We start from the raw sequence: 55,677 nt of genomic DNA, 5'->3' as shown, positions 1-55,677 counted from the left end.
CCGCGGGGCGCTCCGGGGCGTTCCCGTATCCGACGAGTCCGAGAACCAGACCGGTGGCGAGCGCCACGACACCGGCGGCGATCGCGGACCGGCGGGCGGCCGATGTGCCGACCCGGCCCGGACGGCTCCGGCCGCGGGCGAGAACTACGGTCTCGGCGTCACCGGTACTTCCGGCGCCCGCGGCGGTGGCGGCTTCCCCGGACTCCCCCGACTCCCCGGTGCTCCCGGCGCCGTGGCCGGGCGCCGGTGCGGCACGGCCCTCCGGCACATCCGGCTCATCCGGATGCGCAGGGCCCGCCGCACGGGCCGCCGACTCCTGCCGGAGCGTGCGTTCGGCGTCCGCAAGCACCCAGGCCCGGTGGAGAGCGACGACCTCGTCCCCCGTACAGCCGCAGAACCGGGCGAGCCGTTCCACCGGGGCGAACTCCGCGGGGACCGTGGCGCCCGAACAGTAGCGGTGCAGGGTGGAAGCGCTCACTCCGATCCGGCGCGCCAGGGAGCCGTAGCTCCGGCCCGACCCCTCGCGCAGCTCGCACAGCCGCCGGGCGAACGCCCCGGCGGCCGTGCCCTCCGCATCCCGCTCCATGCCCACGACCGCCTCCGCTTCCACCCCGCCGCGCCGTCCCGGGCGGCATTCCACCCCCCTGCGTTCTCCCACGTCAACGGGGGTGGAATGGTTCCACGGTCCCGGAGGCGCCCGGAAGCCTTGCGGCCGTGGCGCCGCGCTCCCGAAGCTGGTCGCGGCTGCTCAGCCGATCCGCACCACCGACCTGCACCGACCTGCACCGACCTGCACCGACCTGTACCGACCTGCACCGACCGAGCAAACGGGGACCGTTCCTATGACTCAGCCGAAGATGCTCCGCTCCGCCGCGGTGACCACCGCGGCCCTTGGTTTCACGTTCACCGCCCTCTCCTGGGCCAGCGCCGCTCCCGCCCCCGCGTTCCTGTCCGCATCCCAGCTTCCGCCCGCACCCACCCCGTGGACCGCCGGGCCGGTCAGCCCGGGGCTGCCGGACGACTTCTGCACCGGCAGCACCGCACCGCCCGCGGCATCCAAGCACCGGCTGTTCCACACCGAACTGGACACCGGCGCCCGCCAGACGAACACGGTCGCCGCCAGCGAGGCGAAGGCCAAACAGCTCGTCACCAACCTCCGCAAGCAGATCGCGAACTGCTTCGACCGGATGCGCGCCCAGAATCCCGATCTGGTCGGCACGAGCGTCTACCACGGCGCCCTGCCGGTCGAGGAGGGCGCCTATGTCTACGGCATCGACACCGAGGACCCGGTGGGCGGGACGAACGACGCGGCCCTGTACGCGTTGGGGCGCGACGGGCGGACGGTCACCGTGGTGGCCTGGGGGCAGCTCGGAGACGTGTCCGCGGCGGCGGTGACCGCGTTCCGGACGACCACGGTCACCGCCGTCGCCAAGCTGCACTGACGCGCGGTCCGCTCCGGAGAACGGCCGCCGGGTCAGCGCCCGGCGGCATCCGCGAGCACCGCCGACAGCCGCGCCCGGCATTCGGCGACGAACGCGGGATAGGTGCGCAGGTAGTACGGGATCCCGTTCACCGCCACCGCGATCGCCCAGGAACGGGCGCGGGTCCAGGTCGCGTCGGAGAGGTCCGCGGCGTCCCAGTAGGCCCGCCGGGCCTGCGGCGGCAGATCCCAGACGGCGGCGTGTTCGGCGTCGGGCAGGCCGACCGAGAGCCCGCCGAAGTCGATCACGGCGTGCAACCGCCCGTCCCGGACCAGCAGATTGCCCGGCTTCAGATCGCCGTGGAGCCACCCCCGGGGCCCGCCGGCCCCGGGCAGGGCGAGCCCGGCCCGCCAGAGGCGCTCCAGGGCGTCTATGTCCGGTCCGCCGCCGTCGACGGCCCGCAGGGCGGCGAACGCCTTGTCGACCTGGGGGGCGAAGGGCGCCAGCTCCCCGCCCCGGTATCCGGCGAGGTCACCGGTGCGCTCCGCGCCCAGGAGACCGGTACCGTGCAGTTCGCGGACGAAGGCCGCCAGATCCGCGCCGAGGGCCGGCCAGTCCCGGACGGTGTCCGGGCCGACGGTGTCGCCGTCGATCCAGCGGTGCACCGACCAGACCGCGGGGTAGGCGCCCTCCGGCACTCCGGCGTGGACGAGTGCGGGGATCCGGACGCTCCGCAGCAGGGGCGCAAGGCGCGGCAGCCACTGCTGTTCCTTCCGTACCGAATCCCCGTGCTCCACGGTCCGCGGCAGCCGGACGAGAAGCTCCCCGCCCAGCCGGTACATCGTGTTGTCCGTGCCGGCGCCCGCGGGCGACAGCGGCAGCCCGGCCCACTGCGGGCACTGGGCCGCCAGCAGGGACCGGACGAGCGGGGCGCCGACGGGGATCTCGTGGTCGTGGAGGGTCATTCCGGCAGTCTCACCACAGGGCCGGCGGGAACACCAGCGACTTTTCGGGCCGCGGGCTCCGGTGCCGGGCGGCAGCCCCGCCGCCGTGCCCGTGCGCCGCAGCCCGTGCGCCGCAGCTCGCGCGCCGCGGCGAGGGCGACCGCGGCGAGGGCGGCCGCGGATCAGCCGGACGGCAGCCGCGCCAGCGCCGCCGACGCCGGGGCGGCGAGCGCCGGGTGGGCGCGCGCCGCGTCCAGGACCGGACGGGCCCGCGGATCGCCCAGCGCCCCCAGGCCCTCCACACAGGCCAGGGCGATCCGCCGGTACGGATCACCGGGGGCGAGCCGGCGGCGGAGCACGGTGATCAGGGCCGGGGCGGACTCCGGTGCGCGGAGCCGGATCAGGAGCCGTACCGGCGTCAGCGCGTAGGCGATCCGCAGTTCGTTGGTGGCCAGCGCCGCCGCGGCCCGGGGTGTCCGGGGGTCGGCCAGCTCGTAGAGGGCGTGCGCCGCGGAGACGCAGCGTTCGGCGTCCCGGTGGTTCAGCAGCAGGACCAGCGCCTCGAAGGCCCTCGGGTCCCCCGCGCGGCCGAGCCGGAACGCGGCCAGCTCCCGCGCCCACAGCGGGCGTTCGTATGCGGTGAGGACCTCCGCCAGCTCCTCCCGGTCCTCCGTCACCAGGAGCCGTTCGTACGCCGGTGTACCGCCCGACTCGGTCCGCAACCGCCTGGCCAGCGACCGTAACTCGTCGTAGTCGTCCATCCGTTGAGCGTAGCGACGATCCGGGGTCCCGAAGCGGACGAGGTTGACCCAGATCACATGTGCGGGGGCCGTCGGAGGTCTGGTGCGCTCGTTACCCGCCGGTTAACCTCAGGTGAGCGGGGTATCCCCCGTACGGCACGACCGCGACGGCCTGGTGACGCAGCCGCCGCGGGCGCCATCGGTTCGGCGAGCACGACAGTTCGGCGCGTGTGTCGGTGATGCGCCGCCTCGGCAGGACTCCGGGACAGGGTCCGCCACCCCGTACCACTTCAGCACCGGTTCCGGGCCCGTGCCCGGGCGCGACCGTTCGCCCTTCCGCGCCCGCGGCCGGCCCCGCTCGGCCCGCCGCGCGCCGCCAATCCCTCGCCCGGCGCGCGGCGTCTCCTCAGCCGTCACTCACTTCCCTGGAGTCCCCCCATGGACCCTGTGAACCCGATGAACCCCCCTGTCTCCGTCGGCACCGTGGCCGTCGTCGGCCTCGGCACGATGGGCACCGGTATCGCCGAGGTGCTCGCCTGCGCGGGCCGCGAGGTGGTCGGCATCGACATCAGCGAGACCGCCGCCCGCCGCGCCGTGACCGCGGTCGAGGCCTCCACCGCGCGCGCCGTGGAGCGCGGACGGCTCGGCGCGGAGGCCCGGCAGGCGGCCCTGGCCCGGCTGCGGACCGCGACCACCCTGCGCGCGGCCGTGGACGCGGACCTCGTCATCGAGGTGGTCTCGGAGTCGTACGAGACGAAACAGCAGGTCTTCCGCGAGCTGGACGGCATCGTCCGGCCGGACGCGATCCTCGCCACCGGCACCAACGCGCTGTCCGTGACCCGGCTCGCCGCCGACTCCCGCCATCCGGAACGCGTCGTGGGGATGCACTTCTTCAACCCGGCCCCGGCGATGAGACTGGTCGAGATCGTCTCCTCGGTGCTGACCTCGCCCGCGGCGGTCGCCGCCGTCACCGGACTCGCCCGCGATCTGGGCAAGGAGCCCGTCGCGGTCGGCGACCGGCCCGGGTTCGTCGCGGACGGGCTCCTGTTCGGCTATCTGAACCGGGCCGCCGCGATGTACGAGTCGAACTATGCGTCCCGGGAGGACATCGACGCCGCGATGCGCCTGGGCTGCGGACTGCCGATGGGTCCGCTGGCGCTGCTCGACCTGATCGGCGTCGATACCGCCCGTACCGTGCTGGAGGCCATGTACGCCGCATCCCAGGACCGGCTGCACGCGCCCGCTCCGGTGCTGCGGCAGCTCGCCGCAGCGGGGCTGACGGGCCGTAAGGCGGGCCGGGGCTTCTACACCTATGCCGCGCCGGACTCCGCCGAGGTGGTGCCCGACGCGCTCACCCCGGCCCCGGTCGCGGCGGGGGCGGTGCCCCGGGAGGTGCGGACCGTCGGAGTGGCCGGTTCCGGGACGATGGCGAGCGGGATCGCGGAGGTGTTCGCCAAGGCGGGATACGACGTGGTGCTGGCGGCCCGGTCGACGGCCAAGGCCGAAGCGGCCAGGGAGCGGGTCGCGGCCTCGCTGACCCGCTCCGTCGCCAAGGGCCGGAGCACGGAGGCCGCCCGGGACGCGGCCCTGGGGCGGATCGCGCCCGCCGGAACCCTGGACGCCCTGGCCGGAGCCGATCTGGTGCTGGAGGCCGTGGCCGAGGACCTCGGTGTCAAACAGAAGCTGTTCGCGGCGCTGGACCGGATCTGCAAACCGGGCGCGGTCCTCGCCACCACGACCTCGTCGCTGCCCGTGGTGGCCTGTGCCAGGGCCACCTCCCGGCCGCAGGACGTCATCGGGATGCACTTCTTCAACCCGGCCCCGGCGATGAAACTGGTCGAGGTGGTGCGGACCGTCCTGACCGGGGACGACGTCCACGCCACGGTCCGCGCGCTGACCGCCACCCTCAAGAAGCACCCGGTGGACTGCGGGGACCGGGCCGGGTTCATCGTGAACGCGCTGCTCTTCCCGTATCTGAACAACGCGGTCAAGATGCTGGAGCAGCACTATGCGTCGGTCGACGACATCGACGCGGCGATCCGGCTGGGCGGCGGCTATCCGCTGGGCCCCTTCGAACTGCTCGACGTGGTCGGCCTCGATGTGTCGCTGGCCATCGAGAAGGTGCTGTACGAGGAGTTCCGCGAGCCCGGACTGGCCCCCGCGCCGCTGCTGGAGCATCTGGTCGCGGCGGGCTGTCTGGGACGGAAGACGGGGCGCGGTTTCCGCGAGTACGCCCGGCGGTGACCGGACGGCGGCCCGGCGGCCGGTCCTCCCGGCGGGGCGGGCCGGCCGCTCCGCCGGGTCTTCCCGGGCCTTCCCGGGGCCCCGCGGGGGCCGTCCGGGGGCCGGACCGAAGGCGCGCTCTCCTGCACCGATGCAGTACGTTCAGCTCATGGCCCAGCCCGCTGATCCCCCTCGTCGTACGACCCGTCCCAAGAGCACCGCGGACGCGCCCGAGAGCGCCGCGGGCACCCGTGCGGCCGCGCAGAAACTGAAGATGCGCCGCGAACTGGCGGCGGCGGCGATGGAACTCTTCGCCACCAAGGGGTACGAGGCGACGACCGTCGACGAGATCGCGGCGGCGGCCGGGGTCGCCCGGCGTACGTTCTTCCGGCATTTCCGCTCCAAGGAAGAGGCCATCTTCCCGGACCACGACGACACCCTGGTGCGCGCGGAGGCCGTTCTGAACGCGGCCCCGCCGCACGAGCACCCGCTCGACACCGTCTGCCGCGGAATCAAGGAAGTCATGCGGATGTACGCGGCGTCCCCGGCGGTCTCCGTCGAACGCTACCGGCTGACCCGCGAGGTGCCGACGCTGCGGGAGCGCGAGATCGCCTCCGTGGCCAGGTACGAGCGGCTGTTCACCCGCTATCTGCTGGGCCACTTCGACGAGCGCGACCACCACGACGGCAATGACGATCCGCTGCTGGCGGAGGTCGCCGCGTCCGCCGTGGTCACGGCGCACAACCACGTTCTGCGGCGGTGGCTGCGGGCGGGCGGCCAGGGCGATGTCGAGGGCCGGCTCGACCATGCGTTCGCGATCGTCCGGGACACCTTCGGCAAGGGGATCATGGCGGCCGGCCGGGCCACCGGCACGGAGGCGCCGGCGGCGCTGGTCGCGACGGTGTCGGAGCCGCACGATGAGGTCTTGGTGGCGGTGGCCCGCACGGACGCGCCGCTGCCGGACGTGATGCGCACGATCGAACGCGCCCTTCGAGGCCGGGGCGCCTCCGGCTGAGGGTCCTGGACCGGGGTCCCCGGGGGTGCCGTTCCCTGCGGGGTGCGGGGCGTCCTGATGCCCGGGGCCCCCGGGTGCCGCTCCCCCGAGGGTTGCGCAGCGTCCTGATGCCCCGGGCCCGGGGGTGCCTTCGCCCGGTGGGTGCGGCAGGCTCCTGCGCGAGCGCCGGCGGGGCTGACCCGTCGGCCGCGCGCCGCATGTTGCTTGCCGCGCAGTTCCCCGCGCCCCCTTCTTGCCCGCACGGCCCCTGCCTCGGCCGCCCGCCAAGGGGGTTCCCCTTCCAGTGGAGCGCGGCCCTGAGCGTTCAGGGGCGCGGGGAACGGCGCGAACGGCTCACGACGGCACGCAGTCGGGCGGCAGGCCCCGCAAGGCCGGGCGCTTCCCCGCAGCCAGGCCGGACCGGTGGGGCGAGTGCGGCGTCCAGCCGCGGGGCGCAGAGCCGCACCCGCCACCCCCACAGAAAGAAATGGCACGGAGTGTCTTGTCGGCTGGCACGGCGTGCCATAACGTGAGTGGTGTCCGGACGGCCGGCCCGCGGGTCACCCCCGCGCGCCGGCCGGGTCGCCGCACCCGCGCGCACCGCACCGGACGCCTGCGTCACAGGCTCCCCGCCGTGTTCCCGCGCGGCCGCACCACCCCCGCCGAACCGACGGCACACCTCCACCGCAGCTGCACCGCCCCTCACCCTCATCGGGGTCCGCGAGGACACCCCGACGCGCTTTGCCGGAGGCAACACCGTGAAGGAAATCCTGGACGCGATCTCGTCGGCGGATGCGACGCCGGCGGACTTCGCCGCCCTCGCAGTCCCCGAGTCCTACCGCGCGGTGACCGTGCACAAGGACGAGGCCGAGATGTTCGCCGGCCTGCCGAGCCGGGACAAGGACCCCCGTAAGTCGCTGCACGTCGAGGACGTCGCGGTGCCCGAACTCGGGCCCGGTGAGGCGCTCGTCGCCGTGATGGCCAGCTCCGTCAACTACAACTCCGTGTGGACGTCGATCTTCGAGCCGCTGTCCACCTTCGGCTTCCTGGAGCGCTACGGGCGCGTCAGCGAACTCACCCGGCGGCACGATCTGCCGTACCATGTCATCGGCTCGGACCTCGCGGGCGTCGTCCTGCGCACCGGGCCCGGGGTGAATGCCTGGAAGCCGGGGGACGAGGTCGTCGCCCACTGTCTGTCGGTGGAGCTGGAATCCTCGGACGGGCACAACGACACCATGCTCGACCCCGAGCAGCGGATCTGGGGCTTCGAGACCAACTTCGGCGGCCTCGCGGAGGTCGCGCTGGTCAAGTCGAACCAGCTGATGCCCAAACCCGCCCATCTGTCCTGGGAGGAGGCCGCGGCGCCGGGGCTGGTGAACTCCACCGCGTACCGCCAGCTGGTCTCCCGCAACGGCGCCCGGATGAAGCAGGGCGACAACGTGCTGATCTGGGGTGCGAGCGGAGGGCTCGGCTCGTACGCCACCCAGTTCGCGCTCGCCGGGGGCGCCAACCCCATCTGTGTGGTCTCCAGCGACCGGAAGGCGGACATCTGCCGGTCGATGGGCGCGGAGGCGATCATCGACCGGAGCGCCGAGGACTACCGGTTCTGGAAGGACGAGCGGTCCCAGGACCCGCGCGAGTGGAAGCGGTTCGGCGCCCGGATCCGTGAGCTGACCGGCGGCGAGGACGTCGACATCGTCTTCGAGCACCCCGGTCGGGAGACCTTCGGCGCCTCCGTGTACGTCACCCGCAAGGGCGGCACGATCGTCACCTGTGCCTCGACCTCGGGCTATCAGCACGAATACGACAACCGCTATCTCTGGATGTCGCTGAAGCGGATCATCGGCTCCCACTTCGCCAACTACCGGGAGGCGTGGGAGGCCAACCGGCTGATCGCCAAGGGGAAGATCCACCCCACGCTGTCGAAGGTGTATCCGCTGGCCGAGACCGGCCAGGCGGCGCACGACGTCCACCGCAACGCGCACCAGGGCAAGGTCGGCGTGCTCTGTCTGGCGCCCCGCGAGGGGATGGGTGTGCGGGACGAGGAGATGCGTGCCCGGCACCTCGGCGCCATCAACCGGTTCCGCAATGTCTGAGGCGAGCGGACCGGCGGCGGCCGGGCGGCCGCCGCGGCGCAGGGACCGCCCCTGGCTGATGCGCACCTATGCCGGGCACTCCACGGCCGAGGCCTCGAACGAGCTGTACCGGCGGAACCTCGCCAAGGGGCAGACCGGTCTGTCGGTCGCCTTCGACCTGCCGACGCAGACGGGGTACGACCCCGATCATCTGCTGGCCCGCGGCGAGGTCGGCCGGGTCGGGGTCCCCGTCGCCCATATCGGCGATATGCGGCGGCTGTTCCGGGAGATCCCCCTGGGGCAGATGAACACCTCGATGACGATCAACGCCACCGCGATGTGGCTGCTGGCGCTCTACCAGGTCGTCGCCGAGGAGCAGGGCACCGAGATCGCCGCCCTCCAGGGCACCACCCAGAACGACATCGTGAAGGAGTACCTGTCACGCGGGACGCATGTCTTCCCGCCCGGCCCTTCACTGCGGCTGACGACCGACATGATCGCGTACACGGTCGGCCGGATGCCCAAGTGGAATCCGATCAACATCTGCAGCTACCACCTCCAGGAGGCCGGTGCCACCCCGGTCCAGGAGATCAGCTACGCCATGTCGACGGCGGTCGCCGTACTGGACGCGGTCTTCGCCTCCGGGCAGGTGTCCGACGACCGCAGGGGCGAGGTGGTGGGCCGGATCTCGTTCTTTGTGAACGCGGGTGTCCGGTTCATCGAGGAGATGTGCAAGATGCGGGCCTTCGGCCGGATCTGGGACCGGATCACCCGGGAGCGGTACGGAATCGAGGACCCCCGGCAGCGCCGCTTCCGCTACGGCGTCCAGGTCAACTCCCTGGGGCTGACCGAGGCGCAGCCGGAGAACAACGTCCAGCGGATCGTGCTGGAGATGCTGGCGGTGACACTCTCCAAGGACGCCCGGGCCCGCGCCGTACAGCTTCCGGCGTGGAACGAGGCGCTCGGGCTGCCCCGGCCGTGGGACCAGCAGTGGTCGCTCCGTATCCAGCAGGTCCTGGCGCACGAGTCGGATCTGCTGGAGTACGACGATATCTTCGCGGGCTCCCGGGTGATCGAAGCCGAGGTCGCCGCCCTGGAGGCGGAGTGCCTGGCCGAGATCGCCCGGATCGGGGAGATGGGCGGGGCGATGGCGGCCGTGGAGTCGGGCTATCTGAAGGCGCAGCTGGTCGCCTCGCACGCCGAGCGGCGGGCCCGGATCGAGGCCGGCGAGGAGAAGATCGTCGGCGTCAACGTCTTCCGGAGCACCGAGGAGAATCCGCTGACCGCCGATCTGGACGGCGCGATCATGACGGTGGATCCGGCGAACGAGGCCCGGGTGGTCGCCGCCCTGCACGCCTGGCGCGAGGAGCGGAACGAGCCCCGCGCCGCCGAGGCGCTGACCGCGCTGAAGAAGGCGGCGGCGGGTACGGACAATCTGATGACCGCCACGCTGGAGTGCGCCCGCGCGGGTGTCACCACCGGCGAGTGGAGCTGGGCGCTGCGGGACGTGTTCGGCGAGTTCCGGGCGCCGACGGGGGTGTCGGGCGCGCCGCTCGCGGTGACCGCCGAACCGGGGAGCCCGCTGGCGGCGGTCCGGGAGAAGGTGGCCCGAACCGCCCGGGAACTGGGGTCCGGGAAGCTGCGGCTGCTGGTGGGCAAGCCGGGGCTGGACGGGCACTCCAACGGTGCCGAGCAGATCGCGGTACGGGCCAGGGACGCCGGGTTCGAGGTGGTGTACCAGGGCATCCGGCTGACCCCGGCGCAGATCGTGTCGGCGGCGCTCGCGGAGGACGTGCACTGCGTGGGTCTGTCGATCCTCTCCGGATCGCATACCGAGCTGGTGCCGGATGTCCTGGCGCAGCTCCGGGCGGCCGGGGCGGCCGAGCTGCCGGTGGTGGTCGGCGGGATCATTCCGGCGGCGGACGCCACCGCGCTCAAGGCGGCCGGGGTGGCCGCCGTCTTCACCCCGAAGGACTTCGGTATCACGGAGATCATCGGCCGTATCGTCGACGAGATCCGGCAAGCGAACCAGCTCGACCCCCTGGAGGTCCCCGTATGAACCGCTACTCCGCCGAACGGCCGCTGCGGCCCCGCCGCTCCTGTCTCGCGGTGCCCGGTTCCAATCCGCGGTTCCTGGAGAAGGCCCAGCAGCTCGCGGCCGACCAGGTGTTCCTGGATCTGGAGGACGCCTGCGCCCCGCTGGCGAAGCCGGAGGCCCGGCACACGATCGTGAAGTTCCTGAACGAGGGGGACTGGGGGACGAAGACCCGGGTGGTCCGGGTCAACGACTGGACGACCGAGTGGACGTACCGCGACGTGGTGACGGTCGTCGAGGGCGCGGGCGCGAACCTGGACTGCATCATGCTGCCGAAGGTGCAGGACGCCCAGCAGATCGTGGCGCTGGACCTGCTGCTGACCCAGATCGAGAAGGCGATGGGCTTCGAGACCGGCCGGATCGGTATCGAGGCGCAGATCGAGAACGCGGCGGGGCTGGTGAACGTGGATGCCATCGCCGCCGCGTCGCCCCGGCTGGAGACGATCGTCTTCGGTCCGGCGGACTTCATGGCGTCCATCAATATGCGGACGCTGGTGGTGGGCGAGCAGCCGCCGGGCTATCCGGCGGACGCCTACCACTACATCCTGATGCGGATCCTGATGGCCGCCCGGATGCACGGCCTCCAGGCGATCGACGGCCCCTATCTCCAGATCCGCAATGTGGACGGCTTCCGCGAGGTGGCCGGGCGGGCGGCGGCCCTGGGCTACGACGGCAAGTGGGTGCTGCACCCGGGGCAGGTCGAGGCGGCGAACGAGGTCTTCTCGCCGTCCCAGGAGGACTTCGACCATGCCGAGCTGATCCTGGACGCCTATGCCTGGCACACCTCGGACGCGGGCGGCCGCAAGGGTTCGGCGATGCTCGGCGACGAGATGATCGACGAGGCCAGCCGGAAGATGGCGCTCGTCGTCTCCGGAAAGGGCCGGGCCGCCGGAATGTCCCGTACCAGCACCTTCACACCCCCGGAGGGATGAGCGCGATGCAGTTCGGCCGCACCTTTGAGGAGTTCGAGGTCGGCGCCGTGTACAAGCACTGGCCCGGCAAGACGGTCACCGAGTACGACGACCATCTGTTCTGTCTGCTGACCATGAACCACCATCCGCTCCATCTCGACGCGCACTACGCGGAGGGTTCGACGGACTTCGGGCGGAACGTGGTCGTGGGCAACTACGTCTACTCGCTGCTGCTGGGCATGTCCGTACCGGATGTGTCGGGCAAGGCGATCGCCAATCTGGAGGTCGAGTCGCTCCGGCACGTGGCGCCGACCTTCCACGGCGACACGGTCTACGGCGAGACGACCGTCCTGGGCAAGACCCCGTCGAAGTCGAAGGACGACCGGGGGATCGTGCAGGTGGAGACCAGGGGCTACAAGCAGGACGGCACTCTTGTCTGTGTCTTCCGGCGCAAGGTGATGGTTCCCACGGAGACGTATGTGAAGGAGCGGGGCGGCGATCAGCCGGGCCGCCCGGAGCCGGTGGAGCGGGGGGAGCGGTGATGGCACGGCTGGGGCAGACGCACGGGCTGACGGAGGTCCAGCGGGAGATCCTGGGGACGGTCCGGGACTTCGTCGACAAGGAGATCCTGCCGGTCGCGACCGAACTGGAGCACCGGGACGAGTACCCGGCGCAGATCGTGGACGGCCTGAAGGAACTGGGCCTGTTCGGGCTGATGATCCCCGAGGAGTACGGGGGTCTCGGCGAGTCGCTGCTGACCTACGCCCTCTGCGTGGAGGAGCTGTCCCGGGGCTGGATGTCGGTTTCGGGCATCGTGAACACCCACTTCATCGTCGCGTACCTGCTCAAGCAGCACGGCACCGCGGAGCAGAAGGACGCCTTCCTGCCGCGGATGGCGGCGGGCGAGGTACGGGGTGCCTTCTCGATGTCGGAGCCGGGACTGGGCTCGGATGTGGCCGCGATCACCTCCAAGGCGGTACGGGACGGCGACGAGTACGTACTGACCGGCCAGAAGATGTGGCTGACCAACGGCGGGACCTCGTCCCTGGTCGCCGTGCTGGTGCGCAGTGACGAAGGCCACCCGGAGGGGACGGCGCCGCATAGGTCGATGACGACCTTCCTGGTGGAGAAGGAGCCCGGCTTCGGCGAGGTGAAACCGGGGCTCACCATCCCCGGCAAGATCGAGAAGATGGGCTACAAGGGCGTCGACACCACCGAGATGATCATGGATGGGCTGCGGGTGCCCGCGGACCGGGTGCTCGGCGGTGCCACGGGCCGGGGCTTCTACCAGATGATGGACGGCGTCGAGGTGGGCCGGGTCAATGTCGCCGCCCGTGGCTGCGGGGTCGCGCAGCGCGCCTTCGAACTCGGGATCTCCTACGCCCAGCAGCGCCGGACCTTCGGCCGGCAGATCGCCCACCACCAGGCGGTTCAGTTCAAACTGGCCGAAATGGCTACCAAGGTCGAGGCGGCCCATGCCATGATGGTGAATGCTGCACGCAAAAAGGACTCCGGGGAGCGAAACGACCTGGAGGCCGGGATGGCCAAGTATCTGGCGTCGGAGTACTGCAAGGAGGTCGTCGAGGACGCGTTCCGTATCCACGGCGGTTACGGCTTCTCCAAGGAGTACGAGATCGAACGTCTCTACCGGGAGGCCCCGATGTTGCTGATCGGTGAAGGCACCGCCGAAATCCAGAAAATGATCATCGGGCGGCGACTGCTGGAGGAGTACCGATTCCAGGGTTGATTGTCGCGTTCACCCGGGTTTAAACCTGGCGGCGACGCGAAGTGGATCACATCCGGCCCCGGTCACTCCACTCTTCCCGCCGCCGACTCGGCTGCCGGCTTTCCCAGTTGCTGCCGACAACCGCTAGCATCGCCGGAAAGCCACCGTCCCCTGACACCCGCGGCATCGTCCGCTACGAAGGTCATCCATGCCCCACAGCCAGAACTCTGCACCACGCGACGGTTTCCCGAAAGTACGCCTGGCCCGTGGAAGCTCGCCGTGGCTCCTGCCGACCGTTGCCACCGCAGCCGTCAGCCTGGCCCGTGCCCGCCGCTCCCGCAGCGCCGCGGTCATCGCCGGACCCGCCACCGCTCTCGCGGCGGGCATGCTGTGGTTCTTCCGCGACCCCGAGCGCGAGATCGCCGAGGGCCGGGTCATCTCGCCCGCCGACGGCGTGGTGCAGAGCATCATGCCGTGGAAGGACGGACGCACCCGCGTCGCGATCTTCATGAGCCCGTTGAACGTCCATGTCAACCGCGCTCCGCTGGCCGGCACGGTGACCTCCGTCGAGCACGTCCCCGGCGGCTTCGTTCCGGCGTTCAACAAGGAGAGCGAGAACAACGAGCGCGTTGTCTGGCACTTCGACACGGAGCTGGGCGATATCGAGCTGGTCCAGATCGCGGGTACCGTCGCCCGGCGCATCATCCCCTACCTCCCCGAGGGCACCAAGGTCGAGCAGGGCGACCGTATCGGGCTGATCCGCTTCGGCTCCCGCGTCGACATCTACCTCCCCGAGGGCATCGAGGTCGCGGTCGAAGTCGGGCAGACCACCACCGCGGGGGTGACTCGCATTGACCGTGCTTGATCCCGACACCCAGGCCTCTTCGCAGACCTCGGGCTGGGCCGGGGACACGGCGACCGAGTCCGGCGGGACCGACACCGAGGAGATGCCTCTCTCCCTGCGGCTGTCGATAGCGGACACCCTCACCCTGGGCAACGCCACCTGCGGTTTCATGGCGGTGTACTTCACCACCACGGGCATCCTCATCCCGCACCTCCAGGGCAGCGGGGAGTCCGGTATGGCGCGGCACAGCGCCGCGACCGCCGTGATCCTGATGCTGCTCGCCGCGATCTTCGACCTCTGCGACGGACTGGTCGCGCGCAAGCTGCGCAGCTCGCCGATGGGCGCGGAGCTGGACAATCTCTCCGATCTGATCAGCTTCGGTCTGGCGCCCGCGTACTTCGTCCTGGTCTACGGGATGGTCGCGGACGACGCCCATCAGCGGGTCTCGGCGGTGGCCGCGATCGTGGTGCTGCTGGCGGTGGTGCTGAGACTGGCCAGATTCTCCTGTGTGACGATGAAGGACGGCATGTTCCAGGGCATGCCGAGCCCGTTCGGCGCGCTGACGGTGGTCTCCATCGTGCTGCTGGAGCTGCCGTTCATCCCGACCCTGCTGGCGATCATCGGTACGGCATGGCTGATGGTGAGCCGCGTCGAGTACCCGAAGCCCCGTGGGGTGCTGGCGGTGGCGATGCTGGGTTGGATCGTCTCTGCAATGGGGCTCCTGGCGGCCTGGGCGTTCGACGCCCCCAATGGTCAGCTGCTGCTCCAGACCGGCTGTGCGCTCCAGGTGGTGCTGGGTGCGGTGATCCCGCTCTTCGCCACCGCCCGCCGGGTGAACACCTTCCGGTACAACCGCCGGGAGGCGCGGGCGGCGCAGCTGCCGTAGCGAGTCTCTGCCGGATCGGGCCTGATCCGGCAGAAGCGACACGGGTACGGACGGCTTGGGTACGGCCCGGAGGCCCGGATGCACGGCGCATCCGGGCCTCCGGCATGTTCGCGCGCACTTCCCCGGCCACCGGGACCGCCGGAGGTTCCGTCTGCGGGGGTACGCCGGCCGGGCCGGGCGCCCTCCGTACGGGCCGGCCCGCCCCGAGTGCGGTCCGGCGCCGTCTCCGGCGCGTCGCGGGAGGCACGGACACGCGCCGCAACAGGCGGTGGCACGGCGTTGCGGACGGTAGTGCGGCGCCGGGCGCGGTGGCGCCGCACTACCGTCGGCGGCGCTGGGCGCGGTGGCGCCGCGCCGGGCGCCCCTCAGCTCAGGAAGTCCCGGGCGATGTCCCCGGCCACCCGTTCCAGCAGTTCGCCCGCGTGGGCCATGCACCGCTCCGGGTCCGGCTCGACGGCGAGAAGGGGGTAGGCGCGGCGGATCCCGGCCCGCCCTAGCTCCTTCGGGGCCAGGGCGAGCCGGCCGCAGACCGCGACCGTGTCGACGCCGCGGGCCCGTGCCGCCGCCGCGACCCCGGCCGGGGCCTTGCCGTGCAGGGTCTGGGCGTCCAGCGACCCCTCCCCCGTGATCACGAGCGTGGCCCGGTCCAGTGCGGCGGCGAAGCCGAGGACGTCGAGCATCACGTCGATCCCGGGCCGGAAGCCCGCTCCGAGGGCGACGAGCGCGGCATAGCCGACGCCCCCGGCAGCGCCCGCGCCCGGCGCGTCCGCGAGCCCCGGGCCGAGGACCGTGGCGTAGTGGGCGAGGGCCGCGTCCAGCGCGGCGGTCTCGGCCGGTCCCGCGCCCTTCTGCGGGCCGTACACGGCGGCGGCGCCCTTGGGGCCGGTCAGGGGATTGTCCACGTCGCTCGCGAGCACCAGCCGGATGTCCCCGATCCGGGGGTCGAGCCCCGACAGATCGGCCGTGGCGAGCGCGGCCAGCGCACCGCCGCCGGGCGGCAGGGCCGCACCGTCCGCGGCGAGGAACCGGGCGCCGAGGGCGGTGAGCATGCCCGCGCCGCCGTCCGTCGTCGCACTGCCGCCGACACCCAGCACCACGGTGTGCGCCCCCGCGTCGAGCGCGGCGCGGAGCACCTCGCCGCAGCCGTGCGTGGTCGCGGTCAGCGGGGCGAACACCCCGCCGGGGAGGAGGTGGAGCCCGGAGGCCTCCGCCAGCTCGACGACCGCGGTGCCGTCCCGCAAAGCGTAGGCGGCGGTGACCGGCTCCCCGAGCGGTCCGGTGACCCGTACCGTACGGCGGTCGAAACCGGCGGCCACCGCGGCCGCGACCGTACCGTCACCGCCGTCGGCGACGGGCAGGGACTCCACGGCCAGACCGGGCAGGACCCGCCGCAGCCCAGCCGTCACCCGCTCGGCGACCTCGACGGCCGTCAGCGAACCCTTGAACTTGTCAGCCGCCACGAGCACCCGGGGCTCGCGCGCGGACTGGATAACTGCGCCGTCCGTCACCTTGCGTCCTTTGCTGTCGAACAGGCAGTCGCGCCACGCCGAGCCTATCGGGGGTCCCGGGGACGTACCAGCCCTCACGGGGTGCGAAACGGATATGACAGGCATGGCGAAGACGGCCCCGCGGGGGCGCGCAAGCGGGGCGCACGGCGCGCTGTGAAAGGGATCCGGGAGACGACCGGATCACCGTCTTCCGGACAGCTCCGGCGCCCCGGACAATCAGGCCGGAAACGGAATCGGCGCCCGCGGCAAGGACATCCCGCGGCCCGGAAACCGGACCCGGGCCGCAGAATTCGTGGAATTGCACCTAGGCTGCGGGGGTGACCACGGATCATGACAGCGACAGCGCGTACAGCGCCTATATCGCCACCCTGCCCCGTGTCCTTTCGGGCGCTGCCGTGCTGCTCAGGGACGAGCTGGGCCGACTGCTCGTCGTCGAGCCCAACTACCGGGACGGCTGGGCGCTGCCCGGCGGCACGGTCGAGTCGGACGGCGGCGAGACCCCGCGGGAGGCCGCCCGGCGGGAGACGCTGGAGGAGATCGGGCTGGACGTGGAGCCGGGCAGGCTGCTGGCGGTCGACTGGGTGCGCGGCCCGCTGCGGCCGCCGATCGTGGCCTATGTGTACGACGGCGGGGTCCTCGGCCCGGAACGGCTCGACGCGATCAGCCTCCAGGAGGACGAACTGCTGTCGTGGCGGCTGATCGGGCGCGACGACATCCCCGACCATCTCCTCGGGTCCCTGGGCCACCGGATCACGGCGGCACTGGCCGCGCTGGAGTCGGGCTCGGGCGCGGTGGAGCTGGTGGACGGACTTCCGGCCCACTGAACCGGGTCCGGGCGGAATTCCCTTACCCGCGGCCGGTGTTGAGACGGTACGGGGCGCATGGGGCGCCTCGGACCGACGGCCCGGCGGACGGCAGTACGTCCGCCCGGCCCCGACACGGGGAGTACACCATGGCCGGTGACCGGGCGATCATCTTCCGGGGCGAGGACACGGCGGACGGCGGGGAGCCCCTGGCGCCCGTGGTCCGCAGGGGTCCGGACGGTTCGGCCGTGCACATCCTGACCGCCCCCGATCCGGCGTCCGCGGCGGCTCTCGCCGCGGAGTACGCCGACCGGGGCGTGACCGGTATCGAACTCTGCGGCGCCACGGGCTTTCCGTGGCTCTCCGAGGTCGAGGCCGCGGTCCGGGGACGGGCCCGCGTCGGCACGGTCCTCTTCGGCTTCGAGTCCCTCATCGGCATCGCCCGCTACAAGGAGCGGGCGATCGCGGGCGAGGCCCAGCGGGCCCTGTTCCTGTACGTCCAGCCGGGGGCCGACCCGGCTGTGGACCGTTTCGTCCGTACGGCGGGCCCGAACACGTCGACGTATGTCGCGGTGCCGGAGCCGGGCGCGGGAGCGGCGGTCGTGTCCGGGTTCACGGACGGGGCCGACCTGATCGAACTGTACGGCGGCTGGGACGGGGACGCGGTGGCGGCGGTGATCGGTGCGGTGGACGAGCGGGTCCCGGTGGGGGTCGCGGTCTCCTCCCCCGCGACCGGTCCGCGCTGACACGCAGGCGGCGGGCCCTCCGGCCGGTGGGCCGGGCCCTGCGGCGCCCGGCTCAGTGCGGGCCGCCGCCGCCCCTCAGCGTGCGCAGGGCCTTGTCGAGCCGGAGCTGCCCGGCCTCCGGTGTGAGCGCCTGGAGCAGCGGCAGGATCAGCTGGTAGCGCCCGGTCCTGTCGAGCGCCTCGAACGCCTTCCCGGCCTCGGGGTCCGCCGCGAGCGCCGCGGCGAGGGCGGGCGGTACCGCCGCCGTGCGCTGTGATGCGTAGGCCGCCGCCCAGCGCCCGTCCTCCTGCGCCCTGCGGACCTCGGCCAGCCCCGGTTCGCGCATCCGGCCCGCGGCCGTCAGCGCCGCCACCTTGTCGACGTTCACCCGGGACCACAGGCTCCTGGGCCGGCGCGGCACGTACTTCTGGAGGTAGTACTGCTCGTCGATGGACCGCCGCTGTCCGGAGACCCAGCCGTAGCACAGCCCGATGTCGACCAGTTCGTCGTCGGTGACCGTTGGAATGCCGGACTTCTTCTTGGCGACCTTCACCCACACGCCCTCGTGGCGCCCGTGGTGCTCGGCAAGCCAGCTCTCGAACGCCGCGGCGTCCGGGAAAGCGATGATCTCCACCCCAGCGATCTCAGCCATGCGGCACAGGCTATCTCCCGGACCGCGCGGAAGCCCTGCCGGGCGCCGGCGGCAGGGTCCGGGCCAACTGCTAGAACAGCGCGTCCGGTTCGGTGTCGCGGCCCGATTCGAAGGCGAGGAGCCGCTGTTTGCGGGGCAGGCCGCCGCCGTAGCCGATGAGGCTGCCGGTGGAACCGATCACGCGATGGCAGGGCACGATGATGCTCACCGGGTTCTTGCCGTTGGCCAGTCCGACGGCGCGGGAGGCGTTGGGGTTGCCGAGGTCCTCGGCGAGTTCGCCGTAGGTGCGGGTCTCTCCGTAGGGGATGAGCAGCAGTTGCTCCCAGACGCGGCGCTGGAACTCGGTCCCCGCGAGGTTCAGCGGCAGATCGAACTCGGTCAGTTCGCGGGCGAAGTAGGCGTCGAGTTGGCGGATCGCCTCCCCGAACGGCTCCGCCGACCGCCGGCCGAAGGTCTCGTCGCCGGGCCGGTGGCGCTGTTCGCTCATATAGAGGCCGCTGAGGACGCCGTCGGTGGCGACGAGGGTGAGGGGGCCGTAGGGGCTGTCGACGACCGTGTGCTCGGTCGTGGTCGTGGACGGGTGCTGTCCCGTCGTCAGGGGCGTGCGGGTCATGCGGGAACCTTCTCGTCGTGCGGGAGGAAGTTGATCGGATGGTCGCCGGTGGCCCAGAGGTACTGGACGGCGTACGCCCGCCAGGGCCGCCAGGCGGCGGCGTGCGCGGTGAGGGCGGCCGGGCCGGAGGGGAGCCCCAGTGACTTCGCGGCCCGGCGCACGCCCAGGTCGGTGGGGAGGAAGGCGTCCGGATCTCCGAGCGCCCGCATCGCGACGACCTCGACGGTCCAGGGGCCGAAGCCGGGCAGCGCGGACAGCCGGGCCCTGGCCTCGTCCCAGTCGCTGTCCACGCCGAGGCGGACGGTGCCGTCGGCGAGCGCGGCCACCAGTGTCGTGAGGGTGGTGCGTCTGCTGCGGGGCAGGGCGAGGGCCTCGGGGTCGAGCCCGGCCAGTGCGGCGGGCCCGGGGAAGAGCCGGGTGAGTCCGCCCTCCGGGTCCTCGACGGGCTCGCCGTGGGCGGTGACCAGCCGGGCGGCGTGGGTACGGGCGGCGGCGGTCGACACCTGCTGCCCGAGGACCGCGCGGACGGCGAACTCGGCCGCGTCCACGGTCCTCGGCACCCGGCGTCCGGGCGCCTTGTCCACCAGGGGCCGCAGCAGGGGGTCCGTGCGGAGCTGCTCGTCGACGGCGGCCGGATCGGCGTCCAGGTCGAGCAGCCACCGGGCGCGGCTGATCGCGATGGTCAGATCGCGGGCGTCGGTGAGGTGCAGTTTGCAGGCGATGTGGTCGGGGCGGGGGGCGAGGGCGACGATGCCGTGCCCGTACGGCAGGTCGAGCGTGCGCCGGTACGCGCCGTCGCGCCACTCCTCGACCCCGGGTACGGCGGTCGCCGCGAGGTGTCCGAAGAGATTGTCCGGGTTCAGCGGGGCGCGGTACGGGAGCCGCAGGGTGATCGCCCCGGGGGTGCCGGACCCGGTGGCGGCGGACGGACTCCCGGCGCGCCGGGCGGCGCGGGCCCGCAGTTCGCCCGGGGCCAGGGCGAAGACCTCCCGCACGGTGTCGTTGAAGGTCCGTACGGAGGCGAATCCGGCGGCGAAGGCGATCTCCGCCATCGGCAGGGCGGTGGTCTCGATGAGCACCCGCGCCGTCTGCGCCCGCTGCGCCCGCGCGAGGGCGAGGGGCCCGGCGCCCAGCTCGGCGCGGAGCTGCCGTTCGAGCTGGCGGGTGGAGTAGCCGAGCCGGGCGGCAAGACCGGGGACGCCCTCGCGGTCGACGACACCGTCGCCGATCAGCCGCATCGCCCGTGCGACGGCGTCGGCGCGGGCGTTCCACTCGGGGGAACCCGGCGAGGTGTCGGGCCGGCACCGTTTGCAGGCCCGGAATCCGGCCTGCTGACAGGCGGCGGCGCTGGGGTAGAACGTCATGTTCGCGGGCTTGGGAGGGACGGCCGGGCAGCTCGGGCGGCAGTAGATCCCGGTGGTGCGTACGGCGGTGAAGAACCAGCCGTCGAAGCGGGCGTCCTTCGACCGAACGGCGCGTACACAGCGTTCCGTGTCGTGGTGCATGGCTCCAGCATCCTGCATCCGGAACCCCGGGGCTGGCGGATTTCCGACATGGCCCTTGTGCCTCCGGCATCCCGGCCGGCAGCGGGGGCGCTCCGCCGGCGGCATGCGCCGATGCCGCCCGGTCGCCCTGTCCGCACCTCATACAGCGACGAGCCGCACCCGGTCGCCGCAGAGCTTGGCCATATCGTCGATACCGGACGTCAGCATGACCACCGGACGCTGTTGCCGCAGGGCGGCCTCGCCCACGGCCGCGTCGATGGCGTACTTGCGACCGTGCAGGCCGGCGCCCATGAGCAGCGCCGACGCAGCCTTCGCCTCCTCGTCCCCCACCGGGATCACACGGAGGCCGGACAGCAGCCGGGTCAGCCGGGCCCTGTTCGTGCGGGCGTGCACGGCCCCGATGATGGTGAGCGCGCAGATCACCACTTCCATGCCACGGGAGCGCGCCTCCGCGACCAGGGCCACCACCGTCTCGTCATCGGCGAGCAGCTTGGAGAGCCCCTCGCTGTCCAGGACCAGAGTCCCCTCGTGGCTCAGCTTGCGGCGGGCCATCGGGCTTCCTCGGCGAACACCTCGTCGAACACCTGTCGGGCCTGCTGCCGCGCCTGCTCGGCGACCGGCCCCTTGCGGCTCTCGTAGTCGGCCAGGTACTCGTCCAGCACCTGCCCCCGCAGCTCCCGCTCGACCGCCGCCGCGACGAACGCGGAGAACTCCCGCTTACCGACCCTGGCGCGGATGGCCTCCGCGGTTCCTTCGGGCAGGGAGAGGCTGACCCGGGTCGCCGGTCCCTCGCCGATGCTGTACGCCGTCTCGGACATGACCCCATTGTGTCAAACAAGTAGGAAACGAGAAGGTCGCGGTACGGGCTTCACCCGGCTCGCCCGCACACGCACGCAGCGGCAACGCGGCAGGGGTCAGGGCGCCGTCGCGCGCAGGGCCGCGGCGAACTCCTCGTACGCGTACTCGTCGAACAGGACGAACCGCACCTCCGTCAGCGGCGCCGACGCGAATTCGCGGACCGCCCGGACCGCGATGCGGGCCGCGTCGTCCATGGGCCAGCCGTAGATCCCGGTCGAGATCGCCGGGAAGGCGACCGTGCGGGCGCCCAGCTCCGCCGCCACCCGCAGCGACTCGCGGTAGCAGGAGGCGAGCAGCTCGCTGCGGTCGTGTTCCCGGGACCAGACCGGGCCGGGGGTGTGGATCACCTGGCCCGCGGCGAGTTTCCCGGCCGTCGTGGCCACGGCCTGTCCGGTCGGCAGGCCCTTGCCGTAGTGGGAGGCGCGCAGGGCACGGCAGGCCGCGAGGATCTCGGGGCCGCCCGCGCGGTGGATCGCACCGTCCACCCCGCCGCCGCCGAGGAGGGAGGTGTTCGCGGCGTTGACGATGGCGTCCACCCGCTGCTCGGTGATGTCACCGCGGACGAGGACGACGGCGGGGCGCTGGGTCATGGCGTCATCATCCCATCGCGCGGGCGGTGTTCCGGCCGGGCCCGGACGCCGCCCGGACCGGGTCAGCCCGTGGCGCGCAGCTTCCGCCAGACCGCCTTCGCCGCCCAGTGGCCCGACATGCCGTGGACACCGGGTCCGGGCGGGGTGGCCGACGAGCAGAGGAAGACCGCGGGGTGCGCGGTGGCGTAGGGCACCCGGGCGAGCTTGGGCCGCAGCACGGTCTGGAGTCCGGCGAAGGCGCCGCAGGCGATATCGCCGCCGACGTAGTTGGCGTTGCGCGCGGCGAGCTGCGGCGGGCCGGCGACGGCGCGGGCGACGACGAGATCGCGGAAACCGGGCGCGAAGCGTTCGATCTGACGCTCGACCACATCGGTGGCGTCGCCCTCCCAGTGCGCGGGCACGTGTCCGTACGCCCAGAACACCTGCTTGCCCTCGGGTGCGCGTGACGGGTCGACGAGGCTGGGCTGGGCGGTGATCAGGAAGGGGGTGTGCGGTTCGCGCCCGGTGACGGCGGCCTGGAGGGCGGCTTCGATCTCCCCCGCGGTGGGGCCGATATGGACGGTGCCGGCGGTACGTGCCTCCGGTGCGGTCCACGGCACCGGCCCCGACAGCGCGTAGTCGATTTTGAAGACGGAGGCGCCGTAGCGGTAGCGGTCGTACGCCCCGCCGAGTCCGGCGATCCGGGCCAGCGCGGACGGGGAGGTGTCGAAGACATAGGCGCGGGCGGGCGGGAGTTCGTCGAGCCGTTTGACCTCGACGCCGGTGTGGATCGTGCCGCCGAGTTCGCGGAGGTACGCGGCGAGGGCGTCGGAGATCGCCTGGGAGCCGCCGCGGGGCAGGGGCCAGCCCCGCTCGTGCGCGGCGAGGGCGAACATCAGGGCGATACCGGTGGTGGCGATGCCCGTGCCGGAGGCGATGGCGTGGGCGGCGAGCCCGGCGAAGAGTCCGCGGGCCTTCTCGTCGGCGAAGCGCCGCATCGTCCAGGAGGCGGGCCGGAGCGCGGTCAGCCCGAAGCGGGCGAAGCGGTACGGGTCGCGGGGCGGCCCGTCCCAGGGGACGCGCAGGAAGTCGGCCGCGAGGTCGTCCCAGTGGCCCAGATAGGGGGCGACGAGGCGCCGGTAGGTGCCCGCGTCCCGGACGCCGAGGGACATGGCGCTCTCGCCGACGGACCGGGCCAGTACGGCGGCGGTGCCGTCCGGGAACGGGTGGGCGAGCGGCAGTTCGGGGTGGAGCCACTCCAGTCCGTACCGCTCCAGCGGCATCGCGGAGAAGGCGGGCGAGCCGATGCCGAGGGGGTGGACCGCGGAGCAGGGGTCGTGCCGGAAGCCGGGGAGCGTCAGCTCCTCGGTGCGGGCACCGCCGCCGACGGTGTCGAAGGCCTCGAAGACGGCGACCGAGAATCCACGGCGGGCCAGTTCGGCGGCGGCCGTCAGCCCGTTGGGCCCGGCGCCCACAACGACGGTATCGAGCATCGACGGCACCTGCGGACTCCTTCGTCGGGCGACGGCCGGCAGCCTCCAGGATATTCGGGCCGCGGCATCCGGCGGGCCGGGGGTGCCCGGCGGTGGGCCCCTGCGCCCCTGGGCGCGTGCGCAAGTCCCGCCCGGTACGCACGCTCCCCTCGGGCACGGGGAGTCCCCGCCGGGCGGCAACCCGGGGGCGTACCCCCTGCGTACGGGGGGAAACCGCCCCCGGCTTCGCGCCCGCCGGAGCGCCCCGAGCCGCGGGCCGTGGCGTTCCCCGGCCCGCGGATACCGCCCGCGCCCGGCGACACAGCCGGTCGTCCGCTCACATCGTCAGACGGTCACGCCGCCAGTGCCTGGAGGACGCGGCGGGCCGTGGCGGCATCACGGGCCGCGGTGAACGGGAGCGCGTTCCCGCCGCCGATCCGGAACGGCACACCGGCCGATGTCAGATGCGCGCCGCCCGCCTCGGTCACCAGCAGGAGCCCGGCCGCATGGTCCCAGGCGGCCTCCCAGGAGAAGGCGACCGCGTCCAGCGCGCCGCGCGCCAGGTCGAGGTACTCCATCCCGGCCGCGCCGCAGGGGTTCGGGTCGATACCGGGGATCCGGAGGCCCAGCAGCGCGCGCTTCTGGGCGTCCGTCGTGTAGTCGGGGTGGGAGGTGGCGACCCGGAGCACCGCGTCCGGCGCGGGGGATCCGGCGTGCAGCGGAACCCCGTCGAGACGGGCGCCGCCGCCGCGGACGGCGACGGCGAGTTCGTCGCGGGCCGGGGCGTACGTCCAGGACGCGAGCAGTTCGCCCCGGTGCGCGAGGGCGACGAGCGTGCAGAAGCGGTCGTCGCCGCGGACGAACTGGCGGGTGCCGTCGACCGGGTCGACGATCCACACCGGCGCGTCGCCGTTGACGGCGTCGTACACGGCCGGGTCGGCGTGCACGGCCTCCTCGCCGACGACGACCGAGCCGGGCAGCAGTGCGGTCAGGGCGGTGGTCAGATGCTCCTCGGCGAGCCGGTCCGCGGCGGTGACCAGGTCGTGCGGTCCGCTCTTCTCGACGACCTCGTCCGCGGCCAGCTGCCGGAACCTCGGCATGATCTCCGCGGCCGCGGCCTTGCGGACCGCCTCCTCGACATCGGACAGGTCCCTTTGGAGAAAGTCTTCGATCATATGTCCAGCTAAGCACGGATGCGCGGGCTTCCGGAGCGCGGCCGGGGCCCGGGCACCGGGAGTTCATCGCGTCCCGGTGAAATGTTCCCCGTACGGGGCGAATCGCCCCTACGCTGCGGTGACATGGACCACAACTCCGCTCCTCCGGCCGCCGTGCTCGCCGCCTTCGGGGCAACCGGGCCCGCGGTGCCCCTGTCCGGCGGGCAGGGCAGGGCCCGGCGCTGCGGCGCCCTGGTGCTCAAGCCCGTGGCTCTGGCGTCCGAGACGCCCTGGCGCGCGGGCGTCCTCTGTCATCTGCCGGACGGCGACGGCTTCCGGGTCGCCCGTCCGGTTCCGGCGGCCGACGGTTCCTGGTCGTCGGGCGGCTGGGAGGCCTGGCGGTGGCTGCCGGGGGCCGCCGATCCGTTCCGGCCCGACGAGGTGATCCGGGCCGGTGCCGCCTTCCACACCGCGCTGGCGGGGCTGCCCCGGCCGCGGTTCCTGGATGTACGGAACGACCCCTGGGCCCGTGCGGACCGGCTGGCCTTCGGCGACAGCGAGGGCGGGAACGCAGGGAACGCGGTTGGCGCCGGGCCGGCCGGGACCGCCGAGGGCCCGGGAACGGTGCTGCTGAAGCCGCTGCTGGCCGAGCGCCGGCCGGTGTCGGCACCCTCGCAGTTGGTGCACGGGGATCTGCTGAACAACGTGCTGTTCGCGCCGGACGCGCCGCCGGTGATGATCGACTGGGCGCTGTACTGGCGTCCGACGGCCTGGGCGGCCGCCGTCGTCGCGGTGGACGCGATCTGCTGGTGGGAGGCGGGCGCGCCGCTGCTGGAGCGCTGGTCGAGGCTGCCGGAGTGGCGGCAGATGCTGCTGCGGGCACTGGTGTTCCGGATCGCCGCGCACACCGGACCGTTGAGCGGGACGCAGGAGGCCGCCTATGCCAGGGCCGTCGATCTGGTACTGGCGACGGCCGAGGAACCCCGATAGGGGGCTCGGGCCGGGCCGGGGGGCGTGGAGCCCGCCGGGCCGGCCGCCCCTCCCCCGCCGCCGGGGAACAACCCCTTCCGTGAGGCGGTTGTCCCGAGCAGGCGCTCCGCGGGCACGGCGTTCCGCGAGTGGACGCTCTGTGAGCGGGCGCTTCCCGAGCGGACGCTTCGGTGAGCGGGCGGAGGGTGTGTGGTGCACGGAGAGTACAAGGTCCCGGGCGGCAAGCTGGTGGTCGTCGATCTGGACGTGGCCGGCGGCAGCCTGAAGGACGTCCGGGTCAGCGGCGATTTCTTCCTGGAGCCGGACGACGCCATAGCCGGGATCGACGCGGCGCTGGAGGGGGCCCCCGCGGATACCGACACCGCCGGACTGCGGGCCCGGATCGACGCGGCGCTCCCCGCGTCCGCCGTGCTGTTCGGCTTCACCTCGGAGTCCGTGGCCGTCGCCGTGCGCCGGGCACTCGCCCGGGCCACGGACTGGCGCGACTACGACTGGCAGCTGATCCACGAGCCCCCGCAGCCGCCCGCCCTGCATATGGCGCTGGACGAAGTGATCACGGCCGAGGTGGCGGCCGGGCGCCGGCCGCCGACCCTCCGGGTCTGGCAGTGGGACTCCCCCGCCGTGATCATCGGCAGCTTCCAGTCGCTGCGCAACGAGGTAGATCCGGAGGGCACGGCACGGCACGGGGTGACCGTGGTCCGGCGGATCTCCGGCGGCGGCGCGATGTTCGCGGAGCCGCACAGCACCATCACGTACTCCCTCTCGGTGCCCGATGCGCTGGTCTCCGGGCTGTCCTTCGCCGATTCGTACGCCTATCTGGACGACTGGGTCATCGGGGCCCTCGGGGATATGGGCATCCGGGCCTGGTACCAGCCGCTGAACGACATCGCGACCGAGGTCGGGAAGGTCGCGGGGGCCGCGCAGAAGCGGATGGTCGGCCCCGACGGCGGGCCCGGTGCGGTCCTGCACCATGTGACGATGGCGTACGACATCGACGCCGGCAAGATGACCGAGGTGCTGCGCATCGGCCGGGAAAAGCTCTCCGACAAGGGCACCAAGAGCGCGAAGAAGCGCGTGGACCCGTTGCGGCGGCAGACGGGTCTGCCGCGTGAGACGGTCATCGAGCGGATGATCGACTCCTTCCGCGGCCGGTACGGGCTGACGAGGGGCAAGGTCACCGACGAGGAGCTGGCCCAGGCGCGGGAGCTGGTGCGGACGAAGTTCGCTTCGGAGGAGTGGACGGCCCGCGTCCCCTGACCCACGGGCGGGCGCACCACCGCGGGCACCACGGGTACCGGCGCCGTCGATCCGCTGACCGAGATCGCCGAGGTCTGCGCGGACCAGGGGCTGCATCTGCACGTCGACGGCGCATGGGCGGGCGCCGTCGCACTGTCCCTCCGTCCGGCCCCGCTGCTGTCGGGCATCGAGCGCGCCGACTCCGTCACCACCGGCGACCGGGCGGCTGCGCTCCGCGGCCCGTTTACCCCGGGAACCGCCGGGCACCCGGGGGTCATCGGCGCCGTACCGGAAGGCGCCCTCCCCCGGAAGGGTGCGACTTCGATGACCCACCACGAGAAGGCCAAGGGAAAGGCCCAGGAACTCAAGGGCAAGGTCCAGAAGGGAGCCGGCCGGGCGGTCGGCAATGAGGAGCAGACGGCGAAAGGGCGGGCCAAGGAGGCCGAGGGCAATGCCCGGCAGGCCAAGGAGAAGGCCAAGGACGTCTTCCGCGGCTGACACCCCGCACCGCGACCGGGTGCCGCACCCGGCAGTCCCTGTGCACCCTCTGCGCTCTGCGCCCTCAGGAGGTGTCCGTGCTGCCGGACTTTTCGGGGCTGCCGGACTTCTCGGGCGGGCCCCGCAGCGCCAGCCGTACCGACCAGAGCACGGCGATCAGGGGCACCGCCACCACCGCACCGATCACGCCCGCCGTGACGGCGCCGCCGATTACGGCGAGCGCCACCACCACGGGGTGGAGGCGGACCGCCCAGCTCATGACCAGAGGGTGCAGGAGGTGGCCTTCGATCTGGCCGATGACGACGATCAGCGCCAGTACGAGACCCGCCACCAGCGGGCCCTTGGACGCCAGCGCGACCACGACGGCGACGGCGAGGGCGATCGGCGAGCCGATCAGCGGGATGAACGCGGCGAAGAACTCCAGCAGCGCCAGCGGTAGCGCCAGAGGCACGCCGAGCAGGGTCAGCGCGATACCGACGAGGACGGCGTTGACCAGGGCGACGAGCAGCACGCCGTGGGTGTATCCCGTGAAGGTCCGCCAGGCGGCCCGTCCCGCAGCTGCGGTACGGCCGCGGAACCGCTGCGGCAGCTCCGCGCAGAACCAGGCCCAGTAGCGTTCGCCGGAGTGGATGAAGAAGACGGAGCAGAACACGGCGAGGGCGAAGACGGTGAACAGCTCCACCACCTGCCCGGCGCCGCTGAGGGCGGTGCTCAGGACATCGGAGCGGTGGGTCGAGAGCACATCACCGAGCTGGGACTGGAAATCGTGCAGGGTGTGGCGCGGCAACCGGAAGGGCGGCCCCGCCAGCAGATGCGCGATCCGGTCGAAGCCACTGCGGAACTCCCGCGACAGCGTGCCGGTCTGCCCGGCGACGACCTCACCGATCAGCGCGAGCACACCCAGGACGAGGGCGATACTGCCGACCACCGTCAGGCCGACCGCGAGAGGGCGGGGCAGCCTCCGGGCCAGCAGCCCGGCGGTCGGCCGGAGTACCGCCGTGGCCACCAGGGCCAGAAAGACGGCGAGCGCGAGCTGGTGGAACCGGCCGAGGAGGGAGAACACCCCGTAGACGACGACGGCCACCACCCCGACGCGCCACGCGTAGGCGGCGGCGACCCGCAGTCCTTCGGGGACCACCGGGCGGGGGGCCGGGACGGGCGGTGGTGGTTCGGCTGGGCGGGGCATCCCCATAGCTGTTACCACCGCCGGGCCGGGTGACCACGGGCACGGCGCCCGGTTCACCCGCAGGTACTCCCCCTGTCCGCCGACCGGTGCACCCGGGGATCACGGCCTCCTCCCGCAGGCTGACCGACGCGCTGGGGTGGCGGGCGCGGATCGGGTTCACCGACGGGACGACGCAGTTCGCGCACAGCGGGCCTCGGGACGCCGAGCGGCGGAACACCTCGGGACTCGTAGCCGCAATGCCGGGAATCCCCATGGCGGCTCTCTAGGGTGGGCGGGTGCCCGAGCCCAGCCCCGCGGCGGTGGATGTCGTCCTGCCCTGTCTGAACGAAGCAGCCGCGCTGCCCTGGGTGCTGGCGCGTATCCCGCCGCACTGGCGGGCCGTCGTCGTCGACAACGGTTCGTCGGACGGTTCCGCGGAGATCGCCGGAGCCCATGGCGCGACCGTGGTGCACGAGCCCCGGCGGGGTTTCGGCGCCGCCTGCCATACGGGGCTCCGTGCGGCCACCGCCGAGATCGTCTGCTTCTGCGACTGCGACGCCTCCCTCGACCCGGGGCTGCTGCCCGCGCTGGTACGCGAGGTGACCCTCGGTCGAGCCGAGCTGGCGCTCGGGCGGCGGCGCCCGACCGGCCCGGGGGTCTGGCCCGTTCACGCCCGGGTGGGGAATCTCGCGCTCTCCCGGATGGTGCGCAGCCGTACGGGGCTCCGGCTCCGTGATCTCGGGCCGATGCGCGCCGCGCGCCGGGAAGCCCTGCTAGGTCTGGGGCTGACCGACCGGCGCAGCGGCTATCCGCTGGAGATGGTGGTCCGCGCCGCGGACGCGGGCTGGCGGGTGCGGGAGACGGATGTGCCCTATCTCCCCAGAGCGGGCAGGTCGAAGGTGACCGGGACCTGGCGGGGCACCTGGCAGGCGGTACGGGACATGCGGGCGGTGCTCGCCCTGCAACCGCCGGCCCCCGGCCGCCGGATCGTCCCGTGACCACGCTCCTGGTGATCGCCAAGGCGCCGGTACCGGGCCGGGTGAAGACCCGGCTCACCCCGCCCTACTCCCCGGTTCAGGCGGCACTGCTCGCCGAGGCGGCGCTCGCCGACTCGCTGGCCGCGGTGGCGGATGCCCCGGTACGGCGCCGGGTCCTCGTCCTCGACGGGGCGCCCGGCAGCTGGCTCCCGGGCGGTTTCGAGGTGGTGGCGCAGTGCGCCGGTTCGCTGGACGTCCGGCTGGCCGCCGCTTTCGCGCTCTGTACCGGACCGGCCGTACTGATCGGCATGGACACCCCGCAGATCACACCCGCTCTGCTCGCCCCGGTTCTCGCCGGGGACGCCTGGCACGGCTGCGACGCATGGTTCGGGCCGGCGGCGGACGGCGGATTCTGGGCACTGGGGTTCGCCGTACCGAAGCCCGAGTTGGTACGCGGAGTGCCGATGTCCCGGCCGGACACGGGCGCGCTCCAGCGAAAGCGGCTCGTCGAAGCCGGTCTGACCGTGCGTGATCTGCGGGTGCTGCGGGATGTCGACACGGCGGATGACGCGCTCGCGGTGGCCGGCGAGGCACCGCACACCCGATTCGCCGAGGCCCTGGCCCGCCTGCCGGCCGGCGGAGGCGACACCCCGTGAGAGGGACCCGGGCCGCCGGAGGCGTACCGCTGTGAGCACCACCGGCGGCAGCCCGGAAGCCGGGCCCGGCCCACGCGGGTTCTCTCCCGCGCGGGCCAGATCCGTGATCGGTCCACAGATCGTCCGTACGGGTCTGCTCCTCACCGCGCTGGTCACGCTCCTGGTCCTGACCGTCCGCTGCGACGGCTACTACGACGATCCGGCGGGGCTGTTCGGGTGGTACGCGGCGTGCTGGTTCCTCTTCGCCGCAGCGGCGTGGTCACTCCGCCGGGTCTCCGCCCGGCATGCGGCAGCCGTGGTGCTGCTCGGCGGTATCGCGGTGGCGGCCACCGGATTGACGGCGGCACCGCGTACGAGCACCGATATGTTCCGTTACGCGTGGGACGGCCGGGTGCAGGCCGCCGGTATCTCCCCGTACGACCACGCGCCTCGTGACGCGGCACTGGTCCCGCTGCGCGACGGGTGGCTCTTCCCCTCCGGCAGCGCGTGCACCGGCCCGGACAGGACACGCGTTCCGGGCCCGGCCGGGCAGGTCCGCTGTACGCGGATCAACCGGCCCGGGGTGCCCACCATCTATCCGCCCGTGGCCGAGGGGTATTTCCTGCTGGTGCATTCCGTGTCGCCGGACGGTTCCCGGCACAAGCCGCTCCAGGTGGGTGGCGCGCTGCTGTCGGTCGGGACCACCGCCGCCCTGCTTCTGGTCCTGCGGCGGCGTGGTGACGTCCGGTGGGCCGCGTACTGGGCGTGGTGTCCCGCGGTCCCGGTCGAGGCGGTCAACAACGCTCACGTCGATGTGCTGGGGGCGCTGCTCGCCGTCGTGGCGCTGGGTGTCGTGGTACGGCACCGGGCCCGGGGCGGGGCGCTGCTGGGGGCCGCCGTCGCGACGAAACTGCTTCCCGTGGTGGTGCTGCCGGGTGCGTTGAGCGGAGTGCGGCGGGCCCGGGACACGGCGGCCGTCCTGGTGCCCGCCGCCTTGGTGACCGCACTGGTCTATCTGCCCTATGCGCTGGTGTCCCGGGGTTCGGTGCTCGGCTATCTCGGCGGCTACGTCACCGAGGAGGGATACGACGACACATCCTCGGCCAAGAACCGTTTCGCCTTGTTGCGTCTGGTGTTCCCGGACGACTGGGCGCTGCCCGTCCTGGCGGTGATCCTGGTGTCCGTGGTGGTGTGGGTGGTGCGGAATGGTGATCCGCGCCGGCCGTGGAGCGGTGCTCTGCTGATCACCGGCACCGTCTTTCTGCTGCTGACTCCGGGCTACTCCTGGTACGCGCTCCTGCTCGTCGCCCTGGTGGCGCTCGACGGCCGCTGGGAGTGGCTGACGGTCGCGCCGGCGGGTGCGGGCAAGTACGTGCTGGCCGAAGCGTTCGACGACGGGTACGCGGTGGGCACCACCGCGTATGCGATCGCGGCGGGTGCGGTCCTCGCGGGCTGGGCGGTACGACGGTCCGCTCCGGGCAGGTCCCGGGAACAGACACCCCGTCATGGTGATGTCCGTGATTCCGGCGCCGACCGGCCGACTCAGCCAACTCGGCCGAACGGGTGAGACCCTCGGATGCCTCAGAGGAGTCCTCAGAAGTCCTGAGGGGTCCTGAGGGGTCCTGAGGGGCTCCGAGAGCCGGCGGCGAGGTCCCACCCGAACAGCGCACCCGACTTCGCCGGTCCGCCTCCCGGTGCGCACACTGGCCACGATGAGCCCTTCAGCCTCTCCCCCGCGCCATGCCGCGCCGCTGGGGCGGACCAGCCGCCCACCGGCGCGAGGGCTGCCGTGACAGACCCCTGGACCGGCTCCGCCTACGACTCCGCGCTGCTGACCGGCCGGGGCCGGCTGTTCCTGCGCAGTGCGAACGGCTGGCTGCTGCCCCTGGAGCTGGACCGGTGGTGCGCTCGGGCGGACTCGTGCGACCTGGCCGTCCTGCGGCGCTGCGAGGGGCCGGTGCTGGACATCGGCTGCGGCGCCGGCCGGCTCGTGGAGGCGCTCACGGTGCGCGGCCACCGCGCCCTGGGCATCGACGTCTGCGCCTCGGCCGTCGTATCGACCGTGCGGCGCGGGGGTCGGGCCCGATTGGGGTCGGTCTTCGACTCACTCCCCGGTGAGGGGCATTGGGGCACCGTTCTGCTGATCGACGGGAATATCGGGATCGGCGGCTTCCCTTCCGTACTCCTGGAACGGACACGTCAGCTGGTCCGCCCGGGTGGCCGTCTGCTCGTCGAGACCGCCGCCGTCGATATCGACGCCCGGCACCACGTCCGCATCGACGACGGCCGCGGGAAGCGGGGCGCGGTGTTCCCGTGGGCCAGTGTCGGACGCCGGGCGCTGCTCGGGTATGCGCGTACAGCGGGATGGACGGCTACGGAGCATTGGACGACGTCCCGCGGACGTCACTTCTCCGCCTTGGCGGCCGCTTCTTGAGCAGGGCCCCTCGCACGGATCTCTCTGTACGAGTGTTTTCGTACGGGTCTCTGGTACGGGTCTCTGGTACGGGTCTCTGGTACGGGCACGGCCCGGGTCACTCCGGCCGCGCCGACCGGCCGGACCGACCCGCCCGGCGCATACGGACCAGCAGGCAGATCGCGGACACGGTGAACAGACCGGCCGTGATCAGCAGCCATCGCCCCAGGAACACATCGGCGGGCAGCCCGGTCACCGCCGTGTACTCAGGCACCCGGCGCAGGATCAGCGGCCACCAGACGAGCAACAGCAGCCCCGAGAGGAAGGCCGGCACCCGCAGATAGTTGAAGCTCGGGCGGTGACGCGCCGGGGCGCCGGACCCGCGTTCCGGCGCGCGTCGCCCCGGGAGCGGACGGCACAGGAGCCGGGCCGCCCGATCGGTGACGGAGTAGGCGGGCAGCAGGACCAGATCATGGATAAGGGCGGCTCCGACGAACCAGACGAGTACGCCCACCGTGTCGCCTCGGAGCAGCCTCACCCCCGCGTAGAGGGTCAGTGCGAAGGACGCGAGCACCAGCAGCAGATGCAGCGGAGAAGCGCCGTAGCGGTCTCGGAAAGCGCTCATACCGGCTCTCCGAAGGTGAGGCGGGTGACCCATTTGGTGTTGTGGACCCCGGGCGCGCCGGGGACGATGATCCTGGCCGGATAGCCGTGGTCGGGCGAGAGCACCGCCCCGTTGACCCGCAGGGCGAGCAGGGACCGCCGGTCGCGGACCTGGTTGTCCCGGAGGACGGCCGACGCGAACGCGCCTCCCCGCTGGACGGATTCCACCAGGACGTGCGGCGGGTCCGTGCCGAGTCCGACCAGTGCGGCCAGCTCCGTCAGCCGTACTCCTCGCCACAGTTGATCCGTGGTCGACCAGCCTTCCACGCAGGCGATCGGGAGTGCGGATTCGTACTGGGGCAGGGCGCGCAGTTCGTCGAGGGTGAGTACGGCCCGACGGCCGCCGCCGCGCACGGTCAGCCGCCATCCGGTGCCGATGTCGCTGGTACGGATACCGAGGGAGGCGGCCGTCTTGTTGATCTGGAACCCGTTCGGTCCGGTCCCGGGGTTCTGGCCGTGCGGTGCGAGCACCGCCGTCCTGCGGAACCAGCCGCCCACGCTCTGCCCCGCCGTGACCAGCAGCAGCACCCCGGACCCGGCGCCCACCAGCGCCACCGCGCCACGGCGGGACAGGGTCGGCGCCGCCGGGCGGGGCGACACGAGTGCGGCGGACCGGTCGTCGACTGCATCGGGCCCGGCCCGGCCGGGGCGGACCGCACGCAGCGCTCTGGGCAGCCGGAAGGCGACATGGACCACGAAGGCGCCGATGAACACCCATGCGCCGTAGAAATGGAGGGTGTAGAAGGAGCCCGGGAAGATGTAGTGGAGCTGCACGTTGAGGATTCCGGTGGCGAACTCGAACAGGGCGCCGCCCACCAGGAGGAGCAGTGACAGTCGCTCCACCGCGTGGCTGAGCGAACGGACCGGTGGCCAGGAGAACAGCAGGGGGATGACGGACCACAGCTTCGCCAGCAGCACCGGCACAAGCACGATCCCCAGGGTGACGTGGATGCCCTGGGTCAGCCGGTAGATCCAGTACGGCGAGGTCGGCCAGGAGAACAGATAGAAGCCGAGGAGCCCCTTGTCGGGCGTCTCGTCGTTGGTCCGGGCCAGGTCGGGGTTGTACGCGGCGTAGGACAGCAGCCCGGTCACGAACAGGATCGTCACGCCGAAGAGCAGGATCAGCCCGAATACGGCCGTCAGCCACGGCCCCCGCAGCGGACTGCGCCAGAACTCCGGACGGGCCGGGCCCGGCGGTGGGCCCGGGGGAACGACGCGCGACATCAGCCGCCGTGCACGGCCCGGCTTCCGGGGCGGGACCTCGGTCCGCCCGGAACGATCGGCACCGTCGGACGGCACTTCTTGCGGCCGAACCGCCTCCGGCCCGGTCGCGGCGCCTCCGGCAGATCCCCGGCCGGCCGTGCCGTCCGGACCCTCGGCGGGACGCCGGCCTTCCGAGGCACCGCCTTGCCCGTCGTCACCGGGTGATACGCCCTGCCCCCGGGATCCGGATCCCGGCTCCGGGGGATTCTTCTCCTCCTCGCTCCTGTCCACCGATGCCCCTTCATGTGGCCCGCACCGAACCGTCGGGCGTCCCCGCCGCAGCGCCGGGAGTATCGACTCCGTCGTTCGACCGGCCTGCAGGAGACGCCGACACACCTGGCCACGCTGACGCATCGCGGGGCCGCCCGAAGGCAGCCGACCGGGCGCGTCCCGTCATCCGCGCCCGATGTCACTCGACCGGTCCGCCCGGGGCGGGCCGTGCCGGGCGGACCGGGAATCGGTGGCGGATGCCGCGCCTGCTCCGGGGAGTGCCCGCCGGTGGAGACCAGCCGCATCCCCCACAGCGCCGCGGCCGACAGCGGGCCGCGGCCGTTGCCGGGGCACCGGTGACGCGACCGACCCGGCCGGTATGTCATGTGTTGATTGCCGGGATGATGTGCTTCCCGTAGGTGTCGATCAGGTCCTCCCGGGCGTCGTGCATGTTGTACACGGCGAACTGGTCGACTCCGAGGTCGCGCAGGGTCCGGAGTTTCTCGATATGGGCTTCGGCGGGGCCCAGGAGGCAGAAGCGGTCGACGATCTCGTCCGGGACGAAGTCGGTGGACGGGTTTCCGGCGCGGCCGTGGTGGCTGTAGTCGTAGCCGTGGCGGGCTTTGATGTACGAGGTGAGGGCCTCGGGCACCAGGTCGGAGTGTTCGCCGTAGCGGGCGACCAGGTCGGCGACGTGGTTGCCGACCATGCCGCCGAACCACCGGCACTGGTCGCGGGCGTGTGCCAGGTCGTCGCCGACATACGCCGGGGCCGCCACGCAGATCGTGATGGCGGCCGGGTCCCGGCCTGCCGCCTCGGCCGCCTCCCGTACCGACCGGATCATCCACTCGGTGAGATACGGGTCGGCGAGCTGGAGGATGAACCCGTCGGCCTTCTGCCCGGTCAGCGCCAGTGCCTTCGGCCCGTACGCCGCCATCCAGACCGGGAGCCTGCCGTCCCTGATCCACGGAATGCGAATCGGGTTGCCGTCGACGACGGCCTCGCGGCCCTCGGCCAGATCGCGGATGACGTCGACGGCCTCGCCCAGCCGGGCGAGGGTGTTGGGCCTGCGCCCGGCGACCCGCATCGCCGAGTCGCCCCGCCCGATACCGCAGACCGTGCGGTTGCCGTACATATCGTTGAGGGTGGCGAACGTCGAAGCGGTCACCTCCCAGGTACGGGTGCCCGGATTGGTCACCATCGGGCCCACGATCAGCCTCTCCGTGGCGGCCAGGATCCGGCTGTGGATGACGAACGGCTCCTGCCAGAGCACCGCCGAGTCGAAAGTCCAGCCGTAACGGAACCCGTTGCGCTCGGCCCGCTCCATCAGGCTGACGACCTCGGAAGCGGGCGGGTCGGTCTGCAAAACGAGGCCGAAGTCCAAGGGACGGCTCCTTGCTGCGCGCGGTTGCTTACAGGTACTGGCAGGTGGCACGGGCGATGTACTGGCCGTGCCCGGCCCGGCCGGTGTAGGTGCGCCGGTCGATGACGACCTCGCCGCGCGAGAGCACGGTCTCCACCTGCCCGGTGATCCGCCTGCCCTCGTACACCGAATAGTCCACGTTCATATGGTGCGTCCCGGCGGAGATCACCTGCTCGGCGTGCGGATCGTAGAGAACGATGTCCGCGTCGGCACCCGGGGCGATCGTCCCCTTGCGGGGGTAGAGGCCGAACATCCGCGCCGGGGCGGCGCAGGCGATCTCGATCCAGCGGCGCCGGCCGATCCGTCCGTCGACGACGGCCTGGTGGAGCAGGTCCATCCGGTGCTCCACCCCCGGCAGCCCGTTGGGGATCTTCGAGAAGTCGCCCCGGCCCAGCTCCTTCTGGCCGGTGAAGCAGAACGGGCAGTGGTCGGTGGAGACGACCTGGAGATCGTTGCCGCGCAGCCCGCGCCAGAGCGCCTCCTGATGGTCCGCCGGCCGCAGCGGGGTGGAGCACACGTACTTGGCACCCTCGAAACCGGGCCGCGCCAGATCGTCGGTGGAGAGGAACAGATACTGCGGGCAGGTCTCGCCGAAGACCGGGAGACCGAGATCGCGGGCGGCCGTCAGTTCGGCGACGGCCTCCCGGGCGGAGACGTGCACGACATAGAGCGGGGCGCCGGCGACCCGCGCCAGCTGGATCGCCCGGTGCGTGGCCTCGGCCTCCAGCAGGGCCCTGCGAACCTCGCCGTGGTAGCGCGGGTCGGAGTGGCCAGCGGCCAGGGCCTGTTCGACGAGGACGTCGATGGCGATGCCGTTCTCCGCGTGCATCATGATCAGCCCGCCGTTGTCGGCGGCGCGCTGCATGGCCCGCAGGATGCGTCCGTCGTCGCTGTAGAAGACGCCCGGATAGGCCATGAAGAGCTTGAAGGAGGTGATGCCCTCCTCCACCAGCCGGTCCATCTCCTTCAGCGAGCGTTCGGTGACATCGGAGAGGATCATGTGGAAGCCGTAGTCGATCGCGCAGTTGCCGTCGGCCTTGGCGTACCAGTCGTCCAGTCCCTCACGCAGCGAGTGTCCGACGGACTGGACGGCGAAGTCGACGATGGTCGTCGTGCCGCCCCACGCGGCGGCGCGGGTACCGGTTTCGAAGGTGTCGGAGGCGAACGTGCCGCCGAAGGGCATCTCCATATGGGTGTGGCCGTCGACTCCGCCGGGGACGACGTACTTTCCTCCGGCGTCGATGACCCGGTCCGCGGTCCAGGCCGCGGCGGCCTCGGAGCCGTGGGCGGCGAGCGCGGCGATCCGCCCGTCCTCGATCAGTACGTCGGCATGGGTCTCCTCGGCCGCGGTGATCACCAGTCCGCCGCGGATCAGGGTGCGGGTACTGCTCATGGCGGGGCGCTCCCTCTCGTACAGGACGGAACAGGACGGGATCGGATGGGGCGGGACGGGTTGGTTGCAGTGGGGGCGGGGGCGGCAGGGGTCAGAGGGTGCGCAGGGACCGTCCGAGGATCGCGGCGCCTTCCTCGGCCTCGGCCACGGTCAGGGTCAGCGGCGGGGCGATCCGCAGGGTGCTGGTGGAGTGGCCGCCGCCCTTGCCGATGAGGAGTCCGCCCTCGCGGGCGGCTTCCAGGACGGCCGTGGCCGCCGCGGGGTCCGCCTCGTCGCTGCCGGGCCGGACGATCTCGATGCCGATCATCAGTCCCCGGCCGCGGACCTCACGGACCGCGGGCACCCCGGCGGCAACGGCCCGCAGCCGTTCGATGAGCAGTCCGCCGACCCGGCGGGCATTGCCCTGGAGGTCGTGTTCCAGCAGGTACGCAAGGTTCGCCAGGCCCGCGGCCATGGTGACGGGCGAGCCGCCGAAGGTGGAGATGGAGTTCGCGTCGATGGAGTTCATGATCTCGGCGCGGGCGACGACCCCGCCGACGGACATACCGTTGGCGATGCCCTTGGCGAAGGTGACGATATCCGGCGGGCCGTTGCGGTCGTGGGCCTGCCAGCCCCAGAAGTGGTCGCCGGTCCGGCCCCAGCCGGTCTGTACCTCGTCGGAGATCCACAGCACCCCGTGCCGGTCGAGGACCTCCCGGAAAGCGGCGTACAGACCGTCGGGCGGGGAGGTGAACCCGCCGACGCCCTGGACGGGTTCGGCGATCAGGGCCGCAGGGGTACGGCCCTGTCCGATGAGGTCTTCCAGGTCCGCGACGCAGGCCGCGGTGAACTCCGCGTCGGTGAGGTGGGCGTACGGGCCACGGGTCCGCACCCCGCCGTGCACGTACAGCGTCTGGAGCGGGGAGAGGCCCGTCGGGGACCAGGCCCGGTTGCCGGTGATGCCTACGGTGGAGAAGGAGCGGCCGTGGTAGCTGTTGCGCATCGCCAGGAGCTGGTTCGAGCCGCGGTACGCGGTGGCCAGCAGCAGGGCGGTGTCATTGGCCTCGGTACCGGACGAGGTGAAGAAGACCCGGGCGTCGGGGATCCCGGACAGGGCCGCGATGCGTTCGGCCAGCTCGACCATGGGCCGGTTGAGGTAGAGGGTGGAGGAGTGGACGATCCGGCCGGCCTGTTCGGCGACGGCCTTGGTGACCTCGGGCAGGGCGTGGGCGGTCATCGTGGTGAGGATGCCGCCGAAGAAGTCGAGGTACTTGTTGCCCGCGGCGTCCCAGACGTACCGGCCCTCGCCGTGGCTCAGTTCCAGGGGGTCGGCGTAGTAGAGGGCCAGCCAGTCGGGGAGCACGGCCCGGTGGCGGTCGTGGAGCGGGTTCGGGGCGGGGTGCGCCGGGGCCCTGCTCACGCCGGGGTTCGCGGCGGGGTTCACGGGCGCACCAGCCCTTCGTACGCGTCGGGCCTCCGGTCGCGGTAGAAGGCCCACTGCTGCCGCACCTCGTCGATCAGGCCGAGGTCGAGATCGCGGACGACGAGTTCCTCGTCGGTGTCGCCGGCGATACCGCCGACGAACTGTCCGCGCGGATCGACGAAGTAACTGGTGCCGTAGAAATCGTTGTCGCCGTACTCCTCGCGGCCGACGCGGTTGATGGCGGCGACGAAGTACTCGTTGGCGACGGCGGCGGCGGGCTGCTCCAGTTTCCAGAGATGGGCGGAGAGGCCGCGGGAGGTCGCGGAGGGGTTGTACACGAGCTGGGCCCCGGCGAGGCCCAGCTGGCGCCAGCCCTCGGGGAAGTGCCGGTCGTAGCAGATGTAGACGCCGATCCGGCCCGCCGCGGTGTCGAACACGGGCCAGCCAGCATTGCCCGGCCGGAAGTAGTACTTCTCCCAGAAGCCCTTGACCTGCGGAATATGGTGCTTGCGGTACTTGCCGAGATAGCTGCCGTCGGCGTCGATCACGGCGGCGGTGTTGTAGTAGAAGCCCGAACCCTCGATCTCGAAGACCGGGACCACGATCACCATGCCGGTCTCCCGGGCCAGCTCCCGCATCCGGCGGACGGTCGGGCCGTCGGGGACGGGCTCGGCCCAGCGGTAGTGCTCCGGCTCCTGCACCTGGCAGAAGTAGGGCGCGTTGAAGACTTCCTGGAACCCGATCACCCGGGCACCCTGTGCGGCGGCCTCGCGGGCGTAGGCCTCGTGTTTGGCGATCATCGACTCGGTGTCGCCCGTCCAGGCGGCCTGGACCAGGGCGGCGCGTACGACTGGGGCCATGGGCTGCTCCTTCGGCCGGGCGGCTCCCGGCATCGGCGCATCGCCTCTACGCACGTAGACGCGGAACGTAGATGGAGAACGTAAGCCCCGTCACAGAGCGGGGCAAGACCATTGCGGCCAACCCGCGGAGCCGATCGCGTTTCACCCGGTCGGCGGCGAGGCGCTCCCCCGGGCGCGGCCGCGGACGGACGCACCCGGGCGGGCCGGGGGCCGACGGCACCCCGGGACGACGGCGCGTCGTCGGCACCGGTCCGGTGCGGGCGCCGGGCGGCGGTTTCGAGTGCCGGCGCCGGGCGGCGGTTTCGGTGGGTCCTTCCCCTGCCGCGGGCTGCCCGGGGCCGTTCCGGGGGCATGCCCTCGCGCCGAGAGTGCCCCGGGCCCGCCTGCCGTGGCCGTCAGGCCGTGGCCGGGGGTTCCCCGAGCGTGACGGCGATACCCGTATGCGGCGTCTTCCCGCGCCGGACGAGCCGGGCCGGCCAGTCGACGGCCCGGAACTGCCAGCCGTACTTGCGGGCGACGAGATCGCGGGCCCGGACCGTGCCCTCCCGGTCCAGCAGCTCGGCGGTGCCCTCGGCGCGCGGGGCGCCCTCGGCGATCCGGCCCCGGGCGTCGCAGACCGCGACGGTCGCCCGCGGATCGCGGCGGAGCCGCTTGACCTTCCAGGAGTCGCTGTTGGTCCAGACGTACAGCCTGCCGCCGTCCTCGGCGAACCAGACCGGAGTGGCGACCCCGGTTCCGTCGCGGCGGAACGTGGTCAGGCTGAGATAGCGGGCGGGGGCGATGTCTTCGACGGAGGTCACGCTCCGAGCGTACGCCGCCGGGGCACGGCCGGGGTGGACACCGTACGCCTCCGCATGCGGTGTGCCGCCGTGTTACGGGACGGGCGCCGGGGAGCAGGCGGCGGCGAGCTGGTCCGTCGACAGGCGGAGCACGGCGGCGAGCGCGGCGACGGTGAAGAAGGCGGGGGTGGGCGCCCGGCCGGTTTCGATCTTGCGCAGGGTCTCGGCGGAGATCCCGGCCGCGGCCGCCACCTCCACCATGCTGCGGGGGCCGCGCGCCTCGCGCAGCAACCGGCCGAGCCGTTCGCCGCGTTCGCGCTCTTCGGGGGTGAGGGGGGTACGGACCATACCGTCATTGTAATACCGGAAGCGCCGTCTCGACCGGTATAGTAATTGGCATGGTAGAGATCAAAACCGAACAGTCGATCGAAGCAATGAGGGCGGCGGGCCGAGTCGTCGCGCAGACTCTCGCCGCGGCCCGGGACGCGTCCGCGGTCGGTGTCGAACTGCGGGAGCTGGACCGGGTCGCACGGGGTGTGCTCGACGGGGCGGGCGCGGGCTCGCCCTTCCTCGGCTACCACCCGGACTGGGCGCCCGTCCCCTTCCCCGCGGTGCTGTGCGCGTCCGTCAACGACGCTGTGGTGCACGGGATCCCCGACGGCTACCGGCTGCGCGACGGCGACCTCGTCAGCCTCGACTGCGGCGCCCTGCTCGACGGCTGGGCCGGTGACGCGGCGGTCAGCTTCACCGTGGGCCGCGCCCGGCCCGAGGACACCCGGCTCGTCGCCACCGCAGAGGAGGCCCTGGCCGCGGGAATCGCCGCCGCCGTACCGGGCAACCGGGTGGGCGATATCGCCCATGCGGTCGGCCGGGTCTGCCGCGCCGCGGGCTACGGCATCCCCGACGGGTTCGGCGGTCACGGCATCGGACGCGAGATGCACGAGAACCCCGGCATCCCCAACGAGGGCCGGGCGGGGCGCGGCATGGTGCTCAGGCCCGGCATGGTGTTCGCCATCGAACCGATGCTGACGGCGTCCGGCACGGACGATACGTACACGGCCCGGGACGGCTGGACGATCCGCACGCTGGACGGGAGCCGCGCCTCCCACGCGGAGCACACGGTCGCGGTCACAGCCTCGGGACCCCGGGTCCTCACGGTGCTCTGACCGCGCTCCGCCCCTGCCGCCCCGGGCCCGGCGGCCGTCAGTTCGCGGCGACGAACGAGCGGGCCAGGTTCTGGCCCAGCCGGGTCGCGGCCGCGCGGCTCTCGATGGGGGTGGCGCGGGAGCGGGTGAAGAAGATGTACGTCACCCCGCCCGACACCCCGCCGGAGACCGGGTCGGGGTCGATGCCCAGCGATTCGGCCATGGCGTAGGACGCCTCTCCGACGATCTTCGCGGGGCCGGTGTCGCCGACGACTCCGTACCGCACCCGGTTGCCGTGGACGACTGCGACGACCCCGCCGCCGCGGATGCCCGAATCCGGGTACTTCCAGATCGTGCTGGGCACGGGCACCACCACATAGGGCAGGCGCGCGGCGTCGAGGGCCTTCCCGTCGGACTGACGGAACGCGGTCTCCGACAAGAACCAGGGGTCCGTCTTCCGGTTGCACCGGGCGGTCTTCCGGCCGTCGCAGGCGATGTCCAGATCCGCCTTCCAGTAGACCGCGCCGGCGGCCCCGCACACCGGAACGGTCGCCTTCGCACCCGCGTCCTTGCGGTACTTCCCCCGGGAGATCCGGTCGCAGCCCCGGGTCTTGGCGAGTAGGTCCGCGGCGCCGACGGCCTTCGCCCGTACCGGGCGGGGCGGCGCCTGCCCGCCGGCCGCCGTCGCGGGCGGCGCGGGGGCCGCCGCTGCCGCCAGGAAGGCCGCTCCACAGGCGGTGGCGAGGGCGAGGGTACGAACGTGCATGGCGGGGGGTCGCCTTTCTGAGCGGACCTGCGCGGATACCGCGCGGAAAAACGTCCTTACCCGCTTCCCGTGACGACCGATCCCCCCTCCCCGGGGGCCGTTCCCGCCCGCCCCGCCCCAAGTCCTCCGATATGCACCTCGGTTGGGACGCCGGGGGCGTACCGAACGGGGAGCCGGATGGAGTACGCCCGTACGGCCGTACCTCGCGGCAGACTCCTCACCACGCGGTACGGCCCCTTGCCCCGTCCAGGGAGCGACCGGACTGCTACGGGCTGCCGGTCTACAGGCTCCCGGACTACGGACGGCCGGACTACGGGCGGCCGCTCGGGTGGACCACCATCGCCGAACCGCCGCCGCGGCGCGTCTTCTCGGCGGCGGCCAGCCAGCGGCCGTCGGGAAGCCGCTCGACACCGGTCGCCGCGCCGATCTCGGGGTTCTGCCGGAAAGCGTGTCCGACGGCCTCCAGTTCGGCCCGGAGGGGGCTGTTCCAGAGGCCGGGCTCCAACTCGGTCGTCGTCTGGTTGCGCTGGCTGGCGCGCGGCGCCGCGATCGCCTCCACCAGCGGCAGGCCCCGGTCCAGACGGCCCGTCAGGGTCTGGACGACGGTGGTGATGATGGTCGCTCCGCCCGGGGAGCCGAGGGCCAGCACCGGGCGGCCGTCGTCGAGGACGATCGTCGGGGAGATGGAGGAGCGGGGGCGCTTGCGGGGGCCGGGCAGATTCGGGTCGTGGACCGCCGGGTTCGCCGGGGCGAAGGAGAAGTCCGTCAGCTCGTTGTTCAGCAGGAAGCCGCGTCCCGGCACGGTGATTCCGCTGCCGCCGGTGGACTCGATGGTCAGGGTGTACGCGACGACGTTGCCCCAGCGGTCGGCGACCGTGAGGTGGGTGGTGTTCTCGCCTTCGTACGTGGTCGGCGCGGCGGTTCCGGTGGCGCCGCACGGCACCGGGTTCCGGGGGTCACCGGGTGCCAGCGGGCTGGTGAGAACCGCGTCGTCCTGGATCAGGCAGCTCCGGCTGTCTGCGTACCGCTGTGACAACAGCCCCTTGACCGGCACGTTCTCGAACGCCGGGTCACCGACCCACCGTCCGCGGTCAGCGAACGCGATCCGGCTCGCCTCGATGAACCGGTGCAGATACCGGGACCCGGAGGCCCGTGAAAGGTCGGTTCGCTCCAGCATGTTCAGCGTCTGGCCGACGGTGGTGCCGCCGGAGGAGGAGGGCGCCATTCCGTAGATGTCGAGGCCCCGGTAGGAGATCTTCGCCGGGGCGCGGCGGATCGTCTCGTACGCCCGGAGGTCACCGGTCGTCAGATCGCCTGGGCGGACGGTCCGCGAGGAGCCGGGGGCCACCGGCGGTCTGCGGACGGTGTCGACGATGTCCTCGGCGATCTCCCCGCGGTACAGCGCCTGTACGCCCTCACGGGCGAGTTGCCGGTAGGTTGCGGCGAGATCGGGGTTCTTGAAGGTGGAGCCGGTGACGGGCAGCTCCCCGCCGGGCAGGAAGAGTTCGGCGGTCGCGGGGAAGTCGGCGAACCGCGCCTGGTTGGCTTCGGTCTGGGCCCGGAAGGTCGGGTCCACGGTGAACCCGTGGCGGGCCAGCTTCTCGGCGGGCTCCAGGAGCCGGGCCAGCGGGCGGCTGCCCCAGGAGCGCAGCACGGTCTCCCAGGTGGCGGGCGTGCCGGGGGTGCCGACGCCGAGTCCGCTGGTCTGCCCCTGGTCGAAGGGGATGGGCCGGCCGTTCTCCAGGAAGAGGGAGGCGTCGGCGGAACGGGGCGCGGTCTCCCGGCCGTCGACGGTGTGGACGGTACGGGTGCGCGCGTCGTAGTAGACGAAGTAGCCGCCTCCCCCGATACCGGCAGAGTAGGGCTCGGTGACCCCGAGGGCAGCGGCGGTGGCGACGGCCGCGTCGACGGCGTTGCCGCCGCCGCGCAGGACCTCGATCCCGGCGGCGGAGGCGTCGGCGTCGACGCTGGCGACCGCGCCGCCGTAACCGGCGGCGACCGGCGTTTTGACCGGTTTGCCGGGCCCGGTTTGGAACGGCGTATGGAGCGGGGGCGCTGCCGGGGGGCTGCCGGGCGAGGGCGCGGCGGGCGGGGCGGCCGCCCCGGCTGAGACGACGGCCGCGGCAGCGGCCAGGAGCGCGATGTTCCGTGCGGTGGAGCGACGCATCCGAACGAACCTCCAGTCGACACAAGTCCGCCCAACCTAGCGGCCGTTCCCGCCCTGCGTCAGGGCCGCAGGTCCGTGGAGGGGGCTCGCGCGCACGGGCGTGGGGGGGCCGGCGGGCCGTTGCCGGGACCGGCAGTGAGGGCGCCGATCGGCCACCGGGGCGTGTCGTACGGAAGCGGTGCCCGTGCCGACCGCCCGTGCGGCACGGGCACCGCTCCTCCTGGACGGGGCCCGCTCCGGGCGGGAGGTCCCGTTCCGGCCGACCCCGGCGGCGGCTGACCTTCTCCTCGTCCATGCGGACGGCGTATACGGCGTGTTCGCCGCCGCCGCCGGACGAGGAGTGATCACCGGCTGCCGCCGGGGTCGTACCGGGGGAAGGGAGCATTGCCCCGGGGCCGGCGGCCCTCGGGACCGGGCCCCGGCGGTCCTAGGGCCCCGGCGGCCCCCCGGGCAGCAGCGTCCCCGGTTCGGCCGGAGCGACGTCCACGGCCTCGGTCTTGGGGCTGCGGCGCTGTCTCTTCGCCACCCAGTTGGCGAACCAGGAGAGCAGCATGCACAGCCCGATGTAGATCGGCGCGATCACCATCACGACGGGGATGAACGGCAGATCGTAGTCGAGGTTGGAGGCGATCAGCTTGCCCGCGTGGAGGAACTCCTCGTAGGTGATCAGATATCCGAGGGAGGTGTCCTTCAGGGCGACCACCAGCTGGCTGATGATCGCCGGCAGCATCGCCCGGACCGCCTGCGGCACCAGGACGTAGGTCATCACCTGGGTCTTGCGCATGCCGAGCGCGTACGCGGCCTCCCGCTGGCCCCGGTCCACGGCGTTGATTCCGGTCCTGAAGACCTCGGCGAGCACCGAACCGTTGTAGAGGGTCAGCCCGGCGACGAGCGCGGGCAGCGGCTGGACCTTGAGCGCCACGAAGATGAAGAAGATCATCACCAGTACGGGCATCGCGCGGAAGAACTCCACCAGCAGGGTGGCGATCCAGCGGACGGCCCGGTGTTCGGAGAGCCGCCCGGTGGCGAGGATCCCGCCGAGGACGAGGGAGAGCACGGCCGCGTACGCGAACGCCTTCAGGGTGTTGCCGAGCCCCTGAAGCAGCAGTTCCTGGATGCCCTTGTACTCGAAGGGGGTCCACTTCGCCGCGGTGAACTGCCCGGTGTCGAAGAGCAGATACACGATCCAGCCGAGGAGCGCGGCGATGGCGGCGGTGGCGGCGATCCCGTAGATGCGGTGCCGCCGCCGGGTCCGTGGGCCCGGGATGTCGTAGAGGGCGGTGGAATCGGTCATCGGGCGACTCCGTAGCGCTTCTCCAGCACGTGGAAGAGCGCGCTGATGGACAGGGTGATGATGAGGTAGCCGACGGCGATCCAGACGAAGGTCCAGATGATGTTGTAGCCCAGTTCGCTCAGCGTCTTGTAGGTGCCGAGCAGTTCGGTGACGCTGAACGCGCCCGCGATCGCGGAGTTCTTCGCCAGGGCGATCAGAGTCGAGCCGATGGGCGGGATGACGGTGCGGAACGCCTGCGGCAGCACCACCGTGTGCAGGGTCTGTCCGAAGGACATGCCGAGGCTGCGGGCGGCCTCGCCCTGCCCCTTGGGGACCGTGTTGATACCGGCGCGCAGCGCCTCGCAGATGAAAGCGGAGGTGTAGCAGCCGAGGGCGAGGATCGCGAACAGCTGGAACGGCAGCACGATCCCGAACCGGGGCAGCCCGAGGACGACGGCGAAGAAGAGGAGGGTGAGCGGGGTGTTGCGGAGTACGGTCACCCAGACCGTGCCGAAGACGCGCAGCGAGCCGACGGGCGAGACCCGGAAGGCCGCGATCAGGAAGCCCAGCACCAGGGCGAGCACCGAGGAGTAGAAGGTCAGCTCGACGGTGCCGAGGAAGCCCTGCCAGTAGAGGGAGATGTTGTCGGTCAGTACGTCCATGCGCCGGTTCTCCTCCTCAGCTCGCCGGGTAGCGGTCGATGGGCGGCGGCTGGGGCGCGGGCACCCCGGAGAGGCCGAGGGTGGCGTCGTAGGCCTGTTTCCACTGCCCGTTCTTCTCACCGGCCGCGAGGGCGTCGTCGATGGCGAAGCGCAGGGCGTTGTCGGAGCGCGGTACGCCGATGCCGTACGGCTCCTGGGAGAAGGGTTTGCCGACGACCTTCAGCTCGTCGGGGGCCTTGGCGGCGTAGCCGATGAGGATGGCGTCGTCGGTGGTGACGGCGTCGACCTGGTAGGTGAGGAGGTTGTCGACGCAGATGGAGTAGGTGTCGTAGCCGACGAGGACCGCCTTGGGGTAGTCGGCTTTGATCCGCTGGTAGGGGGTGGAGCCGGTAGCGGAGCAGACCCGTTTGCCGTCCAGGTCCTGGGGGCCGTGGATATCGTGCTCGTCGGTGCGGACCAGCAGGGACTGTCCGGCCATGAAGTAGGGCCCGGCGAATCCGACGAGCTTCTTGCGCATGTCGTTGATGGTGTAGGTACCGACGTAATAGTCGATCTGGCCGTTCTGGAGGGCGGTTTCCCGGTTGGCCGAGGCGATCGTCCGGAAGTGGATGCCCGCCGGGTCGAAGCCGAGGTAGGCCGCGACCATTTTGGCGATCTCGATGTCGAAGCCCGAGTAGACGCCGGTGGCGGGGTCCTTCTCGCCGAGGTAGGGCTGGTCCTCCTTGGCTCCGACGGTGAGGTATCCGCGGCTCTCGGCCCGGCGCCAGGTCGGGGATCCGGGGAGCTGGAAGCCGGTGTTGACCGGGTAGACGGGGAGGGTCTCCGGCTGGGGGCCCTTGACCGGCGGGCTGCCCTCCTTGCCGCAGGCGGCGGCGAGCACGGCGGTCAGGGCGAGGAGCAGGGCGGGCAGCAGGGTGCGGCGGAGCCGCCGGAGTGCGGGCCCGTGAAGCGGGGCGGGCGCGAGGGCGGTCGGAGCGGTGTGGTGGCGTCGCGGCATGGCGGTTCCCCCAGTCAGTGCTTGAGGATCTTGGAGAGGAAGTCCTTGGCACGGTCGCTCGACGGGTTGGTGAAGAAGTCCTCGGGCGTGCGGTCCTCGACGATCCGGCCGTCGGCCATGAAGACGACCCGGTTGGCGGCCGAGCGGGCGAAGCCCATCTCATGGGTGACCACGACCATGGTCATACCGTCGCGGGCCAGCTGCTGCATGACCTCCAGCACCTCGTTGATCATCTCGGGGTCGAGGGCCGAGGTCGGCTCGTCGAAGAGCATGACCTTGGGGTCCATGGCGAGCGCACGGGCGATGGCCACGCGCTGCTGCTGGCCGCCGGAGAGCTGGGCGGGGTACTTCGCCGCCTGGGCGGCGAGCCCGACCCGGTCGAGGAGTTCGCGGGAGCGGCGTTCGGCCTCCTCCCGGCGGCGCCCGCGGACCTTGAGGGGTGCGAGGGAGACATTGTCGAGGACGGTGCGGTGGGCGAAGAGGTTGAAGGACTGGAAGACCATGCCGACCTCGGAACGGAGCCGGGCGAGGCCCTTGCCCTCCTCGGGGAGCGGCTCTCCGTCGATGGTGATCGTGCCGGACTCGATGGTCTCCAGCCGGTTCACCGTCCGGCAGAGCGTCGATTTGCCCGAGCCGGACGGGCCGATGACGACCACGACCTCGCCGCGTCCCACGGAGAGGTTGATGTCCCGCAGGACGTGCAACTGCCCGTAGTACTTGTTGACGTCCCGCAGCTCGATCAACGGATCGACGACGGCCATACGCTGCCCCCACTGGTTGCTGTGTCGAGGTCAGCGCAAACTATCCACCCCGAAAAGGGACTTCGCGCGCGACACGCATAAAAGGGGCATAAGCCGTATTTATTGGCTATATATCAGCTCATGTACGAGGGATACCCGAGGATGGCGGCGGTCAGGCCTCGGCGGCCTCCGCATAGACCTGGGAGAGTTCGGGCGCCCCGTTGACCGCCCAGTCGAGCCCCGCCTCCACGACGCCGATCTCCCGGCCGGAGGCCAGCCGTACCACGGGGTGACCACCGGGCCAGACATGCCAGCCGGCGCCCGGCACGGTCCGTACGATCACCGTCCCGAGGTACAGCCCGGCGTCGTTGCCGATCCACGGCAGCTCCTCCGGATCGTCGCGCCAGCGCGGCGGCAACTGGTCGAGAGCGGACAAGGAGGCCGCGCTGTCGTCCAGTTCCAGTCCCATACGGCCGACCCGGACCCGGAGCAGCTCGCACTCGGCGAACAGTTCGGCCATCGCCGCGGCGCGCTCGGGATCGTCCAGGGCTCCCGCGACGGCGCCCCGCGCCCCGGGACCCTGCTTCTTGAGCCAGTTGTCCAGGAAAGGGATGTTCATACCACTAAGCCTCGCATCTTCCCCGGTCCGCACACCACAGGACGCGCACCGGTGATCACCCGGATCGGCGGGTAATTCCCCGGTCCGGGCGCCCCGACCGCGCGCCCCCGGACCCGGACCGGCCCTGTCCGCTCAGACTTCAAGGTCGACCACCACCGGTGCATGGTCCGACGCGCCCTTGCCCTTGCGCTCCTCGCGGTCCACATAGCCGTCCTTGACGGCCGCCGCGAAGGGCTGGTTCCCGTACACCAGGTCGATACGCATACCCCGGTTCTTCGGAAAGGCGAGCTGGCGGTAGTCCCAGTACGTGTACGGGTGGTCGTACTTCAGGGGGCGGGGCACCACATCGACGAGACCGGTTTCCCGCAGCCCGGCCAGCGCGGACCGCTCCGGCTCGGTGACATGGGTACTGCCCTCGAAGACCGAGCGGTCCCATACGTCGTCGTCCGCGGGCGCGATGTTGTAGTCGCCGAGCACCGCGAAGGGCCGGCTGCCCGCAGCGTCCTCGGCGACCGCGGTGCGCAGCGCGTCCAGCCACTGGAGCTTGTACGCGTAGTGGGGGTGGCCGACCTCGCGGCCGTTGGGGACGTACACCGACCAGAGCCGGACCGGGCCGCAGGTCGCGGAGACCGCGCGCGGCTCCTGGACGCCGTCGTACTCCGGACCGCCGGGCAGTCCCTTCACGACCGCGTCCAGACCGACGCGGGAGACCAGCGCGACCCCGTTCCACCGGCCGTCGGCGTGGACGGCGGACTCGTAGCCCAGTTCCCGCAGCTCGGCGGCGGGGAACTGCTCGGCCGTGCACTTGGTCTCCTGGACGCACAGCACATCGGTGCCGCTGCTCTCCAGCCAGGCCAGGAGGCGGGGCAGCCGGGCGGTGATCGAGTTGACGTTCCAGGTGGCGATGCGCATGGCAGAAGCGTATGCGCTCCGCGGGGGCGGGCGGGCCCCGGCCGGGCGAAGAAGGGCCTTTCCGGCGGGGCGCCGGGAGCGGGCCGTGCGTGGCTTGTCGCGTTGTTCCGCGTTCTTGCGCCCGGCCGCGTGGGTGAAACCCCCAGGCCCCTCATGGAACCCAGCCGCCTCAGAGCGCGTGGGTGGTGCCCGGGGTCAGGCGTTCGTGGCGGGCGTCGGACAGGTTGGCGAGATGGCGGTCGTAGATCGGGCGGGCAAGATCGGTGAGCAGGGCGTCGTGGATGTCGATGGTCAGCCGCGGGCCCACCTCCCGTACGTAGTCGACGACCTCGGAGAGCTTGTTCCAGGGCGCCATCACCGGCAGCATCAGCGTGTCCACGGGGCGCTCGGGCACGGTGAGGGCGTCCCCGGGGTGGAAGACCGATCCATCGACCAGGAAGCCGATATTGGTGATCCGGGGCAGGTCCGGGTGGATCACCGCGTGCAGTTCGCCGTGGACCTCCACCTCGAATCCCGCCGCGGTGAAAGTGTCGCCGTGGCCGACGGTGCGGACCCGGCCCGGGAAGGCGGCGGAGAGCGTGTCCGCGACGCTCCGCAGGGTCCACACCTCGGCCCCCGCCTCCAGGGCGGCGCGGACCCTGCCCTCGTCGTAGTGGTCGGGGTGCTCATGGGTGATCAGCACCGCGTCCGCCCCCGCCGCGGCGTCCTCCTCGGAGAACGCCCCCGGGTCCACGACGAGGGTGGCACCGTCCTTTTCGATCCGTACGCAGGAGTGGAGCTTCTTCGTGAGCCTCATGGACCCATCCTGCTACGAGCGGGGCGTGGTCTCCTCCCGTACGACGGTACGGGCGACCCCGAAGGCGGCGTTCGCGGCCGGCATTCCGCAGTACACGGCCGTGTGGAGGAGGATCTCCTTGATCTCGTCGGGGGTGAGCCCGTTCCGGAGCGCGGCCCTGACGTGCACCGCCAGCTCCTCCAGCCGTCCCCCGGCGACCAGCGCCGTCATCGTCACGGCGCTGCGGGTGCGGCGGTCGAGGCCCTCGCGGTTCCAGACCTCGCCCCAGGCATAACGGGTGACCAGCTCCTGGAACTCGGCCGTGAACGGATCGTCACCGGCGGTGGCCGCGTCCACATGGGCGTCCCCGAGGACCTCACGGCGGGTCTTCATCCCCGGTCCGTACGGATCGGGGCGGCCCGCGGGCTCGGGGACCCCGGCGGACACGGCATCCACGGCGTCCGGCGCCGGGGCTGCCACGGGGGCGGCCGGAGCCGCCGGCGCGATGGGCTGGGCCTGGAGGGGGATGGCCGTGAGGGTGTCCTGCGGGGCCGCCGAGAAGTGCTGGACCAGCAGGTCGGTGACGGCCGCGGGCTGCTCCACCGGGGCGAGGTGGCCGGCCCCCGGCACCAGCGCGAGCCGGGCGTCCGGTATCCCGGCGACCAGGGTCCGGGCCTCGGCCGGTCCGGTCACCCGGTCCTCGGCGCCGACCAGGACCAGCGCCGGGACGGCGACCCGGCCCAGTTCGGTGCGGACGTCGAAGGTCGCGAGCGCCTCGCAGGCGGCGATGTAGCAGACCGGGTCGGTGGTACGGACCATCTGGACGGCCCAGTCCACGATCGCGGGCTGGGCCGCGGCGAAGGCCTCGGTGAACCAGGCGGCCGGGGCCGCCAGGGCGACCGGTTCGAGGCCGTTGGTCCGGACGATCACCCCGCGGCTGCGGAGTTCGTCGGCCGTGCCGAACCGGGGCGAGGCGGCGACCAGCGCCAGCGAACCCACCCGGTCCGGGCGGCGCAGCGCCAGATCGAGGCCCACCGCGCCGCCGATGGAGCAGCCCGCGTAGCCGAAGCGCTGGACGCCGATGGCGTCGAGGGTGGCCAGCAGCCGGTCGGCGAGTTCGGCGACGGATTCCGCGGGTTCGGCGGGGGCTCCGCCGTGGCCCGGCAGGTCGTAGCGGACCACCCGCCATTCGGCGGACAGATCGGCGACCTGCCGGTCCCACATATGCCAGGTCGCGCCCAGGGACGGGCCGAGGACGAGGACGGGCGCGTCGTCGGGCCCGTCGATCCGGTACTGGAGGAGGGCGGGCCCCGCCTCCTCGGAACTCCCCTCGGAATCCCGGTCGGGGCCCGGTTCGGGGACCGGCCCCGGGACCTGGTCCGGGACCGGTCCCGGACTCTGTTCGGGGCGCTGTCCGGCGTCGGACTCAGGGCTCTGTCCGGGGCTCTCCTCGGCGCTGGGCTCAGGGCTCTGTTCGGGCGTCTGCGTCTCACTCACCCGGTCCACCGTAGTGACCGGGCGGCCGCGGGGTGGGCGGGCCCCCTCAACTCACCCCGGAGGGTGGCCCGGCGGGGGCGGGCATCACGGCGTGGTGGCGGACACCACGTACACGCGGGGCGCGAAGACCAGCGTCTCGTCGACGACGATGTGCTGGCTGGGCCGGGGGGCGGCCCTCGGGTGGACCAGACCGGACCAGGCCCGCTCCCCCGGGGTGAAGTTCCAGCCGACCGTCGCGGCGTCCTTGGCACTGATCGCCGGGACCCCGGGCTGGAGGGCGGCCCGGTCGGCGCCGATGGCGCCGAGGAACTCGTCGAGCCCTGCGGGGGTCGTCGTGAACTGCACGAACAGCCTGCTGGTCCGCCAGTTGCTGGTCTCGTAGTAGGCGACCCGCTCGGAACCGCGCGGGATCGGCACCTCGAAGATCCGCCGCTTCATCTGGGACGGCCAGGCGTCCCGCAGCCCCGTCGACGAGGACTCCGCCGCCTTGTCCCGGCCGCTGGCCCGGCTCTGCTCCGCGGAGACCACGAGATACCCGGCCGGAATCCCGATCAGCAGCAGGATGACCGCCAGCGTCAGGGCACGCCGGATGATCATATGGCGCCGGCCCTCGGGCGGCCGGAAGGCGGTCTCGTCCGGCGGCGGGGCCGGTCTGGGTACGACACTCATGACTGCGGTTCCTGGTCGGTGTGCGGACCTGAAGTCTACGGTTCGCCTCCGACACACCGCCCCGGCAGCGGCCGGAACACGATCGTCGGGGCCGTACGGAGAAGGCTCAGGTCTCCCGGGAGGGACGGCCCGCTCCGGGGTTCCGCAGCGCCTGCGCGTACCGCTCGTAGCGTTCGTAGCGCTCCACCCGGCGGCGGTTGGCGCGGCGGAAGCGGCGGGCGACCAGCCGGGCGAGGTCGGCCGCCCCGACCATACCGGCCTCCGGACCGAGCTGGGCCTTCACGATCCGTGCCTCGGGCCGGTAGCCCCGGCCGGTCAGCTGGCGGCGGAAGGCGTCCCTGGCGGGGCCGATCAGCAGATCGTCGGCCGCGCTCACCCCGCCGCCGATGACGAAGCACGAGGGGTCCAGGGCGGCGGCCAGATTGGCGATGCCGACTCCCAGCCAGCGGCCGATGTCCTCCAGCAGCTCCACGCACATCGCGTCGCCCTCGCGGGCCAGCTCGGTGATCAGCGGTCCGGTGATGTCCCCGACGGCGCCGCCGACCCGTTCGATCAGTACGTGCGCCACGGGCGAATCGGCGGCCGCCAGCTCCCGGGCCTCCCGCACCAGGGCGTTTCCGGAGCTGTACTGCTCCCAGCAGCCGCGGTTGCCGCAGGGGCAGCGATGCCCGGCCGGTACGACCTGCATATGCCCGAACTCGCCGGCCACCCCGTACTTGCCCCGCTTGACCTGCCCGTCCTCCAGGATCGCGCCGCCGATCCCGGTCCCGAGCGTGATCATCACCAGGTGATCCTCGCCACGGCCCGCACCGAACCGCCACTCGGCCCAGGCGGCGGTGTTGGCGTCGTTGTCGACCAGGACGGGTACGGCGAGCCGGGCGGAGAGCGCATCCCGCAGCGGCTCGTTGCGCCAGGCGAGATGAGGGGCGAAGAGGACGGTCGACCGGTCGGCGTCGACCCAGCCCGCGGCGCCGATGCCGACCGCGTGCACATCGTGCCGGTCGGACAGGTCGAGGACCAGCTCGCAGATGACGTCCTCGACGACCTTCGGGCTCTTGGACTTGTCCGGGGTCTCGGTACGGATCTTCTCCAGGATGACGCCGTCCGCGTCGACGACGCCCGCCATCACCTTCGTACCGCCGATGTCGATCCCGACGGTGGGGACCCGGGGCGCGGTCAGGTGCGAGCGGCGCTCGCGGGTCCCGACGGTACGCAGGACGGTGGCGCGGGCGGAGCCGCGGTGCGTGAAGTCGCGGTAGGTGCTCATGTCCCTGCGGGTGCTCGGAGTCAAGGGGGCGGGTGATGCGGCGGGTCTCCCCGCGCGGTGATTCTTTCACGGCGCCCCGTACGGCCCTCGGCCCGACCGGTACGGGGCCGGGGGCTCCGGACCGCCGGCGCCCCGCAGCACGGGGCCCGGCGCCGCCCGCACGGGGCACGCCCCGCACGAGTCCGGGCCCGGCGGGGCTCCGCGGACCGGGCTCAGGCGCCGGGCGTGGCGCGTTCCAGCTCGTGGCGGAGGTCGTCCAGCTCGGAGCCGCCGGCCATCTGCCGGGTCAGTTCGTCGAGGGTCACCGACTCCCTGGTGTGGCTCGCCGTCATGGTGCCCCGCTTGAGCAGGACGAACCGGTCCCCGACGAGATAGGCGTGGTGGGGGTTGTGGGTGATCAGGACCACCCCGAGGCCCGCGTCGCGCGCCGCGGCCACGTACTTGAGGACGACCCCGGACTGTTTGACTCCGAGTGCCGCGGTCGGCTCGTCGAGGACGAGGACCTTGGCGCCGAAGTGGACCGCGCGGGCGATGGCCACACACTGGCGTTCACCGCCGGAGAGGGTGCCGATCGGCTGGTCGACGTCCCGGAGGTCGATACCCATCCGCAGCAGTTCGGCGCGGGTGGTCTCGCGCATCTTCTGCACGTCGAGCCGGCGCAGCGGCCCGCTGCCCTTCACCGGCTCCGAGCCGAGGAAGAAGTTCCGCCAGACCGGCATCAGCGGCACCACGGCCAGATCCTGGTAGACGGTGGCGATGCCCCGGTCCAGGGCGTCCCGCGGATTGACCAGCCGGGTCTCCTCGCCGTCGAGGGAGAACGTGCCCGAATCGTGCTGGTGCAGACCCGCGATGATCTTGATGAGGGTGGACTTCCCGGCGCCGTTGTCGCCGAGGACACAGGTGATCTCCCCGGCGTGGACCTCCAGGGAGACGCCCTCCAGCGCCCGGATGTTGCCGTAGTACTTGCTGACCCGGTCCAGGGCGACCAGCGGGGGCCGGTCCGGGTCCGCCGCCGGGGTCCCCGGGTCCGGCTCATGGGCCGATCCCCGGTCCGGCCCGTGGCCGGGCCCGTGCTCCGGTTCCTGTCGGGGCTCCGTCATCGTGTGGCCTCCGCCCGTTTGCGTACCCATGCGTTCAGCAGGGCGGCGAGAAGCAGCATCGCCCCGAGGAAGAACTTGAACCAGTCCGGGTTCCACTCCGCGTAGACGATGCCCTTGCTGGTCATGCCGAAGATCAGGGCGCCGACCGCGGAGCCGATCGCCGAACCGTAGCCGCCGGTGATCAGACAGCCGCCGATGACGGCGGCGATGATGTAGATCAGCTCATTGCCGACGCCTTCGCCCGACTGCACCACGTCGTACGAGAAGAGCAGGTGCTGACCGGAGATCCAGGCGGCGAAGGCGACGCCCAGATAGAGGCCGATCCTGGTCCGGACGACGGGGACGCCCACCGCGCGGGCCGCGTCCGCGTTGCCGCCCACCGCATAGATCCAGTTGCCGAAGCGGGTGCGCAGCAGGATCCAGGTGGCGACGGCGACCAGTGCGAACCACCACAGGACGGTCA

The 55,677-nt window shown here is 72.4% G+C and carries 55 protein-coding genes and 1 pseudogene (2 of these 56 cut by a window edge); 21 read left to right on the top strand and 35 right to left on the bottom strand.

Annotated features, from left to right (window positions below):
* Window positions 1-658 carry the start of a helix-turn-helix domain-containing protein gene (locus ACIQ9E_RS02585; RefSeq protein ID WP_403700747.1) on the bottom strand. It extends 992 nt beyond the left edge of the window, so only the first 658 of its 1,650 coding nucleotides appear in the window; the start codon lies at window positions 656-658; its stop codon lies off the left edge, out of view.
* 184 nt (window positions 659-842) lie between these two features.
* Between ACIQ9E_RS02585 and ACIQ9E_RS02580 the strand changes: the two genes are divergently transcribed.
* Window positions 843-1,442, top strand: coding sequence for a hypothetical protein (locus ACIQ9E_RS02580; protein WP_403700744.1), 600 nt, complete (start codon window positions 843-845; stop codon window positions 1,440-1,442).
* A 32-nt stretch (window positions 1,443-1,474) separates the two neighbouring features.
* Here ACIQ9E_RS02580 and ACIQ9E_RS02575 read toward each other — a convergent pair whose 3' ends face one another.
* Window positions 1,475-2,386, bottom strand: coding sequence for an aminoglycoside phosphotransferase family protein (locus ACIQ9E_RS02575; RefSeq protein ID WP_403700741.1), 912 nt, complete (start codon window positions 2,384-2,386; stop codon window positions 1,475-1,477).
* 161 nt (window positions 2,387-2,547) lie between these two features.
* A complete protein-coding gene (locus ACIQ9E_RS02570; RefSeq protein ID WP_403700738.1) occupies window positions 2,548-3,126 on the bottom strand; it encodes a HEAT repeat domain-containing protein in 579 nt (192 codons plus the stop codon).
* Window positions 3,127-3,543: 417 nt separating this feature from the next.
* On the opposite strand from ACIQ9E_RS02570, the gene ACIQ9E_RS02565 reads away from it, so the two are divergent.
* The 9 genes from ACIQ9E_RS02565 to pssA all read left to right on the top strand — a co-directional run bounded on the left by ACIQ9E_RS02565 (window position 3,544) and on the right by pssA (window position 14,859).
* Window positions 3,544-5,349 carry a 3-hydroxyacyl-CoA dehydrogenase family protein gene (locus ACIQ9E_RS02565; protein ID WP_403700734.1) on the top strand — a complete coding sequence of 602 codons (1,806 nt, stop codon included), beginning with the start codon at window positions 3,544-3,546 and terminating at the stop codon, window positions 5,347-5,349.
* Window positions 5,350-5,497: 148 nt separating this feature from the next.
* Window positions 5,498-6,343, top strand: coding sequence for a TetR family transcriptional regulator (locus ACIQ9E_RS02560; protein WP_403700731.1), 846 nt, complete (start codon window positions 5,498-5,500; stop codon window positions 6,341-6,343).
* Between the two features lie 737 nt (window positions 6,344-7,080).
* Window positions 7,081-8,418, top strand: a complete 1,338-nt coding sequence (gene ccrA, locus ACIQ9E_RS02555; protein WP_403700728.1) for a crotonyl-CoA carboxylase/reductase — start codon at window positions 7,081-7,083, stop codon at window positions 8,416-8,418.
* Complete coding sequence (locus ACIQ9E_RS02550; protein WP_403700725.1) at window positions 8,411-10,456, top strand: protein meaA; 2,046 nt, start codon at window positions 8,411-8,413, stop codon at window positions 10,454-10,456. The genes ccrA and ACIQ9E_RS02550 overlap by 8 nt, the downstream gene beginning before the upstream one ends.
* Window positions 10,453-11,424, top strand: coding sequence for an HpcH/HpaI aldolase/citrate lyase family protein (locus ACIQ9E_RS02545; protein ID WP_403700722.1), 972 nt, complete (start codon window positions 10,453-10,455; stop codon window positions 11,422-11,424). Before ACIQ9E_RS02550 ends, ACIQ9E_RS02545 begins: the two co-directional genes overlap by 4 nt.
* A 5-nt stretch (window positions 11,425-11,429) precedes the next feature.
* Window positions 11,430-11,945, top strand: coding sequence for a MaoC family dehydratase (locus ACIQ9E_RS02540; RefSeq protein WP_403701329.1), 516 nt, complete (start codon window positions 11,430-11,432; stop codon window positions 11,943-11,945).
* On the top strand, window positions 11,945-13,150 hold the full coding sequence (locus ACIQ9E_RS02535; RefSeq protein ID WP_403700719.1) for an acyl-CoA dehydrogenase family protein: 1,206 nt from the start codon (window positions 11,945-11,947) through the stop codon (window positions 13,148-13,150). The genes ACIQ9E_RS02540 and ACIQ9E_RS02535 overlap by 1 nt, the downstream gene beginning before the upstream one ends.
* A gap of 187 nt (window positions 13,151-13,337) precedes the next feature.
* Complete coding sequence (locus ACIQ9E_RS02530; RefSeq protein WP_403700716.1) at window positions 13,338-13,994, top strand: phosphatidylserine decarboxylase; 657 nt, start codon at window positions 13,338-13,340, stop codon at window positions 13,992-13,994.
* Window positions 13,987-14,859 carry a CDP-diacylglycerol--serine O-phosphatidyltransferase gene (gene pssA, locus ACIQ9E_RS02525; protein ID WP_403701326.1) on the top strand — a complete coding sequence of 291 codons (873 nt, stop codon included), beginning with the start codon at window positions 13,987-13,989 and terminating at the stop codon, window positions 14,857-14,859. The genes ACIQ9E_RS02530 and pssA overlap by 8 nt, the downstream gene beginning before the upstream one ends.
* Before the next feature lie 365 nt (window positions 14,860-15,224).
* Here the strand turns inward: pssA and ACIQ9E_RS02520 are convergent, their stop codons facing one another.
* A complete protein-coding gene (locus ACIQ9E_RS02520) occupies window positions 15,225-16,325 on the bottom strand; it encodes a glycerate kinase (RefSeq protein WP_403701323.1) in 1,101 nt (366 codons plus the stop codon).
* 359 nt (window positions 16,326-16,684) lie between these two features.
* On the opposite strand from ACIQ9E_RS02520, the gene ACIQ9E_RS02515 reads away from it, so the two are divergent.
* Both ACIQ9E_RS02515 and ACIQ9E_RS02510 read left to right on the top strand, forming a co-directional pair.
* Entirely contained in the window at window positions 16,685-17,191 is a 507-nt protein-coding gene (locus ACIQ9E_RS02515; protein ID WP_403700714.1) for an NUDIX domain-containing protein, read from the top strand.
* A gap of 128 nt (window positions 17,192-17,319) precedes the next feature.
* Window positions 17,320-17,916 carry a DUF6506 family protein gene (locus ACIQ9E_RS02510; protein WP_403700712.1) on the top strand — a complete coding sequence of 199 codons (597 nt, stop codon included), beginning with the start codon at window positions 17,320-17,322 and terminating at the stop codon, window positions 17,914-17,916.
* 52 nt (window positions 17,917-17,968) lie between these two features.
* Here ACIQ9E_RS02510 and ACIQ9E_RS02505 read toward each other — a convergent pair whose 3' ends face one another.
* From ACIQ9E_RS02505 to ACIQ9E_RS02470, 8 genes are all read right to left on the bottom strand, one after another.
* On the bottom strand, window positions 17,969-18,547 hold the full coding sequence (locus ACIQ9E_RS02505) for a YdeI family protein (protein ID WP_403700709.1): 579 nt from the start codon (window positions 18,545-18,547) through the stop codon (window positions 17,969-17,971).
* 70 nt (window positions 18,548-18,617) lie between these two features.
* Window positions 18,618-19,160, bottom strand: coding sequence for a methylated-DNA--[protein]-cysteine S-methyltransferase (locus tag ACIQ9E_RS02500; protein ID WP_403700705.1), 543 nt, complete (start codon window positions 19,158-19,160; stop codon window positions 18,618-18,620).
* Window positions 19,157-20,665 (bottom strand): AlkA N-terminal domain-containing protein, encoded by a 1,509-nt coding sequence (locus tag ACIQ9E_RS02495; protein ID WP_403700702.1) that lies wholly within the window; start codon window positions 20,663-20,665, stop codon window positions 19,157-19,159. Before ACIQ9E_RS02495 ends, ACIQ9E_RS02500 begins: the two co-directional genes overlap by 4 nt.
* A 138-nt stretch (window positions 20,666-20,803) precedes the next feature.
* Window positions 20,804-21,217, bottom strand: coding sequence for a DNA-binding protein (locus ACIQ9E_RS02490; protein WP_403700699.1), 414 nt, complete (start codon window positions 21,215-21,217; stop codon window positions 20,804-20,806).
* Window positions 21,199-21,483, bottom strand: coding sequence for a hypothetical protein (locus ACIQ9E_RS02485; protein ID WP_366256602.1), 285 nt, complete (start codon window positions 21,481-21,483; stop codon window positions 21,199-21,201). Before ACIQ9E_RS02485 ends, ACIQ9E_RS02490 begins: the two co-directional genes overlap by 19 nt.
* Window positions 21,484-21,579: 96 nt before the next feature.
* On the bottom strand, window positions 21,580-22,113 hold the full coding sequence (locus ACIQ9E_RS02480) for an O-acetyl-ADP-ribose deacetylase (protein ID WP_403700695.1): 534 nt from the start codon (window positions 22,111-22,113) through the stop codon (window positions 21,580-21,582).
* Between the two features lie 62 nt (window positions 22,114-22,175).
* Window positions 22,176-23,594, bottom strand: a complete 1,419-nt coding sequence (locus ACIQ9E_RS02475) for a phytoene desaturase family protein (protein ID WP_403700693.1) — start codon at window positions 23,592-23,594, stop codon at window positions 22,176-22,178.
* A gap of 323 nt (window positions 23,595-23,917) precedes the next feature.
* A complete protein-coding gene (locus ACIQ9E_RS02470) occupies window positions 23,918-24,739 on the bottom strand; it encodes an inositol monophosphatase family protein (RefSeq protein ID WP_403700690.1) in 822 nt (273 codons plus the stop codon).
* A 123-nt stretch (window positions 24,740-24,862) separates the two neighbouring features.
* On the opposite strand from ACIQ9E_RS02470, the gene ACIQ9E_RS02465 reads away from it, so the two are divergent.
* The 4 genes and pseudogenes from ACIQ9E_RS02465 (at window position 24,863) to ACIQ9E_RS02450 (ending at window position 27,442) form a co-directional block, all read left to right on the top strand.
* Window positions 24,863-25,708, top strand: coding sequence for a TIGR02569 family protein (locus ACIQ9E_RS02465; RefSeq protein WP_403700687.1), 846 nt, complete (start codon window positions 24,863-24,865; stop codon window positions 25,706-25,708).
* Window positions 25,709-25,900: 192 nt separating this feature from the next.
* Complete coding sequence (locus tag ACIQ9E_RS02460) at window positions 25,901-26,965, top strand: lipoyl protein ligase domain-containing protein (protein WP_403701320.1); 1,065 nt, start codon at window positions 25,901-25,903, stop codon at window positions 26,963-26,965.
* 27 nt (window positions 26,966-26,992) lie between these two features.
* Window positions 26,993-27,145, top strand: a pseudogene (locus ACIQ9E_RS02455) (pyridoxal-dependent decarboxylase); the annotation flags it as partial.
* 123 nt (window positions 27,146-27,268) lie between these two features.
* On the top strand, window positions 27,269-27,442 hold the full coding sequence (locus ACIQ9E_RS02450; RefSeq protein ID WP_403700684.1) for a CsbD family protein: 174 nt from the start codon (window positions 27,269-27,271) through the stop codon (window positions 27,440-27,442).
* A 64-nt stretch (window positions 27,443-27,506) separates the two neighbouring features.
* On the opposite strand, the gene ACIQ9E_RS02445 is transcribed toward ACIQ9E_RS02450, so the two are convergent.
* A complete protein-coding gene (locus ACIQ9E_RS02445; protein ID WP_403700681.1) occupies window positions 27,507-28,628 on the bottom strand; it encodes an AI-2E family transporter in 1,122 nt (373 codons plus the stop codon).
* Window positions 28,629-28,903: 275 nt separating this feature from the next.
* On the opposite strand from ACIQ9E_RS02445, the gene ACIQ9E_RS02440 reads away from it, so the two are divergent.
* The 4 genes from ACIQ9E_RS02440 (at window position 28,904) to ACIQ9E_RS02425 (ending at window position 32,653) form a co-directional block, all read left to right on the top strand.
* Complete coding sequence (locus tag ACIQ9E_RS02440; protein ID WP_403700678.1) at window positions 28,904-29,605, top strand: glycosyltransferase family 2 protein; 702 nt, start codon at window positions 28,904-28,906, stop codon at window positions 29,603-29,605.
* Window positions 29,602-30,240 carry a DUF2064 domain-containing protein gene (locus ACIQ9E_RS02435; RefSeq protein ID WP_403700675.1) on the top strand — a complete coding sequence of 213 codons (639 nt, stop codon included), beginning with the start codon at window positions 29,602-29,604 and terminating at the stop codon, window positions 30,238-30,240. Before ACIQ9E_RS02440 ends, ACIQ9E_RS02435 begins: the two co-directional genes overlap by 4 nt.
* Before the next feature lie 103 nt (window positions 30,241-30,343).
* Entirely contained in the window at window positions 30,344-31,786 is a 1,443-nt protein-coding gene (locus tag ACIQ9E_RS02430) for a glycosyltransferase family 87 protein (RefSeq protein ID WP_403700672.1), read from the top strand.
* A 222-nt stretch (window positions 31,787-32,008) separates the two neighbouring features.
* The gene (locus tag ACIQ9E_RS02425) at window positions 32,009-32,653 is read left to right on the top strand and encodes a class I SAM-dependent methyltransferase (protein WP_403700669.1); all 645 of its coding nucleotides are present in this window, start codon (window positions 32,009-32,011) and stop codon (window positions 32,651-32,653) included.
* Between the two features lie 97 nt (window positions 32,654-32,750).
* On the opposite strand, the gene ACIQ9E_RS02420 is transcribed toward ACIQ9E_RS02425, so the two are convergent.
* From ACIQ9E_RS02420 to ACIQ9E_RS02385, 8 genes are all read right to left on the bottom strand, one after another.
* On the bottom strand, window positions 32,751-33,257 hold the full coding sequence (locus ACIQ9E_RS02420; protein ID WP_403700666.1) for a hypothetical protein: 507 nt from the start codon (window positions 33,255-33,257) through the stop codon (window positions 32,751-32,753).
* Complete coding sequence (locus ACIQ9E_RS02415; RefSeq protein WP_403700663.1) at window positions 33,254-34,519, bottom strand: molybdopterin-dependent oxidoreductase; 1,266 nt, start codon at window positions 34,517-34,519, stop codon at window positions 33,254-33,256. Before ACIQ9E_RS02415 ends, ACIQ9E_RS02420 begins: the two co-directional genes overlap by 4 nt.
* Before the next feature lie 631 nt (window positions 34,520-35,150).
* The gene (locus ACIQ9E_RS02410; RefSeq protein ID WP_403700661.1) at window positions 35,151-36,152 is read right to left on the bottom strand and encodes a TIGR03842 family LLM class F420-dependent oxidoreductase; all 1,002 of its coding nucleotides are present in this window, start codon (window positions 36,150-36,152) and stop codon (window positions 35,151-35,153) included.
* A 28-nt stretch (window positions 36,153-36,180) separates the two neighbouring features.
* The gene (gene hydA / locus ACIQ9E_RS02405; RefSeq protein WP_403700658.1) at window positions 36,181-37,584 is read right to left on the bottom strand and encodes a dihydropyrimidinase; all 1,404 of its coding nucleotides are present in this window, start codon (window positions 37,582-37,584) and stop codon (window positions 36,181-36,183) included.
* Window positions 37,585-37,675: 91 nt separating this feature from the next.
* Window positions 37,676-38,983, bottom strand: coding sequence for an aspartate aminotransferase family protein (locus tag ACIQ9E_RS02400; protein WP_403700655.1), 1,308 nt, complete (start codon window positions 38,981-38,983; stop codon window positions 37,676-37,678).
* A 20-nt stretch (window positions 38,984-39,003) separates the two neighbouring features.
* Entirely contained in the window at window positions 39,004-39,846 is an 843-nt protein-coding gene (locus tag ACIQ9E_RS02395; protein WP_403700652.1) for a nitrilase-related carbon-nitrogen hydrolase, read from the bottom strand.
* Window positions 39,847-40,241: 395 nt separating this feature from the next.
* Window positions 40,242-40,646, bottom strand: coding sequence for a PPOX class F420-dependent oxidoreductase (locus tag ACIQ9E_RS02390; RefSeq protein ID WP_403700649.1), 405 nt, complete (start codon window positions 40,644-40,646; stop codon window positions 40,242-40,244).
* A 72-nt stretch (window positions 40,647-40,718) separates the two neighbouring features.
* The gene (locus ACIQ9E_RS02385; RefSeq protein WP_403700646.1) at window positions 40,719-40,973 is read right to left on the bottom strand and encodes a helix-turn-helix domain-containing protein; all 255 of its coding nucleotides are present in this window, start codon (window positions 40,971-40,973) and stop codon (window positions 40,719-40,721) included.
* A gap of 50 nt (window positions 40,974-41,023) precedes the next feature.
* Here ACIQ9E_RS02385 and map point away from each other — a divergent pair, with 50 nt between their 5' ends.
* A complete protein-coding gene (map, locus tag ACIQ9E_RS02380; RefSeq protein WP_403700644.1) occupies window positions 41,024-41,791 on the top strand; it encodes a type I methionyl aminopeptidase in 768 nt (255 codons plus the stop codon).
* 37 nt (window positions 41,792-41,828) lie between these two features.
* On the opposite strand, the gene ACIQ9E_RS02375 is transcribed toward map, so the two are convergent.
* The 14 genes from ACIQ9E_RS02375 to ACIQ9E_RS02310 form a co-directional block, all read right to left on the bottom strand.
* Window positions 41,829-42,536, bottom strand: a complete 708-nt coding sequence (locus ACIQ9E_RS02375; RefSeq protein WP_403700641.1) for a glycoside hydrolase family 75 protein — start codon at window positions 42,534-42,536, stop codon at window positions 41,829-41,831.
* A gap of 310 nt (window positions 42,537-42,846) precedes the next feature.
* Complete coding sequence (gene ggt, locus ACIQ9E_RS02370) at window positions 42,847-44,703, bottom strand: gamma-glutamyltransferase (protein ID WP_403700638.1); 1,857 nt, start codon at window positions 44,701-44,703, stop codon at window positions 42,847-42,849.
* A 427-nt stretch (window positions 44,704-45,130) separates the two neighbouring features.
* Window positions 45,131-45,997, bottom strand: a complete 867-nt coding sequence (locus ACIQ9E_RS02365; protein ID WP_403700636.1) for an amino acid ABC transporter permease — start codon at window positions 45,995-45,997, stop codon at window positions 45,131-45,133.
* The gene (locus ACIQ9E_RS02360) at window positions 45,994-46,638 is read right to left on the bottom strand and encodes an amino acid ABC transporter permease (protein ID WP_403700633.1); all 645 of its coding nucleotides are present in this window, start codon (window positions 46,636-46,638) and stop codon (window positions 45,994-45,996) included. The genes ACIQ9E_RS02365 and ACIQ9E_RS02360 overlap by 4 nt, the downstream gene beginning before the upstream one ends.
* A gap of 16 nt (window positions 46,639-46,654) precedes the next feature.
* Window positions 46,655-47,635 (bottom strand): glutamate ABC transporter substrate-binding protein, encoded by a 981-nt coding sequence (locus ACIQ9E_RS02355; RefSeq protein WP_403700631.1) that lies wholly within the window; start codon window positions 47,633-47,635, stop codon window positions 46,655-46,657.
* Window positions 47,636-47,649: 14 nt separating this feature from the next.
* A complete protein-coding gene (locus tag ACIQ9E_RS02350; protein ID WP_403700628.1) occupies window positions 47,650-48,396 on the bottom strand; it encodes an amino acid ABC transporter ATP-binding protein in 747 nt (248 codons plus the stop codon).
* Between the two features lie 151 nt (window positions 48,397-48,547).
* Window positions 48,548-48,994: a DUF6278 family protein gene (locus ACIQ9E_RS02345; RefSeq protein WP_403700625.1), complete on the bottom strand. Its 447-nt coding sequence runs from the start codon at window positions 48,992-48,994 to the stop codon at window positions 48,548-48,550.
* Window positions 48,995-49,126: 132 nt separating this feature from the next.
* Window positions 49,127-49,906, bottom strand: coding sequence for an exodeoxyribonuclease III (locus tag ACIQ9E_RS02340; RefSeq protein WP_403700623.1), 780 nt, complete (start codon window positions 49,904-49,906; stop codon window positions 49,127-49,129).
* A 169-nt stretch (window positions 49,907-50,075) separates the two neighbouring features.
* Window positions 50,076-50,702, bottom strand: a complete 627-nt coding sequence (locus ACIQ9E_RS02335) for an MBL fold metallo-hydrolase (RefSeq protein ID WP_403700620.1) — start codon at window positions 50,700-50,702, stop codon at window positions 50,076-50,078.
* Window positions 50,703-50,714: 12 nt separating this feature from the next.
* Complete coding sequence (locus ACIQ9E_RS02330) at window positions 50,715-51,968, bottom strand: alpha/beta fold hydrolase (RefSeq protein WP_403701317.1); 1,254 nt, start codon at window positions 51,966-51,968, stop codon at window positions 50,715-50,717.
* A gap of 294 nt (window positions 51,969-52,262) precedes the next feature.
* Complete coding sequence (locus ACIQ9E_RS02325) at window positions 52,263-52,847, bottom strand: hypothetical protein (RefSeq protein ID WP_403700617.1); 585 nt, start codon at window positions 52,845-52,847, stop codon at window positions 52,263-52,265.
* 106 nt (window positions 52,848-52,953) lie between these two features.
* On the bottom strand, window positions 52,954-54,114 hold the full coding sequence (locus ACIQ9E_RS02320; RefSeq protein ID WP_403700614.1) for an ROK family glucokinase: 1,161 nt from the start codon (window positions 54,112-54,114) through the stop codon (window positions 52,954-52,956).
* Between the two features lie 212 nt (window positions 54,115-54,326).
* A complete protein-coding gene (locus ACIQ9E_RS02315) occupies window positions 54,327-55,214 on the bottom strand; it encodes an ATP-binding cassette domain-containing protein (protein WP_403700611.1) in 888 nt (295 codons plus the stop codon).
* Window positions 55,211-55,677, bottom strand: the 3' end of a protein-coding gene (locus tag ACIQ9E_RS02310; RefSeq protein ID WP_403700608.1) for an ABC transporter permease. Its footprint extends 598 nt past the window's final position; only the last 467 of its 1,065 coding nucleotides appear in the window; its start codon lies off the right edge, out of view; it ends in the stop codon at window positions 55,211-55,213. Before ACIQ9E_RS02310 ends, ACIQ9E_RS02315 begins: the two co-directional genes overlap by 4 nt.

The sequence above is a fragment of the Streptomyces sp. NPDC094448 genome (genome assembly GCF_044763775.1).
In the GTDB taxonomy this organism is placed as follows: Bacteria; Actinomycetota; Actinomycetes; order Streptomycetales; family Streptomycetaceae; genus Streptomyces.
This window is presented reverse-complemented; position numbering and strand designations above follow the sequence as displayed.

Bases quoted from the DNA above. Each gene is read 5' to 3' on its own strand.
- ACIQ9E_RS02560 (WP_403700731.1), top strand. From the start codon at position 5,498: ATGGCCCAGCCCGCTGATCCCCCTCGTCGTACGACCCGTCCCAAGAGC.
- ACIQ9E_RS02480 (WP_403700695.1), bottom strand. From the start codon at position 22,113: ATGACCCAGCGCCCCGCCGTCGTCCTCGTCCGCGGTGACATCACCGAG.
- ACIQ9E_RS02495 (WP_403700702.1), bottom strand. From the start codon at position 20,665: ATGCACCACGACACGGAACGCTGTGTACGCGCCGTTCGGTCGAAGGAC.
- hydA (WP_403700658.1), bottom strand. From the start codon at position 37,584: ATGAGCAGTACCCGCACCCTGATCCGCGGCGGACTGGTGATCACCGCG.
- ACIQ9E_RS02500 (WP_403700705.1), bottom strand. From the start codon at position 19,160: ATGACCCGCACGCCCCTGACGACGGGACAGCACCCGTCCACGACCACG.
- ACIQ9E_RS02470 (WP_403700690.1), bottom strand. From the start codon at position 24,739: ATGATCGAAGACTTTCTCCAAAGGGACCTGTCCGATGTCGAGGAGGCG.
- ACIQ9E_RS02415 (WP_403700663.1), bottom strand. From the start codon at position 34,519: ATGTCGCGCGTCGTTCCCCCGGGCCCACCGCCGGGCCCGGCCCGTCCG.
- ACIQ9E_RS02465 (WP_403700687.1), top strand. From the start codon at position 24,863: ATGGACCACAACTCCGCTCCTCCGGCCGCCGTGCTCGCCGCCTTCGGG.
- map (WP_403700644.1), top strand. From the start codon at position 41,024: ATGGTAGAGATCAAAACCGAACAGTCGATCGAAGCAATGAGGGCGGCG.
- ACIQ9E_RS02395 (WP_403700652.1), bottom strand. From the start codon at position 39,846: ATGGCCCCAGTCGTACGCGCCGCCCTGGTCCAGGCCGCCTGGACGGGC.
- ACIQ9E_RS02530 (WP_403700716.1), top strand. From the start codon at position 13,338: ATGCCCCACAGCCAGAACTCTGCACCACGCGACGGTTTCCCGAAAGTA.
- ACIQ9E_RS02355 (WP_403700631.1), bottom strand. From the start codon at position 47,635: ATGCCGCGACGCCACCACACCGCTCCGACCGCCCTCGCGCCCGCCCCG.
- ACIQ9E_RS02340 (WP_403700623.1), bottom strand. From the start codon at position 49,906: ATGCGCATCGCCACCTGGAACGTCAACTCGATCACCGCCCGGCTGCCC.
- ACIQ9E_RS02580 (WP_403700744.1), top strand. From the start codon at position 843: ATGACTCAGCCGAAGATGCTCCGCTCCGCCGCGGTGACCACCGCGGCC.
- ACIQ9E_RS02385 (WP_403700646.1), bottom strand. From the start codon at position 40,973: ATGGTCCGTACCCCCCTCACCCCCGAAGAGCGCGAACGCGGCGAACGG.
- ACIQ9E_RS02485 (WP_366256602.1), bottom strand. From the start codon at position 21,483: ATGTCCGAGACGGCGTACAGCATCGGCGAGGGACCGGCGACCCGGGTC.
- ACIQ9E_RS02335 (WP_403700620.1), bottom strand. From the start codon at position 50,702: ATGAGGCTCACGAAGAAGCTCCACTCCTGCGTACGGATCGAAAAGGAC.
- ACIQ9E_RS02490 (WP_403700699.1), bottom strand. From the start codon at position 21,217: ATGGCCCGCCGCAAGCTGAGCCACGAGGGGACTCTGGTCCTGGACAGC.
- ACIQ9E_RS02320 (WP_403700614.1), bottom strand. From the start codon at position 54,114: ATGAGCACCTACCGCGACTTCACGCACCGCGGCTCCGCCCGCGCCACC.
- ACIQ9E_RS02315 (WP_403700611.1), bottom strand. From the start codon at position 55,214: ATGACGGAGCCCCGACAGGAACCGGAGCACGGGCCCGGCCACGGGCCG.
- ACIQ9E_RS02545 (WP_403700722.1), top strand. From the start codon at position 10,453: ATGAACCGCTACTCCGCCGAACGGCCGCTGCGGCCCCGCCGCTCCTGT.
- ACIQ9E_RS02540 (WP_403701329.1), top strand. From the start codon at position 11,430: ATGCAGTTCGGCCGCACCTTTGAGGAGTTCGAGGTCGGCGCCGTGTAC.
- ACIQ9E_RS02550 (WP_403700725.1), top strand. From the start codon at position 8,411: ATGTCTGAGGCGAGCGGACCGGCGGCGGCCGGGCGGCCGCCGCGGCGC.
- ACIQ9E_RS02570 (WP_403700738.1), bottom strand. From the start codon at position 3,126: ATGGACGACTACGACGAGTTACGGTCGCTGGCCAGGCGGTTGCGGACC.
- ACIQ9E_RS02445 (WP_403700681.1), bottom strand. From the start codon at position 28,628: ATGCCCCGCCCAGCCGAACCACCACCGCCCGTCCCGGCCCCCCGCCCG.
- ACIQ9E_RS02505 (WP_403700709.1), bottom strand. From the start codon at position 18,547: ATGGCTGAGATCGCTGGGGTGGAGATCATCGCTTTCCCGGACGCCGCG.
- ACIQ9E_RS02420 (WP_403700666.1), bottom strand. From the start codon at position 33,257: ATGAGCGCTTTCCGAGACCGCTACGGCGCTTCTCCGCTGCATCTGCTG.
- ACIQ9E_RS02565 (WP_403700734.1), top strand. From the start codon at position 3,544: ATGGACCCTGTGAACCCGATGAACCCCCCTGTCTCCGTCGGCACCGTG.
- ACIQ9E_RS02450 (WP_403700684.1), top strand. From the start codon at position 27,269: ATGACCCACCACGAGAAGGCCAAGGGAAAGGCCCAGGAACTCAAGGGC.
- ggt (WP_403700638.1), bottom strand. From the start codon at position 44,703: ATGCGTCGCTCCACCGCACGGAACATCGCGCTCCTGGCCGCTGCCGCG.
- ACIQ9E_RS02365 (WP_403700636.1), bottom strand. From the start codon at position 45,997: ATGACCGATTCCACCGCCCTCTACGACATCCCGGGCCCACGGACCCGG.
- ACIQ9E_RS02360 (WP_403700633.1), bottom strand. From the start codon at position 46,638: ATGGACGTACTGACCGACAACATCTCCCTCTACTGGCAGGGCTTCCTC.
- ACIQ9E_RS02350 (WP_403700628.1), bottom strand. From the start codon at position 48,396: ATGGCCGTCGTCGATCCGTTGATCGAGCTGCGGGACGTCAACAAGTAC.
- ACIQ9E_RS02325 (WP_403700617.1), bottom strand. From the start codon at position 52,847: ATGAGTGTCGTACCCAGACCGGCCCCGCCGCCGGACGAGACCGCCTTC.
- ACIQ9E_RS02345 (WP_403700625.1), bottom strand. From the start codon at position 48,994: ATGAACATCCCTTTCCTGGACAACTGGCTCAAGAAGCAGGGTCCCGGG.
- ACIQ9E_RS02575 (WP_403700741.1), bottom strand. From the start codon at position 2,386: ATGACCCTCCACGACCACGAGATCCCCGTCGGCGCCCCGCTCGTCCGG.
- ACIQ9E_RS02375 (WP_403700641.1), bottom strand. From the start codon at position 42,536: ATGCACGTTCGTACCCTCGCCCTCGCCACCGCCTGTGGAGCGGCCTTC.
- ACIQ9E_RS02535 (WP_403700719.1), top strand. From the start codon at position 11,945: ATGGCACGGCTGGGGCAGACGCACGGGCTGACGGAGGTCCAGCGGGAG.
- ACIQ9E_RS02510 (WP_403700712.1), top strand. From the start codon at position 17,320: ATGGCCGGTGACCGGGCGATCATCTTCCGGGGCGAGGACACGGCGGAC.